The sequence below is a fragment of the Amaricoccus sp. genome (assembly GCF_017995835.1).
In the GTDB taxonomy this organism is placed as follows: domain Bacteria; phylum Pseudomonadota; class Alphaproteobacteria; order Rhodobacterales; family Rhodobacteraceae; genus Amaricoccus.
The window spans coordinates 1-56,298 of record NZ_JAGOID010000007.1 but is presented as its reverse complement, the minus strand read 5'-3'; the positions used below and the strand labels follow the sequence as shown (position 1 = coordinate 56,298).

The 56,298-nt window shown below is 70.6% G+C and carries 49 protein-coding genes, 1 other RNA gene and 3 pseudogenes (1 of these 53 only partly in view); 28 read left to right on the top strand and 25 right to left on the bottom strand.

The window, feature by feature from the left end; all coding sequences use genetic code 11:
- Together KBA23_RS02435 and cobT are read left to right on the top strand one after the other, a co-directional pair.
- Nucleotides 1-371 carry the 3' portion of a helix-turn-helix domain-containing protein gene (locus KBA23_RS02435; RefSeq protein WP_290736410.1) on the top strand. Its footprint begins 43 nt before the window's first position, so the window shows 371 of its 414 coding nt (coding positions 44-414); its start codon lies off the left edge, out of view; the stop codon is at nt 369-371.
- The gene (cobT, locus tag KBA23_RS02430) at nt 368-2,224 is read left to right on the top strand and encodes a cobaltochelatase subunit CobT (protein ID WP_290736407.1); all 1,857 of its coding nucleotides are present in this window, start codon (nt 368-370) and stop codon (nt 2,222-2,224) included. The genes KBA23_RS02435 and cobT overlap by 4 nt, the downstream gene beginning before the upstream one ends.
- A gap of 695 nt (nt 2,225-2,919) precedes the next feature.
- Here the strand turns inward: cobT and KBA23_RS02425 are convergent.
- Nucleotides 2,920-3,846, bottom strand: a complete 927-nt coding sequence (locus tag KBA23_RS02425; protein ID WP_290736404.1) for a LysR substrate-binding domain-containing protein — start codon at nt 3,844-3,846, stop codon at nt 2,920-2,922.
- Between the two features lie 196 nt (nt 3,847-4,042).
- Here KBA23_RS02425 and KBA23_RS02420 point away from each other — a divergent pair, with 196 nt between their 5' ends.
- From KBA23_RS02420 to KBA23_RS02395, 6 genes are all read left to right on the top strand, one after another.
- Nucleotides 4,043-4,792 (top strand): glucose 1-dehydrogenase, encoded by a 750-nt coding sequence (locus tag KBA23_RS02420; RefSeq protein WP_290736401.1) that lies wholly within the window; start codon nt 4,043-4,045, stop codon nt 4,790-4,792.
- Nucleotides 4,793-4,817: 25 nt separating this feature from the next.
- Nucleotides 4,818-5,660, top strand: coding sequence for a transketolase (locus KBA23_RS02415; protein ID WP_366935291.1), 843 nt, complete (start codon nt 4,818-4,820; stop codon nt 5,658-5,660).
- Nucleotides 5,660-6,667, top strand: a complete 1,008-nt coding sequence (locus KBA23_RS02410; RefSeq protein ID WP_290736398.1) for a transketolase family protein — start codon at nt 5,660-5,662, stop codon at nt 6,665-6,667. Before KBA23_RS02415 ends, KBA23_RS02410 begins: the two co-directional genes overlap by 1 nt.
- A 93-nt stretch (nt 6,668-6,760) precedes the next feature.
- Nucleotides 6,761-7,771, top strand: a complete 1,011-nt coding sequence (locus KBA23_RS02405) for a TRAP transporter substrate-binding protein (protein WP_290736396.1) — start codon at nt 6,761-6,763, stop codon at nt 7,769-7,771.
- Nucleotides 7,772-7,774: 3 nt separating this feature from the next.
- Entirely contained in the window at nt 7,775-8,347 is a 573-nt protein-coding gene (locus tag KBA23_RS02400) for a TRAP transporter small permease subunit (protein WP_290736393.1), read from the top strand.
- A gap of 2 nt (nt 8,348-8,349) precedes the next feature.
- Nucleotides 8,350-9,609 carry a TRAP transporter large permease gene (locus KBA23_RS02395; RefSeq protein WP_290736390.1) on the top strand — a complete coding sequence of 420 codons (1,260 nt, stop codon included), beginning with the start codon at nt 8,350-8,352 and terminating at the stop codon, nt 9,607-9,609.
- A gap of 159 nt (nt 9,610-9,768) precedes the next feature.
- On the opposite strand, the pseudogene KBA23_RS02390 reads toward KBA23_RS02395, so the two are convergent.
- Nucleotides 9,769-9,936, bottom strand: a pseudogene (locus KBA23_RS02390) (transposase); the annotation flags it as partial.
- A 260-nt stretch (nt 9,937-10,196) separates the two neighbouring features.
- On the opposite strand from KBA23_RS02390, the gene KBA23_RS02385 reads away from it, so the two are divergent.
- The 5 genes from KBA23_RS02385 to KBA23_RS02365 all read left to right on the top strand — a co-directional run bounded on the left by KBA23_RS02385 (nt 10,197) and on the right by KBA23_RS02365 (nt 17,632).
- Nucleotides 10,197-11,495 carry a lipoprotein-releasing ABC transporter permease subunit gene (locus tag KBA23_RS02385; protein ID WP_290736387.1) on the top strand — a complete coding sequence of 433 codons (1,299 nt, stop codon included), beginning with the start codon at nt 10,197-10,199 and terminating at the stop codon, nt 11,493-11,495.
- On the top strand, nt 11,488-12,168 hold the full coding sequence (locus KBA23_RS02380; RefSeq protein ID WP_290736385.1) for an ABC transporter ATP-binding protein: 681 nt from the start codon (nt 11,488-11,490) through the stop codon (nt 12,166-12,168). The genes KBA23_RS02385 and KBA23_RS02380 overlap by 8 nt, the downstream gene beginning before the upstream one ends.
- A gap of 75 nt (nt 12,169-12,243) precedes the next feature.
- Nucleotides 12,244-14,652: a phenylalanine--tRNA ligase subunit beta gene (gene pheT / locus KBA23_RS02375; RefSeq protein ID WP_290736382.1), complete on the top strand. Its 2,409-nt coding sequence runs from the start codon at nt 12,244-12,246 to the stop codon at nt 14,650-14,652.
- Between the two features lie 532 nt (nt 14,653-15,184).
- On the top strand, nt 15,185-17,203 hold the full coding sequence (locus tag KBA23_RS02370) for an ASKHA domain-containing protein (RefSeq protein WP_290736379.1): 2,019 nt from the start codon (nt 15,185-15,187) through the stop codon (nt 17,201-17,203).
- 90 nt (nt 17,204-17,293) lie between these two features.
- Nucleotides 17,294-17,632 carry a DUF2794 domain-containing protein gene (locus KBA23_RS02365; protein ID WP_290736376.1) on the top strand — a complete coding sequence of 113 codons (339 nt, stop codon included), beginning with the start codon at nt 17,294-17,296 and terminating at the stop codon, nt 17,630-17,632.
- Between the two features lie 20 nt (nt 17,633-17,652).
- Here the strand turns inward: KBA23_RS02365 and KBA23_RS02360 are convergent, their stop codons facing one another.
- The 3 genes from KBA23_RS02360 to murD all read right to left on the bottom strand — a co-directional run bounded on the left by KBA23_RS02360 (nt 17,653) and on the right by murD (nt 20,343).
- Nucleotides 17,653-18,126: a GreA/GreB family elongation factor gene (locus tag KBA23_RS02360; RefSeq protein ID WP_290736373.1), complete on the bottom strand. Its 474-nt coding sequence runs from the start codon at nt 18,124-18,126 to the stop codon at nt 17,653-17,655.
- A 58-nt stretch (nt 18,127-18,184) separates the two neighbouring features.
- A complete protein-coding gene (locus KBA23_RS02355) occupies nt 18,185-18,796 on the bottom strand; it encodes a class I SAM-dependent methyltransferase (RefSeq protein WP_290736370.1) in 612 nt (203 codons plus the stop codon).
- Between the two features lie 140 nt (nt 18,797-18,936).
- Nucleotides 18,937-20,343, bottom strand: a complete 1,407-nt coding sequence (murD, locus tag KBA23_RS02350; RefSeq protein ID WP_290736368.1) for a UDP-N-acetylmuramoyl-L-alanine--D-glutamate ligase — start codon at nt 20,341-20,343, stop codon at nt 18,937-18,939.
- Nucleotides 20,344-20,559: 216 nt separating this feature from the next.
- On the opposite strand from murD, the gene KBA23_RS02345 reads away from it, so the two are divergent.
- Nucleotides 20,560-20,886, top strand: coding sequence for a hypothetical protein (locus KBA23_RS02345; RefSeq protein ID WP_290736366.1), 327 nt, complete (start codon nt 20,560-20,562; stop codon nt 20,884-20,886).
- 11 nt (nt 20,887-20,897) lie between these two features.
- On the opposite strand, the gene mraY is transcribed toward KBA23_RS02345, so the two are convergent.
- The 7 genes from mraY to KBA23_RS02310 are packed head-to-tail and all read right to left on the bottom strand — an operon-like array spanning nt 20,898 to nt 28,590.
- Complete coding sequence (gene mraY / locus KBA23_RS02340; RefSeq protein WP_290736363.1) at nt 20,898-21,983, bottom strand: phospho-N-acetylmuramoyl-pentapeptide-transferase; 1,086 nt, start codon at nt 21,981-21,983, stop codon at nt 20,898-20,900.
- A gap of 7 nt (nt 21,984-21,990) precedes the next feature.
- Entirely contained in the window at nt 21,991-23,448 is a 1,458-nt protein-coding gene (gene murF / locus KBA23_RS02335) for a UDP-N-acetylmuramoyl-tripeptide--D-alanyl-D-alanine ligase (RefSeq protein WP_290736361.1), read from the bottom strand.
- Nucleotides 23,445-24,977, bottom strand: a complete 1,533-nt coding sequence (locus KBA23_RS02330) for a UDP-N-acetylmuramoyl-L-alanyl-D-glutamate--2,6-diaminopimelate ligase (protein ID WP_290736358.1) — start codon at nt 24,975-24,977, stop codon at nt 23,445-23,447. The genes murF and KBA23_RS02330 overlap by 4 nt, the downstream gene beginning before the upstream one ends.
- A gap of 28 nt (nt 24,978-25,005) precedes the next feature.
- Entirely contained in the window at nt 25,006-26,799 is a 1,794-nt protein-coding gene (locus KBA23_RS02325) for a penicillin-binding protein 2 (protein WP_290736355.1), read from the bottom strand.
- Nucleotides 26,796-27,164 carry a cell division protein FtsL gene (locus tag KBA23_RS02320; RefSeq protein WP_290736352.1) on the bottom strand — a complete coding sequence of 123 codons (369 nt, stop codon included), beginning with the start codon at nt 27,162-27,164 and terminating at the stop codon, nt 26,796-26,798. The genes KBA23_RS02325 and KBA23_RS02320 overlap by 4 nt, the downstream gene beginning before the upstream one ends.
- Nucleotides 27,161-28,132, bottom strand: coding sequence for a 16S rRNA (cytosine(1402)-N(4))-methyltransferase RsmH (gene rsmH / locus KBA23_RS02315; RefSeq protein ID WP_290736425.1), 972 nt, complete (start codon nt 28,130-28,132; stop codon nt 27,161-27,163). The genes KBA23_RS02320 and rsmH overlap by 4 nt, the downstream gene beginning before the upstream one ends.
- 2 nt (nt 28,133-28,134) lie before the next feature.
- Nucleotides 28,135-28,590, bottom strand: coding sequence for a cell division/cell wall cluster transcriptional repressor MraZ (locus KBA23_RS02310; protein ID WP_366935290.1), 456 nt, complete (start codon nt 28,588-28,590; stop codon nt 28,135-28,137).
- Between the two features lie 684 nt (nt 28,591-29,274).
- Between KBA23_RS02310 and KBA23_RS02305 the strand changes: the two genes are divergently transcribed.
- Nucleotides 29,275-30,879: a glucan biosynthesis protein gene (locus tag KBA23_RS02305; protein ID WP_290736346.1), complete on the top strand. Its 1,605-nt coding sequence runs from the start codon at nt 29,275-29,277 to the stop codon at nt 30,877-30,879.
- A gap of 252 nt (nt 30,880-31,131) precedes the next feature.
- On the opposite strand, the gene rnpB is transcribed toward KBA23_RS02305, so the two are convergent.
- Nucleotides 31,132-31,534, bottom strand: an RNA gene (gene rnpB, locus KBA23_RS02300) — RNase P RNA component class A.
- Between the two features lie 228 nt (nt 31,535-31,762).
- On the opposite strand from rnpB, the gene rnd reads away from it, so the two are divergent.
- Nucleotides 31,763-32,947 (top strand): ribonuclease D, encoded by a 1,185-nt coding sequence (gene rnd, locus KBA23_RS02295; RefSeq protein WP_290736342.1) that lies wholly within the window; start codon nt 31,763-31,765, stop codon nt 32,945-32,947.
- A gap of 374 nt (nt 32,948-33,321) precedes the next feature.
- Here the strand turns inward: rnd and KBA23_RS02290 are convergent, their stop codons facing one another.
- The 6 genes from KBA23_RS02290 to KBA23_RS02265 form a co-directional block, all read right to left on the bottom strand.
- On the bottom strand, nt 33,322-33,873 hold the full coding sequence (locus tag KBA23_RS02290; protein WP_290736339.1) for a hypothetical protein: 552 nt from the start codon (nt 33,871-33,873) through the stop codon (nt 33,322-33,324).
- A 91-nt stretch (nt 33,874-33,964) separates the two neighbouring features.
- Entirely contained in the window at nt 33,965-34,684 is a 720-nt protein-coding gene (locus KBA23_RS02285) for an N-acetylmuramoyl-L-alanine amidase (protein WP_290736422.1), read from the bottom strand.
- A gap of 26 nt (nt 34,685-34,710) precedes the next feature.
- Entirely contained in the window at nt 34,711-35,301 is a 591-nt protein-coding gene (locus tag KBA23_RS02280) for a hypothetical protein (RefSeq protein ID WP_290736336.1), read from the bottom strand.
- 47 nt (nt 35,302-35,348) lie between these two features.
- Nucleotides 35,349-36,836 (bottom strand): Asp-tRNA(Asn)/Glu-tRNA(Gln) amidotransferase subunit GatA, encoded by a 1,488-nt coding sequence (gatA, locus tag KBA23_RS02275; protein ID WP_290736333.1) that lies wholly within the window; start codon nt 36,834-36,836, stop codon nt 35,349-35,351.
- Nucleotides 36,836-37,123, bottom strand: coding sequence for an Asp-tRNA(Asn)/Glu-tRNA(Gln) amidotransferase subunit GatC (gene gatC / locus KBA23_RS02270; protein ID WP_290736331.1), 288 nt, complete (start codon nt 37,121-37,123; stop codon nt 36,836-36,838). The genes gatA and gatC overlap by 1 nt, the downstream gene beginning before the upstream one ends.
- A 26-nt stretch (nt 37,124-37,149) precedes the next feature.
- Nucleotides 37,150-37,839 carry a ceramidase domain-containing protein gene (locus KBA23_RS02265; RefSeq protein WP_290736328.1) on the bottom strand — a complete coding sequence of 230 codons (690 nt, stop codon included), beginning with the start codon at nt 37,837-37,839 and terminating at the stop codon, nt 37,150-37,152.
- A 53-nt stretch (nt 37,840-37,892) separates the two neighbouring features.
- On the opposite strand from KBA23_RS02265, the gene KBA23_RS02260 reads away from it, so the two are divergent.
- Nucleotides 37,893-38,573 (top strand): metal-dependent hydrolase, encoded by a 681-nt coding sequence (locus tag KBA23_RS02260; RefSeq protein ID WP_290736325.1) that lies wholly within the window; start codon nt 37,893-37,895, stop codon nt 38,571-38,573.
- A gap of 317 nt (nt 38,574-38,890) precedes the next feature.
- Here KBA23_RS02260 and KBA23_RS02255 read toward each other — a convergent pair.
- Nucleotides 38,891-39,019 (bottom strand): annotated as a pseudogene (locus tag KBA23_RS02255) (IS5/IS1182 family transposase); the annotation flags it as partial.
- A gap of 187 nt (nt 39,020-39,206) precedes the next feature.
- Nucleotides 39,207-40,748, bottom strand: a complete 1,542-nt coding sequence (gene murJ / locus KBA23_RS02250) for a murein biosynthesis integral membrane protein MurJ (RefSeq protein WP_290736322.1) — start codon at nt 40,746-40,748, stop codon at nt 39,207-39,209.
- 281 nt (nt 40,749-41,029) lie between these two features.
- On the opposite strand from murJ, the gene KBA23_RS02245 reads away from it, so the two are divergent.
- The 10 genes and pseudogenes from KBA23_RS02245 to KBA23_RS02200 form a co-directional block, all read left to right on the top strand.
- Nucleotides 41,030-42,991, top strand: a complete 1,962-nt coding sequence (locus KBA23_RS02245) for an AMP-binding protein (protein ID WP_290736319.1) — start codon at nt 41,030-41,032, stop codon at nt 42,989-42,991.
- Nucleotides 42,992-43,044: 53 nt separating this feature from the next.
- Nucleotides 43,045-43,800, top strand: coding sequence for an ABC transporter ATP-binding protein (locus tag KBA23_RS02240; protein WP_290736419.1), 756 nt, complete (start codon nt 43,045-43,047; stop codon nt 43,798-43,800).
- Between the two features lies 1 nt (nt 43,801).
- Complete coding sequence (locus KBA23_RS02235; protein ID WP_290736316.1) at nt 43,802-44,800, top strand: branched-chain amino acid ABC transporter permease; 999 nt, start codon at nt 43,802-43,804, stop codon at nt 44,798-44,800.
- Between the two features lies 1 nt (nt 44,801).
- Nucleotides 44,802-45,173, top strand: a complete 372-nt coding sequence (locus tag KBA23_RS02230; RefSeq protein WP_290736313.1) for a VOC family protein — start codon at nt 44,802-44,804, stop codon at nt 45,171-45,173.
- Between the two features lies 1 nt (nt 45,174).
- Nucleotides 45,175-45,546, top strand: coding sequence for a VOC family protein (locus KBA23_RS02225; protein WP_290736310.1), 372 nt, complete (start codon nt 45,175-45,177; stop codon nt 45,544-45,546).
- A gap of 4 nt (nt 45,547-45,550) precedes the next feature.
- A complete protein-coding gene (locus KBA23_RS02220; protein ID WP_290736307.1) occupies nt 45,551-46,627 on the top strand; it encodes a branched-chain amino acid ABC transporter permease in 1,077 nt (358 codons plus the stop codon).
- Between the two features lie 40 nt (nt 46,628-46,667).
- On the top strand, nt 46,668-47,963 hold the full coding sequence (locus KBA23_RS02215; RefSeq protein ID WP_290736304.1) for an ABC transporter substrate-binding protein: 1,296 nt from the start codon (nt 46,668-46,670) through the stop codon (nt 47,961-47,963).
- A 60-nt stretch (nt 47,964-48,023) separates the two neighbouring features.
- Nucleotides 48,024-48,848 carry an ABC transporter ATP-binding protein gene (locus KBA23_RS02210; protein ID WP_290736301.1) on the top strand — a complete coding sequence of 275 codons (825 nt, stop codon included), beginning with the start codon at nt 48,024-48,026 and terminating at the stop codon, nt 48,846-48,848.
- A complete protein-coding gene (locus KBA23_RS02205; RefSeq protein WP_290736298.1) occupies nt 48,836-50,053 on the top strand; it encodes a phenylacetate--CoA ligase family protein in 1,218 nt (405 codons plus the stop codon). Before KBA23_RS02210 ends, KBA23_RS02205 begins: the two co-directional genes overlap by 13 nt.
- A gap of 65 nt (nt 50,054-50,118) precedes the next feature.
- A pseudogene (locus KBA23_RS02200) lies at nt 50,119-50,274 on the top strand (transposase); the annotation flags it as partial.
- A gap of 171 nt (nt 50,275-50,445) precedes the next feature.
- Here KBA23_RS02200 and KBA23_RS02195 read toward each other — a convergent pair.
- Genes KBA23_RS02195 through lepB form a run of 4 tightly spaced genes read right to left on the bottom strand, consistent with a single transcriptional unit; the run spans nt 50,446 to nt 53,181 of the window.
- Nucleotides 50,446-50,778, bottom strand: coding sequence for a DUF1491 family protein (locus tag KBA23_RS02195; protein WP_290736295.1), 333 nt, complete (start codon nt 50,776-50,778; stop codon nt 50,446-50,448).
- A gap of 5 nt (nt 50,779-50,783) precedes the next feature.
- Nucleotides 50,784-51,704, bottom strand: a complete 921-nt coding sequence (gene era, locus KBA23_RS02190; RefSeq protein WP_290736292.1) for a GTPase Era — start codon at nt 51,702-51,704, stop codon at nt 50,784-50,786.
- Nucleotides 51,701-52,381 (bottom strand): ribonuclease III, encoded by a 681-nt coding sequence (gene rnc / locus KBA23_RS02185; protein ID WP_290736290.1) that lies wholly within the window; start codon nt 52,379-52,381, stop codon nt 51,701-51,703. Before rnc ends, era begins: the two co-directional genes overlap by 4 nt.
- Nucleotides 52,378-53,181: a signal peptidase I gene (gene lepB, locus KBA23_RS02180; RefSeq protein WP_290736287.1), complete on the bottom strand. Its 804-nt coding sequence runs from the start codon at nt 53,179-53,181 to the stop codon at nt 52,378-52,380. Before lepB ends, rnc begins: the two co-directional genes overlap by 4 nt.
- Before the next feature lie 250 nt (nt 53,182-53,431).
- On the opposite strand from lepB, the gene lon reads away from it, so the two are divergent.
- A complete protein-coding gene (lon, locus tag KBA23_RS02175; RefSeq protein WP_290736284.1) occupies nt 53,432-55,843 on the top strand; it encodes an endopeptidase La in 2,412 nt (803 codons plus the stop codon).
- Nucleotides 55,844-56,298: the final 455 nt, after the last annotated feature.

Here is a 56,298-nt window from a genome sequence, read left to right as displayed (position 1 = left end):
GCGAACTGCTCTCCCGCGTCGGCGACAAGTGGACGGTGCTGGTCATCCGCCATCTCGGCGCCGGGCCTGCGCGCTTCAACGCGCTGAAGCGCCAGATCGGCGACATCTCGCAGAAGATGCTCTCAACCACCCTGCGCAGCCTCGAGCGCGACGGCTTCGTCACCCGGTCCGTCGCCCCGACCACGCCGCCCCAGGTGGAATACGCCCTGACCGACCTCGGCCGCAGCCTGCTCGTGCCCGTCTGTGCGCTCGCACGCTGGACCATCGACAATGCCGAGCGGATCGAGGCGGCGCGGCGCGCCTTCGCGACGCGCGAAGGGCCGGAGCGGCCCTTGCGGACGCCGGCGCCGCATGATTTCTGGCGCGCATGACGAAACCTGCGGACAACCCTGCCGAGCCGTTCAAGAAGGCGCTCGCCGAGGCGACGCGCGCCATGGCCGGCGACCCCGATCTGTCGGTCGCGTTTTCCATCGACCCGCCCGGCTTCAGCGGCGACTCCATGCGCCTGCCGCAGGTGACGCGGCGGATGACCCGCGACGAGGTCATGCTCGCCCGCGGCGTCGCCGACGCCTATGCGTTGCGGCGGCGCTACCACAGCGACGCCACCCACCGCCGCTACGCTCCCCGGGGGGAGACCGCCGCGGCGCTGTTCGACGCGATGGAAACGGCGCGCTGCGAGGCCATGGGCGCACGCGCCATGCCCGGGACGGCGGGCAACATCGACGCCAAGATCGCCGAGGAAGCCCGGCGCATGGGCTATGCCGAGATCACCGACCCGGCGCGCGCGCCGCTCGCGGTCGCGGCGGGCTATCTCGTCCGCGAGATCGCGACGGAGCGGCCGCTGCCCAAGGGCGCGGCGAACGTGCTCGGCCTGTGGCGTGGCTTTCTCGACAGCCATGCCGGGGGGACGCTCGACGGCGTCGAGGCGGTTCTCGACGACCAGCAGTCCTTCGCCCGTTTTGCCCGGCGGGTGATCGAGGAGCTCGGCTACGGCGACGAACTCGGCGAGGATCCTGACGCCGAGGAGCCCGAGGACGAGGCCGGCGAGCCCGAAGAGGACGAGTCGCCCGACGAGAACGAGGGCGGCGGGGCCGAAGACGACAACAGCCAGGAGTCGACCGCCGAGGACGAAAGCGCCGAGGCCCAGCCCGATTCGAAGACCGTGCAGGCGTCGCTCTCCGATGCCGACGAGACCGACCTCGCGGACGAGGCCGACCTGGAGGAGGGCGAGCCGACCGACGATCGGCCGCCCCCGCCCCATTCCGAGGCCGACCCCGGCTACAAGGTCTGGACGACGAAGTTCGACGAGGAGATCGCCGCCGAGGATCTCGCCGACCCGCTCGAGCTCGAACGCCTGCGCGCCTATCTCGACCAGCAGCTCGAGCCGCTGAAGGGCGCGGTCGCCCGCCTTGCCAACCGCCTCCAGCGCCGGCTTCAGGCCCAGCAGAACCGCGCCTGGGAGTTCGACCTCGAGGAAGGCACGCTCGATGCGGGCCGCCTCGCCCGCGTGGTCGCGAACCCGATGACGCCGCTCAGCTTCAAACGAGAGCGCGACACGGATTTCCGCGACACCGTGGTGTCGCTGCTCATCGACAACTCGGGCTCGATGCGTGGCCGGCCGATCTCGATCGCCGCCATCTCGGCCGACGTGCTGGCGCGGACGCTGGAGCGGTGCCAGGTCAAGGTCGAGATCCTCGGCTTCACCACCCGGGCCTGGAAGGGCGGCCAGAGCCGCGAGAGCTGGCTCGCCGCGCAGCGCCCGGCCGCGCCGGGGCGGCTCAACGACCTGCGCCACATCGTCTACAAGTCCGCCGACGCGCCTTGGCGGCGCGCGCGGGCCAATCTCGGCCTGATGATGAAGGAGGGTCTGCTCAAGGAGAACATCGACGGCGAGGCGCTGGAATGGGCCCACCGCCGCCTGATCGGCCGGCCGGAAGCGCGCCGGGTGCTGATGGCGATCTCCGACGGCGCCCCGGTGGACGACTCGACCCTGTCAGTCAACCCGGCGACCTATCTCGAGCGCCACCTGCGCGACGTGATCGCGATGATCGAGCGGCGGCGCCACGTCGAGCTGGTCGCCATCGGCATCGGCCACGACGTGACGCGCTACTATTCCCGCGCCGTGACCATCACCGACGTCGAGCAGCTCGCCGGCGCCATGACCGAACAGCTCGCCGCCCTCTTCGACAACGACCCGGTCCGCGCCAAACGAAAGCATCGCTGATGTATCAGCCCTTGCTCGACTCGAACGGCCACCGCACGAATCACTACATTAGAACAGAGGGATGAATCTGTGGATTTGTAAGCCAATCATTGCTTAAGGACACGCAATTTCAAACTTCAGAATCTCCGCGCCATTCGGTGGAAGCGCGGGATAACTCCAGAATGCCGGTTCTGGCGCCCTCCAGTGATTCTGCCACCTTCCTTCGTTAGACCGCCATTTGATGAGACGCTCGCCTAGAACGGGATCCCCTGCGGACGTCTGCTCCATCCTGTCGATGTACTCTGGCATGTCGTAGCGAACCGAAAGGCCGGCCAGGAGATCGTAGAGCCGAAGGTTTAGTCTCCCGCTATGGCCCGGCCCAATCTGATCAGCGACAACCATCTTGACCGGCGGCGCGATCGTCCTCCTCGTGGGATGATGGCGCGGGTGCTGGCCGCTCCGGGCCGGTACGTCCGGGATCTCTGCCGCCCAATCGGAGGTCCCGACGTGCCGGGGCAGACCCGTCACCGACCAGTGCGAGAGCTTCACCGCATTGGCCGAGAACCTGCGGGGCACGCGCTCTGAACCCTCGGCGGCGTTCCGGGCGAGCCCGTCCGGGGTGTCTCAGTGAACCCTGGGGCGGGGGAGTCGCATGTCTGCAGACCATCGAGTTCTGTTGTACCGAGCGTGCAGCAGCGGCGCCGGTTCACGAGATGTCACGGACGGCTCGATGGACGTGCAGACGTTTCCCACCAAGCCTTGCTCTGTTCGAGCTCGCGGAAAAGCCACTCGCGGAAGTCCGTTACCTTTCGCGTGGCACTCTTGGATCGCAGCGTGGTGAAGGCATGCCCGCGCGCAGTCATCGCCGTCTCCGGAAGAACCACGACCAACTGCCCGCTACGCAGCTCCTGCTCGGCGAGCAGCATGCTGTCGAGGCAGACGCCGAGGCTGTCGACCGCGGCGCGGATCGCCATGAAGGAGCGGTCGAAGCGCGGACCGCGGTCGAGCTCGAGGCGCGCGCGGCGGTTTCGGCGGCTCCACTCCCGCCAACCGAGGATGTTGATCTCGCCGTGAATCAGCGTGTGGCCGGCAAGGTCCTCGACGGTCCGGATCGGCTTCAGCCCGTTGGCGAGCCGCGATGAGCACATCGGCACGACGACGTCCTCCGGGAACGGGTAGATGATGGCCCCGGCGGGGGCAGGCCCGGGATTGTAGCGGATGTCGATGTCGATAATGCCCTGGCCTAGATCGACCAGATCGACCGAGGACTGCAGCCGCAGGTCGATCTCGGGATGCGCCTCGCCATAGATCGGAAGCCGGCGCATCAGCCACTGGCTGGCGATACTCGGGCTCGAATGGATCGTCAGCGCCATCGTTCCCCCGGCGCTCGCCGCGGTCCGCGTGGCCGCATCGATCTTGGCGAAGGCCGCGATGACGTCGACGGCGTACTCGCGCCCGGTGTCGGTGAGGATGACCGAGCGGTGCACGCGATGGAACAGCGCGACGCCGATCTGCTCCTCCAGCAGCCGCACCTGATGGCTGATGGCCGAGGGCGTCACTGCCAGCTCGTCTGCCGCAAGTGCGAAGGAACCGAGGCGAGCGGCGGCCTCAAACGCTTGAATCGCCTTGATGGAAGTCCGCATCCCGCCACCTTCGATAGATGAATCTGGCTCATCGATAGCAGGTTTTATTCGTTTGAGCGTTTTGTGGCAAGCAGGTATGCATTGAGCACAATACGGACCGGGCGGAGAACAGGTCCGAAGGTCGGAATACCCGGGCGGGCGCCGCAGCGTCGTCCACGACAAGCAAGACCAACGCACTCAAAGGGGGAAAGCAGCGATGCTTCTCGCAGACAAGGTATGCATTGTTACCGGCGCCGCCTCGGCGCGCGGTATCGGGCGCGCAACTGCCAGGCTCTTCGCTCTTCACGGCGGGAGGGCGATCATCCTCGACCTCGACGGCGACGCGGCGGCGGCTGCCTCGAGCGAGCTCGGCGACGTCCATCGCGGCCATGCCTGCGACGTCACCGACAAGGCGGCCTGCGAGGCGGCGGTCGCCAAGGTCGTCGAGGAGTTCGGCCGCGTCGACGTCCTCGTCAACAACGCCGGGATCACCCAGCCGGTGAAGACGCTCGAGATCGACGACAAGGGCTACGACGCCATCCTCGACGTGAACCTGCGCGGCACGCTCTACATGAGCCAGGCTGCGATCCCGCACATGAAGAGGCAGAAGTCGGGCTCGATCGTCTGCATGTCGTCGGTTTCCGCCCAACGCGGTGGCGGCATCTTCGGCGGCCCGCACTACAGCGCCGCCAAGGCTGGCGTCCTCGGCCTCGCCAAGGCGATGGCGCGCGAGTTCGGCCCGGACAACATCCGCGTCAACTCGGTGACCCCCGGCCTCATCCAGACCGACATCACCGGCGACAAGCTCACGCCCGAACTCCGCGCGAAGATCCTCGAGGGCATCCCGATGAACCGTCTCGGCGACGCCGAGGACGTGGCGCGGGCCTGCCTGTTCCTCGCCTCGGACCTCGCCTCCTACACCACCGGCGCCGTCATCGACGTCAACGGCGGCATGCTGATCCATTGACGCAACCAATCCGGAGGAAAGACCCGTGACCACAACGATTGGGCACAATGTCGACCTGCCCGAGCGCGCCTACCGCATCCGGCGGCACGCGCTCCGCATGGGCGAGGTGCAGGGCCAGGGCTACATCGCCCAGGCGCTCGACATCGCCGACGTGCTGGCGACCGCCTACTTCCACGCCATGGAATACCGGCCGGAGGACCCGCACTGGGAGGGCCGCGACCGGTTCCTGCTCTCGAACGGCCACTATGCGATCGCGCTCTACGCCGCGCTGATCGAGGCTGGCATCATCCCGGAGGACGAGCTCGAGACCTACGGCGGCGACGGCTCGCGCCTGCCGATGTCGGGGATGGCCGCCTACACGCCGGGGATGGAGATGTCGGGCGGCTCGCTCGGCCTCGGCCTGTCGATCGGCGTCGGGATGGCGCTGGGTCTGAAGCGCAAGGGCTCGAAGAACCGGGTCTACACGCTCTTCTCCGATGGCGAGCTCGACGAGGGCTCGGTCTGGGAGGCGATCATGTCCGCCGCCCACCACAAGCTCGACAACCTGATCGGCATCATCGACGTCAACAACCAGCAGGCCGACGGTCCCTCGACCGAGATGCTCGGCTTCGAGCCGCTGGTTCCGAAGCTCGAGGCCTTCGGCTGGTTCACCCAGCGCATCGACGGCAACGACATCGAGGCGGTCCGCGCCGCCTTCGACGCGGCGAAGCAGCATCCCGACCCGCAGCCGCGGATGATCGTCTGCGACACCCGCATGGGCTGCGGAGTCCCGTTTCTCGAGGCCCGCGAGAAGAGCCACTTCATCCGCGTCGAGGAGCACGAGTGGCAGCTCGCGCTCGACGCGCTCGACGCCGGGAGGACAGCGTGATGACCGACACGACAGCCAGGGCGCCGGAAAAGGTGCGCCTCAAGACCTCGGCGATGATCGCCTCGATCGCCGCCGAGGGGCAGGCGACGAAGCCAGCCCCGTTCGGCCACGCGCTTGTCGAGCTGGCGAAGTCGCGGCCCGAGATCGTCGGCATGACGGCCGACCTCGGCAAGTACACCGACCTCCACGTCTTCAAGGAGGCCTTCCCCGATCGCTGCTACCAGATGGGCATGGCCGAGCAGCTACTCTTCGGCGCCGCCGCAGGCCTCGCCCACGAAGGCTTCATGCCCTTCGCCACTACCTACGCGGTCTTCGCCTCGCGCCGGGCTTATGACTTCATCCACCAGACGATCGCCGAGGAGAACCTCGACGTGAAGATCGCTGCGGCGCTGCCGGGGCTGACCTCGGGCTATGGTCCGAGCCACCAGGCGGCGGAGGACCTAGCGCTCTTCCGGGCGATGCCGAACATGACCGTCGTCGATCCCTGCGACGCGCTGGAGACCGAGCAGGTCGTGCCCGCGATGGCCGAGCACAGGGGCCCGGTCTACATGCGCCTCCTGCGCGGCAAGGTGCCGCTCGTTCTCGACGAGTACGGCTACCGGTTCGAGCTCGGCAAGGCCAAGATGATCCGCGACGGCGCGGACGTCCTCGTCATCTCCTCGGGCCTTCTCACCATGCGCGCGCTCGAGGTGGCGAAGGCGCTCGAGGCGGACAAGGTCGCGGTCGGCGTGCTGCACGTTCCGACGATCAAGCCACTGGACACCGCGACGATCCTGAAGGAGGCCGGTCGCACCGGGCGCATGGTCGTCGTCGCCGAGAACCACACGGTGATCGGCGGCCTCGGCGAGGCTGTTGCGGGCGTCCTCCTCCGCGAGGGCGTCGCGCCGAAGTTCCGCCACATCGGCCTGCCCGACGAATTCCTCGCCGCCGGCGCGCTGCCGACGTTGCACGACCGCTACGGCATCTCGGCTGAGGCGATGTCGGGCAGCATCAAGGGCTGGCTCTGACGCCAGCCCGTCCGCCGGCGCGGCGGACCTCCGGCGCGGCCTCCCGCCGCGCCGACCGAAGAAGCCTGCCTCAGAACATTGGAGTGGAACGCCATGACTCTTCGCCCCAACCGCCGCGCCTTTCTCATGGGCGCCACGGCCGCCGTCGCCGCCTCGGCCCTCACCTTCCGCCCGAAGCGCGCCCTGGCCGCGACGACGCTGACTCTCGGCCACGGCGCCGCCCCGGGCAACCCGCGCACCGTCGCCGCCCAAGCCTTCGCCGACATGGTCGCCGAGCGGACGGCCGGTGAGGTCGTCATCAACGTCGCGGGCTCCGAGCAGCTCGGCAGCGACGTCTCGATGTTGACCAGCATGCGGACCGGCGCGCTCGACCTGACCGCCAACAGCCAGGGCGCCGCCTCCGGCCTCGTCCCGGAGATCGCGGCGCTCGGGCTGCCGTTCCTCTTCCGCGACGCCGCCCAGGCCCATCAGGTCCTCGAAGGCCCGATCGGCGCGGCGCTCGCCGAGAAGTTCGCCGGCGTCGGCCTGATCGCGCTCGACTGGTGGGACAACGGCATCCGCCACACCACCAACTCGCAGAAGTCGATCGAGACTCCGGCGGACTTCGGCGGCCTCAAGATCCGCACGCCCGCCGACCCGGTGACCGTCGACATCTTTCAGACCCTCGGCGCGGCGACCCAGCAGGTCCCGTTCGGCGAACTCTACATCGCGCTCCAGCAGGGTGTGGTCGACGGCCAGGAGAACCCGCTCGCCAACATCGCCAGCGCCAAGCTCTTCGAGGTCAACCGCTTCATCACCCTGACCGGCCACCAGTGGCAGTCGACGCCCTTCCTGATGTCGCGGTTCGCCGAGGGCAAGGTCACGCCGGAGCAGCTCGAGATCATCAAGGCCACCGCGAAGGAGGCTGGCGTGCTGCAGCGCAAGCTGATGGCAGACGCCGACGGCACGCTGCTCGCCGAGTTCAAGGCGAACGCCGATCTCGTGGTCAACGAGCCCGACCGCACCCCGTTCCAGGAGGCGACGGCCGGCGTCATCGACAAGTACCGGGGCGAGTCCTACGGCGAGTTCGTCGACCAGGTGGTCGACGCTGCCGGCGCGAGCTGAGCCATGAGCGCCGGTTTCAACACCCCTCCCGTCGAGCCCCAGGGCTCGGCGCAGAGGACGACGCTCGCCGCGGTGAACCTCGTCGATCGGGTCATCACGGTCGTCTGCCGCTATATCGTCCTCGCCACCGGGATCGCGCTGACGGTGATCCTCACCGCCAACGTCTTCGCCCGCTACGCCTTCTCGGCCGGCGGCCTCGACGTCGCGCAGGAGCTGCCCGAGCGGCTCTTCCCCTGGTTCATCGTCGCCGGCATCATCCTCGCCGCGCAGGCGGGCGGCCATGTCGCAGTCGAGTGGCTGATCGGCCGTGCCGGTCCGCGCGGCGGCCGCTGGGTGATCCTGCTCGGCAACGCCATCGTCATCGTCTCCTACGCCTTCCTGTTCCGCCAGGCGCTCGTGCTCGCCGAGATCGCGAAGATCGAGCGGAGCCCGGTCCTGCAACTTTCCGGCAGCCACGGCTACTGGGCCATGGCGATGGCCTTCGCCCTGGTCGGCGTCGTCACCCTTTGCCAGTCGGTCCGGCTTCTCTTGATCGGCGCCGAGTCCCGCTTCACCCTCAAGTACGAGGAGATCTGACGATGAGCCTGATCGTCATCCTTGCCTTCGTCGTGCTGATGATCCTCGCGATTCCCGTCGGGCACGCGCTGGTCATCGCCGCGACCGGCGCCATCCTCTGGTCGGGCGCCATCCCGGTCATGGCGGTCGCGCAGACCATGTTCCAGGAGACCCAATCCTTCCCGATGCTGACGCTCCCGTTCTTCATGCTGGCGGGCGCGCTGATGATGGGCGGCCGCCTCGGCCAGGAGCTGCTGCACTTCGCCTCCGAGGGCATGAAGCGCTGGCGGGGCGGCGAGCTCTCCACGACAGTCGTCGCCTCGGTCGCCTTCGGCGGCGTCTCGGGCAGTGCGGTCGCCAACGCCTCGGCGCTCGGCTCGATCCTGATCCCGTGGCAGAAGAGCCGCGGCTATCCGGCCGGCCTCGCCGCCGCCAACAACGCTACCTCGGCGGTCATCGACATCCTGATCCCGCCGTCGATCCCGCTGATCCTCTATGCCCTCGTCAGCGGCACCAGCATCGCCGACCTCTTCGTCGCCGGCATCCTGCCGGGGCTCCTGATGGCGGGCGGCTTCATCGCCACCTGCTGGTGGATCGCCAGGCGCCGGGGCTTCATGCCCTCGACCGAGCCGGTCGACCGGCGGGCGCTTCTGCGGCTCGCGATCAAGTCGACCCCGGCGATCGCGCTCCCGATCCTGATCCTGATCGGCATGCGCATGGGCTTCGCCACTCCAACCGAGATGGCGGTGCTGGCAGTCGTCTACTCGATCCTGCTCAGCCTCTTCCTCTACCGCGACCTCGACTGGGCACGCTTCCGCGAGGCCATGATCCAGGCCGGCATCGCCACCGGCATCGTGATGCTGGTCATCATGGGCAGCGCGGTGATCGCCTGGATCCTGACCTTCGACCAGGTGCCGATGAAGTTCGCCGAATGGGTAGCGACCAACCTCGAGAACAAGTTCCTGATCCTGATAGCGCTCAACATCCTGATGCTGATCGTCGGCATGCCGCTCGACCTGCCGCCCGCGGTCATGCTGCTCGGGCCGATCTTCGTGCCGCTCGCGGCCGCCATCGGCCTCGACCCGGTGCAGCTCGGGCTGATCATGGTCATCAACCTCGGCATGGGCCTCTACACGCCGCCCATCGGCACGACGCTCTTCATCTCGTCGTCGATCGCCCGGACCTCCATGGGCGAGACCGTGAAGGAGCTCTGGCCCTTCTTCACCGTGGCGCTGATCGTCCTCCTGGCGATCACCTACATCCCGGCGCTGACGATCTACTGACCGGCGCCCTCGGTCAGGCCCCGCATCCCCGGATGCGGGGCCTGCTGCGGTGATGATCGAATCGACCGAGAAGACGAGGTCGAGCAGCAGGATCTGGAAGATCGCCCCGCCGAGCGTCTTGCTGACCGCCTCGTCCTTGTGGTCGACCGGATCGGTCCGGCGTATGGAAGCGATGAGGAGCCACGCCTCGGAGGATGCGATGGAGGCTTCCCGGTCTCTTGCCAGACACCGGCAGCGCCCGAACCAGGCGAGCGTGCGCTCGACGACCCATCGCCGGGCGCTGACGACGAAGCCCGTGACCCCCTCGGGACGCTTGACGATCTCGATGACCGGACCGTCGGCTTTTTCATGGCGCCCTTCAGCTTCTCGCCGGCACAGCGGCTTCGGGCGGCAGGCGGCGCCAGATCATGCATACGCATTGTGCATAGGCTGTGCATGGCTTGTGCATCGCCCAAGCGGCGGTAAACCCTCACCAATTTCCCCCTTCGCCCCCGCCTCGCCGGATCCCGCCGGCTCCGCCTCCGGGGAGGGCGATTGCGGGAATGTGCCTTGACCTCCCGCACCGCCCCTCGCAGGTTCCGCGCGCCATGACCGACGCCCCCCGGACGCCCCCGCCCCCCTTCGCCGCCTTCGAGTGGCAGATCGCCTGGCGCTACCTGCGCGCCCGCCGGCGCGAGGGCGGCGTGTCGGTCATCGCCTGGTACGCGCTGATCGGCGTCATGCTCGGCGTCGCCACGCTGATCGTCGTGCAGGCGGTAATGATCGGTTTTCGCGAGGAATTCACCGACCGCATCATCGGCGCGAACGCCCATGTCACCATCTACCAGACGCCGGGAATCGGCCCGGACGGCCAGCCCGACCGCATGGTGCGCGACTATGACGCGCTCGCCGCCCGCCTCGCCGCCGTCCCCGGCGTCACCCGCGCGAGCCCGCTCGTCCGCGGCCAGGTCATGGCCTCGGCCCATGGCCGCGCCATCGGCGTCGAGGTCCTCGGCGCCCGGACCGAGGATCTGGAGCAGGTCCCGCTCGTCGCCAGTCCCGAGATCGGTTTCGGCGACCTCGCCCGCCTCGACGCGGGCGTCGCCATCGGCGCCGGCGTCGCCCGCGAACTCGGCCTCGCCGTCGGCGACGTCGTGACCCTGATCTCGCCCGAGGGCATGGACACCCCCTTCGGGGCCTCGCCGCGCATCTCCGACTACGAGGTTACTTACATCTTCGGCGTCGGCCGCTTCGACATCGACCGCACCCGCGTCTACATGCCGTTCGCCGAGGCCCAGTCCTTCTTCGACCGCGACGGCGCCGCCGACGAGATCGAGGTCTTCGTCGCCGACCCGATGCAGGTCGACGCCCTGCGCGCGCCGCTGGCCGAGGCCGCCGGCGACGGCGCCGTGCTCTGGACCTGGCGCGACGCCTCGGGCGCCTTCCTCTCCGCCCTCGACGTCGAGCGGCGGGTGATGTTCATCATCCTCTCTCTCGTCGTGCTGATCGCCGGGCTCAACATCGTCTCCGGCCTCGTCATGCTGGTGAAGAACAAGGGCCGCGACATCGGCATCCTGCGCACGATGGGGCTCACGCGCGGCTCGATCATGCGGGTGTTCTTCCTCTGCGGCGCGCTGATCGGCGTGACCGGCACCGCGCTCGGCGTCATCCTCGGCTGCCTCTTCGCCATCTACATCCAGGACATCCAGGCGCTGGTCGAATGGGTCGCCGGCGGCTCGGTGTGGAACCCCGAGATCCGCTTCCTCACCGAGATCCCCGCCCGCCTGCGCCCCGGCGACGTCGCCGCCGTCGTCGCCATGGCGCTCGGCCTCTCCTTCCTCGTCACCCTCGCCCCCGCGCGCAACGCCGCCCGCCTCAACCCCGTCGAGGCGCTGCGCTATGAGTGAGGCCCTGCGCCTTTCGGGCGTCCGCAAGGTCTACAACCCCGGCCAGCCGGGCGAGGTCGTCGCCCTCGACGGCGCCTCGCTCACGCTGGCGGCCGGCGAGGTCGTCGCCCTCGTCGCGCCCTCGGGGGCCGGCAAGTCGACGCTCCTCCACGTCGCCGGCCTCCTCGACGCCCCCACCTCCGGCGAGATCGCCATCGAGGGCCGCCCGGCCCACGCGCTCGACGAGACCGCCCGCACCCGCCTGCGCCGCGAGACCATCGGCTTCGTCTACCAGTTCCACCACCTGCTCCCCGAGTTCAGCGCCCGCGAGAACGTCGCGCTCCCCCAGCGCGCCGCCGGCAGCCCGCGCGCCGCCGCCGAGGCCCGCGCCGGCGCCCTTCTCGCCGAGGTCGGCCTTGGCCCCCGCGCCGCGCATCGTCCGGCCGAGCTGTCCGGCGGCGAGCAGCAGCGCGTCGCCTTCTGCCGCGCGCTCGCCAACCGCCCCCGCGTCCTCCTCGCCGACGAACCGACCGGCAACCTCGACCCTGAGACCTCGTCCCACGTCTTCGAGGTCCTGCTCGCCCTCGTCCGCTCCACCGGCCTCGCGGCGCTGATCGCCACCCACAACCCCGACCTCGCCGCCCGCATGGACCGCACCCTGCGCCTCGCCGCCGGCCGCATCGTCCCGGCCTGATTTCCCCGCCCCTTCCCCTTCGCGCGCGCTTCGCCTAAACCGCGCCGAAACGGCACGCCCGGCGCGCGAGGGACCATGAAGTTCACCCTTTCCTGGCTCAGGGAGCACCTCGACACCGAGGCGAGCCTCGACGAGATCACCGCCGCGCTCACCGACCTCGGGCTCGAGGTCGAGGGCGTCGAGGATCCGCGCCGCAAGCTCGCCGCCTTCACCGTCGGTGAGGTCATCGAGGCCGTCCAGCACCCCGACGCCGACCGCCTGCGCGTCTGCCGCGTCGCCACCCGCGACGGCGAACGCCAGATCGTCTGCGGCGCCCCGAACGCGCGGGCCGGCATCAAGGTCGTCGTCGCCATGCCCGGCGACTACATCCCCGGCACCGACCTGACCCTCAAGGTCGGCACCATCCGCGGCGTCGAGAGCCAGGGCATGATGCTGTCCGAACGCGAGATGGAGCTCTCCGAGGCCCATGACGGCATCGCCGAGCTCGACGCGGACGCCCCCGTCGGCGCCGCCTTCGTCGACGTGGCGAAGCTCGACCCGACGATCGAGATCGCCGTCACCCCGAACCGCCCCGACGCGCTCGCCGTCGCCGGGATCGCCCGCGACCTCGCCGCCCGCGGCCTCGGCCGGCTGGTCACACCCACGATCGAACCCGTTCCCGGCGCCTTCCCCAACCCGGTGGCGATCTACCTCGCCCCCGACGTCGCCTCCGAGGCCTGCCCGCTCTTCGCCGGCCGGCTGATCCGCGGCGTCAGGAACGGCCCCTCGCCGGCCTGGCTTCAGGACCGGCTGCACGCCATCGGCCTGCGCCCGATCTCGGCGCTCGTCGACATCACCAACTTCATCACCTGCGACCGCGCCCGGCCGCTCCACGTCTTCGACGCGGACAAGATCAACGGCTCGGCCATCACCGTCCGCCTCGCCCGCCCTGGCGAGCGCCTCGTCGCGCTCGACGACAAGGAATACGCCTTCGACGGCTCGGAGACCCTCGTCTGCGACGCCCACGGCGCCGAGTCGATCGGCGGCGTGATGGGCGGCGCGCGCACCGGCGTCACCGAGGCGACGACGAACGTCCTTCTCGAGAGCGCCTGGTTCGACCCGATCCGCACCGCCCGCACCGGCCGGCGGCACCGGATCAACTCCGACGCCCGCTATCGCTTCGAGCGCGGCGTCGACCCGCTCTCCGCCGTCCCCGGCATCGAGCTCGCCACGCGGATGATCCTCGATCTCTGCGGCGGCGAGCCCTCCGAGGTCGAGATCGCCGGCCGCCCGCCGGTCTCCGAGCGCAGCTACCGCCTGCGCCTCTCCCGCGTCGGCACGCTCGTCGGCCTCGACATCGCCCCGGAGGAACAGGAACGCATCCTTGTCGCGCTGGGCTTCGCCGTCGACCGCGAGGGCGAGGAACTCGTCGTCGCGCCGCCGTCGTGGCGGCCCGACGTCCACGGCGAGGCCGACCTCGTCGAGGAGATCGCCCGCATCGCCAGCCTGTCCCGGCTCGAGGGCCGGCCGATGGCGCGCGCCCCCGGCGTCGCCCGCCCGGTGCAGACGCCGATGCAGCGCCGCGCCAGCCAGGCCCGCCGCCGCATCGCCGCGTCCGGCCTGCACGAATGCGTCACCTACAGCTTCATCGACGAAAAGGCGGCGCGCCTCTTCGGCGGCGGCGGCGAGGCGGTGCGCATCGAGAACCCGATCAGCTCCGAGATGAGCCACCTTCGCCCCGACCTCCTGCCCGGCCTCCTCGCGGCGGCGGCGCGCAACCAGGCGCGCGGCGCGAACGACTTCGGCCTCTTCGAGGTCGGCCACGTCTTCCCCGGCGGCGAGCCGGGCGAGCAGCGCCTGCACGCGACCGGAATCCGCGTCGGCGCCACCGGCCCGCGCGACCCCTTCGGCGCCCGCCGCCCGGTCGACCTCGCCGACGCCCGCGCCGGCGCCGAGGCCGCGCTCGCCGCGATCGGCGCCCCCGCCGGCCTGATGCTGCGCCGCGATGCCCCGGACTGGCTCCACCCCGGCCGCTCCGGCGTGCTGACGCTTGGGCCGAAAACCGTCGTCGCCGTCTTCGGCGAGATCAACCCGCGCGTCCTCGCCGCCCTCGACCTGCGCGGCCCGGCCGTCGGCTTCACGCTCGAGCTCGAGGCGCTGCCTTTCCCGCGCGCCCGCGGCACGGCGCGACCGGCGCTCGTCGTCTCCGACCTGCCGGCGGTCGAGCGCGACTTCGCCTTCGTGCTCGACGAGCGGATCGAGGCCGAGGCGGTGCTGAAGGCCGCCCGCGCCGCCGACAAGGCGCTGGTCGCCGGCGTCTCGGTCTTCGACGTCTTCGCCGGCCCCCGCGCCGAGGCGCAGATGGGCCCCGGCAAGAAGTCGCTGGCCATCGCCGTCCGCCTCCAGCCGACCGAGCGGACCCTCACCGAGGCCGAGATCGAAACCGCCTCCGCCCGCATCGTCGCCAGCGTGACCAAGGCCACCGGCGGCGTCCTGCGGAGCTGACACGCCCTACGGGTGATCGTCCCCCAGGAATGGCCCTCTCTGGGCAGCCTCCCGGGTGCGCCCGTCCGATTTCTCCCCGGATCGCACTTGCCGGGCGCCAGTGGCGCCCGCGCGATCCGGTCGGCCCGCGCCGCAAGCGCGGGCCGAGGGGCCATCCGATATCTCCGAAGCTCGCATCGGCGCGCGGCTGCCCTGGCTGGCGCGGAACGCGCCTGCCCTCGGAAGGGCAGTCGCGTGCCGATTTCGCCAACGGTCGAAATCGGCGGGGATATCGGAGAGATCCCCGCACGGTACCGACCGAACGGATCGCGCTGGCACAACCGCCCGCAAAATCGCCCGTGTTGGTTAACCGTCCGCAAAGAAGTGGCAAGCCGGTTTCCAGCCGGATTCCACCCGCTTTCCACCCCCGCTTTTCGCTGCCTTTCCAGGAGGATGACGACCGCATGACGCATCCCGCTCCGGATGCGCCGCCTTCGGCCTACCGCCCGCCGCGTCGAGCCGCTACATCCGGCAGGATCCCCGGGGGCAAGCCATGACCAAGGACCCGCTCGTCATCTTCACCCCCTCGGGCAAGCGCGGCCACGTCGCGCGCGGAACCCCCGTCCTCACCGCCGCCCGCCAGCTCGGCGTCGACCTCGACAGCGTCTGCGGCGGCCGCGGCATCTGCTCCAAGTGCCAGATCACCCCCGCCTTCGGCGAGTTCCCCAAGCACGGCGTCACCGTCGCCGCGGAGGCGCTCTCACCCTGGAACCCCGTCGAGGAACGCTACCATGCCAAGCGCGGCCTCATCCCCGGCCGCCGCCTCGGCTGCCAGGCGCAGATCCTCGGCGACGTCGTCATCGACGTCCCCCCCGAGAGCCAGGTCCACAAGCAGGTCGTGCGCAAGCGCGCCGAGGCCCGCCAGATCGTCATGGATCCCGCCACCCGCCTCTACTTCGTCGAGGTGGCCGAGCCCGACATGCACGAACCCTCCGGCGACCTCGAACGGCTGGAACGCGCCCTGCTCGACCAGTGGGGCCTCGCCCACGTCAAGGGCGACCTGCGCACGCTCCAGATGCTCCAGTCGGCGCTGCGCAAGGGCGACTGGCGCGTCACCTGCGCCGTCTTTCACGGCGACGGCTCCGGCGAGGCGCGCATCCTCCACGTCTGGCCCGGCTTCTACGAAGGCTCGATCTACGGCCTCGCCATCGACCTCGGCTCGACCACCATCGCCGGCCATCTCTGCGACCTCGTCACCGGCGAGGTGCGGGCCTCCGCGGGCCTGATGAACCCGCAGATCCGCTTCGGCGAGGACCTGATGAGCCGGGTCAGCTACGCCATGCTGAACCCCGGCGGCGCCGGCCAGATGACCCGCGCCGTCCGCGGCGCCCTCAACGATCTCGTCGCCCAGGCGGCGGCCGAGGCCGGCATCGCCCGCGAGCTGGTCATGGAGGCGGTGATCGTCGGCAACCCGGTGATGCACCACCTCCTCCTCGGCATCGACCCGGTCGAGCTCGGCCAGGCCCCGTTCGCGCTCGCCACCGCCTCGGCGCTCACCCTGTGGGCCTCCGAGATCGACCTCGCGATGCACCCCGACGCCCGCATCTATGTGCTCCCCTGCATCGCCGGCCATGTCGGCGCCGATGCCGCCGCGGTGGCGCTCTCCGAGGGCCCGAACCTCTCGGACGAGCTGATGCTCATCGTCGACGTCGGCACCAACGCCGAAATCCTGCTCGGCGACCGCCGCCGCGTGCTCGCCTGCTCCTCGCCCACCGGCCCCGCCTTCGAGGGCGCGCAGATCAGTTCCGGCCAGCGCGCCGCCCCGGGCGCCATCGAGCGCGTCGAGATCGACCCGGTCACCAGGGAGCCCCGGTTCCGCGTCATCGGCTGCGATCTCTGGTCCGACGAGCCCGGCTTCCCGGAGGCGACCGCGGCGACCGGGATCACCGGCATCTGCGGCTCCGGCATCATCGAGGTGATCGCCGAGATGCGTCTCGCGGGCATCCTCGACGCCTCGGGCCTCATCGGCTCCGCCGAGCAGACCGGGACCGCCCGCTGCGTGCCGGAGGGCCGCACGCACGCCTACCTCGTCCACGACGGCGGCGAGGCCGGTCCGCGCATCCTCGTCACCCAGGGCGACGTCCGCGCCATCCAACTCGGCAAGTCCGCCCTCTACGCCGGCGCCCGGCTGCTGATGGACGAGCTCGGCGTCGACACCGTCGACCGCATCGTGCTCGCCGGCGCCTTCGGCGCGCATATCTCGCCGAAGCACGCCATGATCCTCGGCATGATCCCCGACTGCGACCTCGCCAAGGTGGCCTCCGCCGGCAACGCCGCCGGCACCGGCGCCCGCATCGCGCTGCTCAACTCCGCCGCCCGCCGCGAGGTCGAGGCGCTGGTCACGCGCATCCACAAGGTCGAGACCGCGATCGAGCCGCGCTTCCAGGAGCATTTCGTCGCGGCAAACGCGATCCCGCACGCGACCGCCGCCTTCCCCCATCTGCCGCCGCTGCCCCAGGTCGCCTTCGGCGCCGGCGGCTCCGGCGAAGGCCGCCGCCGCCGCCGCGGGTGATCGCCACCACCGCGCGCCGCTCGAAGCGGGACTCGCCGTCACGCTGCCGGCGCGCTTGCCAAAGTCCGGGGCCGCCGCCATGCTCCCGCCATGGTCCACGGCACCGAGATCGCCCCGTTTCCGAGCCCTTCCGACCGCGTGGCCTTCCATCGCCGGGAACTCGCGGTGATCCTCGACCTCTACGGCCGCTTTGTCGCGGCCGGCCTCTGGCGGGACTACGGCATCGCCATGCTGCGCGACGTCGCCGTGTTCTCGGTGTTCCGGCACGCCGCCGAGCATCCGCTCTACCGGATCGAGAAGCGCCCGCGGCTGGCCGGGCGCCAGGGCGAGTACGCCGTCATCGCGATGGACGGCCGGATTCTCCGCCGGGGCAGCGATCTGCGGCAGGTGCTGCGCGTGCTGGAACGCAAGCTGATCCGCGCGATCTGAGACCGGGCGGTGCGCCGCCCCTACCGGTTGCGGACCTCGACGACCTCGAGCTCGACCGGGCGGCCGCGCAGCGTGACCGTCACCGCGTCGCCCGGCCGCGCCCCGGTCAGGGCCCGGGCGACCGGCGCGGCATAGGAAATCGTCCCGGTCGCCGGGTCGGCCTCGTCCTCGCCGACGATCGCGACCGTCCGCGTCGCGCCCTCGTCGTCGAGGTAGGTGACGACGCTGCCGAACTGGACCGCCGGATCGGCCGGGTCGGGCGCGACGTGCCGCGCCGTCGCCTTGCGGGCGCGCCAGTAGCGCAGGTCGCGCTTCAGCCGCGCCTGCCGGATCTCGTCCGTCTCCGCCGCCAGCGCCGCCTCGAGTTCCGCCACCCGCGCCTCGATCAGGTCGAGCCCGCGGGCCGTCACCAGGTTCGGCAGCGTGCTGACCGGCAGCTCCGGCAATGTCTCCGGGCGATCCCCGTCATCTTCCTTCACGAATGCCCGGCTCATGCCTGCGTCCTCCCTTTCTTCCCGGGAGGTAGGCGCCCCGACGTCCGCTCGCAACGCCTCAGCGCCGCCGGGCCAGCCACACCGACCGGCCGCAGGCGGGATCCTCGGCGAGAAAGCCGCGCGCGACCAGCCCCGACGCCTCGAGGCAGGCGGCGTAGCCGGCCGGCGACAGGCTGGCGTGATGGACCGGCCGCCCGTCCACCGCTCCGACCGCCACGCCCGCGTCGGGCCCGGCGGTGAAGAGCAGCGCGCCGCCCGGCAGCAGATGTGCGGCGAGGCGCGGCAGCGTCGCCCGCTGCTCCTCCGCGGTCAGGTGAAAGAAACTGTCCCAGGCGACGATCCCGGCGAAGCGCCGCCCGAGGTCGAGGCGGCGTATGTCGGCGAGCGTCCAGACCGCCTGCGGGAACCGCGCCCGTGCGCGCGCCAGCATCGGCGCGGCGAAGTCGACGCCCTCCACCTCTCGCCCCTGCGCGAGCAGCCAGCCCGCGACGGGCTCGCCCGCCCCGCAGCCGAGGTCGAGGATCGGTCCCTCCGGCGCCAGCGCAAGGAAACGCACGAGCCAGGCCGCCTCGGTCAGATCGCGCCGTCTCGTCGCGTCGAAGGCCGCCGCGCCGCGTTCGTAGACCGCACGCGTCTGCTCGGGGAGCGGGGCCTCATACCGGCGGCTCATGAATCGACTCGCGGACCGTTTTTGACATTTTGCACTTTTATCATGTATAATCAGATAGTTACCATATCTATCACGCGTGTTAGAGCGTGTTGGATCGTGTTGGCCGTGTTGTGTCGGGTGGCCTGGCAGACTCGCCTGTATCAGCCACCGATGCACGCCCGCACTGCCGCCACGAAGGCGCGTCCGCGATGCTCGAAGCTCGGATACTGATCGAAGCTCGAGCAGGCCGGCGCGAGCAGCACCACCTCGCCCGGCTCGGCCTCGGCGAGCGCCGCCGCCACGGCGGCGTCGAGCGTTCCCGAGATCACGTGCGGCGTCTCGCCCAGCGTCGCCGCGAAATCGGCCGCCGCCTCGCCGATCAGGTAGGCCTTGGCCACCCTGCCGAACCACGGGCGCAGGCTCTCGATGCCGCCCTCCTTCGGCCTGCCGCCGGCGATCCAGCGGATGCGCTCGAAACTGCCGAGCGCCTTCTCCGCCGCGTCGGCGTTGGTGGCCTTGCTGTCGTTGACGACGCGCACGCCGTTCCATTCCGCGACCAGCTCCGAGCGGTGCGCGAGGCCGGGATAGCTCGTCAGCGCCGCCTCGATCGCCTTCGGCCCCATGCCGAGGTGCCGGGCGGCCGCGTAGGCGCAGCAGGCGTTCTGGTGGTTGTGCGCGCCGGGCAGGCGCGCGTTCGCGCGCAGGTCGATCGAGGCGACCTGCCGCCCGCCGCGCCATTCGGTGAGAAAGCCCTTGCGCGCGAGGACGTTCCAGCCCGTCCCCGGCAGCTTGCGCGTCACCGAGACCTGCACGACCGGGTCGCCCGAGCCCCTGTCCTCGCGCATGACGTTGGCGAGAAAGCGGCCCTCGTTCTCGTCCACCCCGATGATCGCCCGCGCCGGGGCCCCTTCGGTGAAGAGCCGGCGCTTGGCGGCGAAGTAGCCGCCGCGGCCGCCGTGACGGTCGAGATGGTCGTCGGACAGGTTCATGAACACCGCCACGTCGGGCTGCAACGCGCGGGCGAGGTCGGTCTGGTAGGAGGAAAGCTCCAGCACCACGACCATCCCGTCCCCGGCCGGATCGAGGTCGAGCGCGCCGCGGCCGAAGTTGCCGCCGACCTGCACCGGCCGGCCCGCCGTCGCCAGGACATGGGCGATCAGCGCGGTGGTGGTGGACTTGCCGTTGGAGCCGGTGACGCAGACCACCTGCGGCGTCCGGTCGAACTCGTCCCAGTCCGGGGTGGCGAAGGAGCGGAAGAACAGCCCGATGTCGTTGTCGACGGCGACGCCCGCCTCCCACGCGGCGACGATGACGGGATGCGGGGCAGGGTAGAGATGCGGGATGCCCGGCGAGACGATCAGCGCCTTCACGCCGTCGAAGGCCCCCTGACGCAACAGGTCCGCGAGCGCGAAGCCTTCGGCCGCGGCGGCTTCGCGGGCCGCCTCGCCGTCGTCCCAGACCAGCGCCTCCGCGCCGCCCGCCCGCAGCGCCCGCGCCGTCGGCAGGCCCGAACGGCCGAGCCCGAGCACCGCGACCTTGTGGCCGGCATAGCCGCGAACGGGGATCATGCGTGCTCCTTGCTGTCCGGGGCTGGCCGGGTCGCTCCGCGCCGACGGAATTTGTCCGGTGGATTGTTTCGCAGAGGCGGAGGGAGCCGACAAGCTTGCAGCGCGCCCCGCCATTAGGACGGGCTTAGCATTCTCGAATTCACATCGTGTCGGCCGCACCGCGGACCGGCGACCGCCGGCGGGGGCCACGCATCATCTGCAAGAGAGGACTTCGACATGCTTCCAGCCTGCCGCGCCTTCGGCGCCGCCGCCCTCCTCCTCGCCCTGTCGGGCCAAGTCGCTACGGCGGCGACGCACAAGCTCATCTGCCAGAACTCACGCCAGGAGTACCTCGTGGTCTTCGACTCGAAGTCGAACACGTTCATCATCAACCCCGACACCAACAACGTCGCCTATACGGTCGTCTCGGCGAAGCGAAGCGAGGACGGTCTGGTCGTCCGCGGTAAGACCGTCAACGGCGGCCCGGACTTCGACGCTTTCTTCGGCGACGGGCCTGCGATCGCCTACGGGACGGATCAGGTGGACTACTGCCGCCACGTCTGACCCACCCGGCCTCACCGCAGCTTCAGCGTGGCGAGGCCGATCATCGCCAGGATCAGCGAGACGATCCAGAAGCGGATGACGATTTGCGGCTCGGCCCAGCCCTTCTTCTCGAAGTGGTGGTGGATGGGGGCCATCAGGAACACCCGCTTCTTGGTGCGCTTGTAGTAGGCGACCTGGATGATGACCGAGAGCGCCTCGACCACGAAGAGGCCGCCGACGATGGCGAGCACGATCTCGTGCTTGGTCGCCACCGCGATCGCCCCCAGCGCGCCGCCGAGCGCCAGCGAGCCGGTGTCGCCCATGAACACCGCCGCCGGCGGCGCGTTGTACCACAGGAACCCGAGCCCGCCGCCGATCAGCGCCGCGACGAAGATGGTGATCTCGCCGGTGCCGGGCACGAAATGCACGTCGAGATACTGGGTGAAGTCGGCGCGGCCCACGACATAGGCGATCACCCCGAGCGAGCCGGCCGCGATCATCACCGGCATGATGGCGAGCCCGTCGAGCCCGTCGGTCAGGTTGACCGCGTTGGCCGCGCCGACGATCACCAGCATCCCGAAGGGCAGGAACAGCCAGCCGAGATCGAGCAGGAAGGCCTTGAACACCGGAAAGGCGAGCTTGCCCGTCAACGGCTCGGGATGGAGCCACATCGCCCACAGGCTCGCGATCAGCGCGATGGCGAACCCTGCCAGCAGCCGCACCCGGCCGGAAACGCCGGCATGGGTCTGCTTCGTGACCTTGGCGTAGTCGTCGGCGAAGCCGATCAGGCCGAAGCCGAGGGTCACGAACATCACCAGCCAGACGAAGCCGTTGTCGAGCCGCGCCCAGAGCAGCGTCGAGACGAGAAGCGCCGACAGGATCAGCAGCCCGCCCATGGTCGGCGTGCCGGCCTTGGTCAGGATGTGGCTCTCGGGCCCGTCGGTGCGGATCGGCTGGCCGCGGCCCTGCCGCAGGCGCAGGAAGTCGATCAGCGGCCGCCCGAACACGAAGCCGAAGACCAGCGCGGTGAAGAAGGCGCCGCCGGCCCGGAAGGTGATGTAGCGAAAGAGGTTGAAGACCGGCACGTTGTGCGACAGCTCGGCCAGGAAATAGAGCATCGCCCGCTCACGCCTCCAGAAGTTCGCGGGCGACGTCCGGCGCGCGCGCCTCGCCCATGCGCTTGATCGCCTCGACCACGAGCCCGACCCGGCTGCCGTTCGATCCCTTGACCAGCGCCACGTCGCCGGCGTCGAGGAGCCGCCCCGCCCGTGCCGCCATCGCGGCCGCGTCCGCAAACCACTCGCCGCGTTTCGCGCGCGGCAGCGCGTCGTGCAGCGCCTTCATCCGCGGCCCGGCGCAATGCACAACCGCCACCGCCTCCAGCCCCGGCGCGTTCGCGAGGTCCGCATGCAGCGCCAGCTCCGTCTCGCCAAGCTCCAGCATGTCGCCGAGGAAGGCGACCCGGCGCCCCGCGCCGACGCGGCCGACGCCGTCCTCGACGGGGCTCGCCGCCAGCACCTCGAAGGCGGCCGCCATCGCCGCGGGATTCGCGTTGTAGCTCTCGTCGATCAGCGTCACTGTTCCGTCGAGCCCGCCCGGGCCGAGCAGCACCCGCCAGCGCACGCCGCGCCCCTCGGGCGCCTGCCAGGTCGCCAGCGCCAGCGCCGCCCGCGCCATGTCGGCCCCCAGCGCGTCGACGCAGGCGAGCACGCCGAGGGCGTTCATGGCGAGATGGCTGCCGGGCGCGGCCAGCTTGAAGAGGAACCGCCGCCCCCGTGCGATGGCGGCGGCGCAGGTGCCCTCCGGCCGCACGTGGGTCTCCAGCAGGCGGAACTCCGGCCGCCCGGTCGCGCCGAAGCGGACCGGCCGGGCGCCGGCGCGCTTCGCGGCGGCGAGAAGGATCGGATAGGTGGGCAGGTCGCGCAGCGTCACCGCCGCGCCGCCGGGTTCGAGCCCGGCATAGATCGCGGCCTTCTCGCGCGCGATGCCGCGCAGGTCGCGGAAGGCCGCGAGGTGGACGGGGGCGACGGTGGTCACGATCGCCACGTGCGGCCGGGCCATCGCGGCGAGGGGGCCGATCTCGCCGGGGGCGTTCATGCCGATCTCGATCGCCGCGAAGTCGGCGCCCGGGTCCATCCGCGCCAGCGTCAGCGGCACGCCCCAGTGGTTGTTGAAGCTCTTCTCCGCCGCATGGACGCGGCCCTGGGCGCCGAGCGCCGTGCGCAGCATCTCCTTGGTCCCGGTCTTGCCGGCCGAACCGGTGACTGCGACGAGCCGGCCGCGGAACCGCGCCCGTCCGGCCCGGCCGAGCGCCTCGAGCGCGGCCTGCACGTCGGGCACGACGAGGAGCGGCGCATCCGCCGCGACGCCCTCGGGCACGCGCGACACCAGCGCCGCGGCCGCGCCGCGCGAGAGCGCGTCGGCGACGAAGTCATGGCCGTCGCGCGCCGCCTTCAGCGCAACGAAGAGATCGCCCCGTCCGATGCCGCGGCTGTCGATGGCGACGCCGGTCGCGGCCCAGTCGCCGCGGGCCGCGCCGCCGGTGGCGGCGGCGGCGTCGGCGGCGGTCCAGAGCGCGTTCATGCCCCGAGCCCGTCGAGCGCGGCGGCGGCGACGCTCGCCTGCTCGGCGTCGTCGAAGGGCAGCACGTCGTCGCCGACGATCTGGCCCGTCTCGTGGCCCTTGCCCGCGATCAGCAGCGCGTCGCCCGGCCCGAGCGCGTCCACCGCGGCGAGAATCGCCTCGGCCCGGTCGCCGATCTCGGTCGCCTCCGGGCAACCTTCGAGGATCGCGGCGCGGATCGCGGCCGCGTCCTCCGAACGCGGGTTGTCGTCGGTGACGAAGACCACATCGGCCCCCTCGGCCGCCGCCTTGCCCATCAGCGGCCGCTTGCCGCGGTCGCGGTCGCCGCCGGCGCCGAAGGCGATGACGAGCCGCCCCAGCACGTGCGGCCTGAGCGCCGCCAGCGCCGTCGAAATCGCGTCGGGAGTATGCGCGTAGTCGACGAACACCGCCGCGCCATTCTGGCGCGTCGCGGCCCGCTGCATCCGCCCGCGTACGGTCTCGAGCCGCGGCAGCGCGTCGAACACCCGCCCCGCGGCCGAGCCGGAGCCGATCGCGAGCCCGGCGGCGACGAGCGCGTTCATGGCCTGGAAGCCGCCCACGAGGTCGAGGCGGACGGCGAAGGCCCGGCCCTGCCACTCGAACCGCGCTTCCTGCCCGGTGGCGTCGAAGCGTTGCGCCAGCAGCCGGAGGTCGGCGCCCGCCGCGCGGCCGACGCCCAAGACCTTCTGCTCCCGCGCCCGCGCCGCATCGGCGAAGCGGGCGCCCACAGGATCGTCGATGTTGATCACGGCCACGCCGCCGCGCGGCAGGACCCGCGAGATGAGGCCGAGCTTCGCCTCGACATAGGCCTCGAAGCTGTGGTGGTAGTCGAGATGGTCCCGCGTCGCGTTCGTGAAGGCCGCCGCCGCGAGCCGCACGCCGTCCAGCCGGTGCTGGTCGAGCCCGTGGCTCGACGCCTCCATCGCCGCATGGGTCACGCCCTTGTCGGCGAGTTCGGCGAGCAGCGCGTGAAGCTGGATCGGCTCCGGCGTGGTGTGGGCGAGCGAGGCCGAGACGGCGCCCTCGACGCCGACAGTGCCGAAGCTCACCGCCCGCTCGCCGAGGCTCTCCCAGATCTGGCGGGTGAAGCTCGCGACCGAGGTCTTGCCGTTGGTGCCGGTGACCGCGACCACCACCTCCGGCTGGTCGCCCGACCAGCGCGCGGCGGCGAGCGCCAGCGCGCGGCGGGGATTCTCCACTAGAAGCACGGGCACGCCGACCGGGCCGCCGCCCGCCGCCTCGGCGAGGCGCAGTCCCTCGGCGTCGGTCAGCACCGCCGCGGCCCCCATGCGGAGCGCGAAGGGCACGAACTCGCCGCCGTGGGCGATGCTGCCCGGCAGCGCGGCGAAGAGGTGCCCGGGCCTGGTGCGGCGGCTGTCGACCGAGAGCCCGGTGATCTCGGGCAGCGTCCCCGACCAGTCGCCCGCGCGCTTCGCGCCGGCGAGCAGCCCCAGCGCCTCGAAGCCCATCAGCTTGCCTGCGCGGCTGTCAGACCCTCCGGCCGTCATCGCCCCTCCGTGACTGCGCGGCACGGGGCTATTCGTTCACGGCGAGGGTGTAAAGCAGTTCGACGTCGTCCTCGGGCCGCGCGTCGGGCCGAAGCCCCATGATCGGCGCGATCCGCCGCAGCGCGTTGGCGAAGACCGGCGCGGCGGTCCAGCCGGCGGTGCGCAGGCTCGCGCCGTTGATCTTGTTCGACGGCTCGTCGAGCGCGATCACCATCACGTAGCGCGGGTCGGAGGCGGGAAAGACGCCGGCGAAGGTGCCGATGGTCCTGTCGCGCGCATAGCCGCCGGAGGGCAGGGGCTTGTCGGCGGTCCCGGTCTTGCCGCCGACCTCGTAGCCCGGCACGTCGGCCTTGCGCGCCGTTCCGCGGGTGACGACGTCGCGCATCATCGAGCGGACCTGGGCCGAGGTCTCCTCGGAGATCACCCGGTCGGCCTCGACGGGCTTCGCGTCGGAGGCGAGGAGCGTCGGCGACACCTTCAGACCGCCGTTGGCGATCGTGGCGTAGGCCATGGCGAGGTGCATGGGCGACACGGCGAGACCGTGGCCGTACGAGACCGTCATCGTGGTAAGATCGGACCAGCGCCTGGGATAGAGCGGCGGGGCCTTGGCGACCTCGCTGATCTCGAGCGGCAGCACGTCCATCAGCCCGAGCCGGCGCAGGAACTTCTGCTGGGCCTCGCCGCCGACGGCGAGGGCGATCCGGGCCGCGCCGATGTTCGAGGACTTCACGATCACCTCGTCCACCGTCAGCCGCGGCCCGTAGTCGTGGAAGTCGCGGATGGTGAATCGGCCCCACTTCATCGGGCCCTTGGTGTCGATCAGGGTGTTCGGCGTCACCTTGCCCACGTCGAGCGCCTCGGCGACGGCGAAGATCTTGAAGGTGGATCCGAGTTCGTAGCGGCCCTGGGCGGCGCGGTTGTAGAGCGGGCTGTCGGCCGGGTCGCCCTCGGTCGGCAGCGGCGGGCGCAGGTTGGGGTCGAAGTCGGGCAGGCTTGCCAGCGCGCGGACCTGGCCGGTGTCGGCCTCCATCAGGATGCCGACGGCGCCCTTGGCCCCCATCTCGGCCATGCCGGCGGCGAGCACGTCCTCCATCGCGATCTGCGCGGCGAGGTCGATCGAGAGATGGAGCGGCTCGCCGACACGGGCGGGGTCGCGCAGCCGCGCGTCCATCGCCCGTTCGACGCCGGCGACGCCGATCACCTCGGCCGCATGCACCCCCTCGCGCCCGAAGCTCGCGCCGCCGAGCACATGCGCGAGCACGGCGCCGTTGGGGTAGAGCCGCGTCTCGCGCGGGCCGAAGAGCAGCCCCGGCTCGCCGAGATCGTGCACCATCTGCCGTTGCTCGGGGGAGATCGTGCGCTTGATCCAGACGAACTTGCGGCCGTCGGTGAAGCGGTGGAGCAGCGCCTGCGCATCGAGATCGGGGAAGATCCCCGCCAGCGCCGTCGCGGCGCCGGCGGGGTCGATCATGTCGCGCGGCTGCGCATAGAGCGAGGCGGTGACGATGTTCGTCGCGAGGATCGAGCCGTTGCGATCCACGATGTCGGCGCGCTGGGCCAGGATCGGCTCGCCGCCGGCGGTCGCACGCGGCTCTACGGGCATGCCGGCCGACATCAGCGCCATGCGGCCCGCGACGGTGGTGAAGCCGAGGATGAACACGATCCCGAGCAGCAGGAGCCGCGTCTCGGCCTTGGCGCGCTCGGCCCGGTGCAGCGCGCGCAGCCGGGCGGCGCGCTCCTCGGCCTCGATCAGGTTCGGATCCTTGCCCTCGGCCCGGGCGGAGAGGACGCGGGCGAGCGGGCGCAGCGGGCGGCGGATCATTCGGTCTCTCCAGGCATTCCGGCGGCGGGGGCGGTCTCGCCTTCCGGAGGCGCGCCGCCCGTGACGGCCGGCTCGGGCGGGGGCGGAAAGGCGACCATCGCCGTCTCGCCGAAGCTGTCGGGCGAGAGCGGCACGAGCCCGAGTTCCGCGCCCGGTCCGGCGACCAGCGCCGCCAGCCGGTCCGGCCGGTTGAGGTACGCCCATTCCGCGCTCAGCACCGCGAGCGCCTCGCGCTCGGCGGCGATCGCGGCGCGCAGATCGGCGGCGCGGTTGGCGGCTTCCTGGGTGGCGTAGTTCACCCGGTAGGCCCAGGTCGCGCAGACGGCGACCAGCACCGCGGCCGAGAGGTAGAGCCCCCACCTCATCGGCCGAGCCCCGCCAGCGCCAGCCGTGGCAGGCCCAGTTCCGCGGGGTCGACCGCGGCGGCCGGCGCGTCGAGCCGGCGCGCCAGCCGCAGCCGCGCCGAGCGCGCCCGCGGGTTCGCCGCCACCTCGGCCGCGTCGGCGGCGATCGCGCGGCCGGCGAGCGCGAAGCCCGCCGCGGGCCCGACCACCTCCGGCGCATGTCGGCTCGCCCGGGGCGCGGCGCCCGAGCGCAGCGCGAGGAATCGCTTCACCACCCGGTCCTCCAGCGAATGGAAGGTCACCACCGCGAGCCACCCCCCCGGCGCGAGCGCCCGCTCGGCGGCCATCAGTCCGCGCGCCAGCTCGCCGAGCTCGTCGTTCACCGCGATGCGCAGGGCCTGGAAGCTGCGGGTCGCCGCATGAGGCTGTCCCGGCTTCGGCCGCGGCAGGCAGCGCTCGACCACGGAAGCGAGCTGGAGCGTGGTCTCGAACGGCCCCGCCGCGACGATGGCCCGCGCGATCCGCCGCGCCGCGCGCTCCTCGCCATACTGGTGGAGGATGTCGGCAATCAGCCCCTCCGGCGCGCCGTTCACGAGGTCGGCGGCGCTCGGTCCCGCGTCGCCCATGCGCATGTCGAGCGGCCCGTCGCGCAGGAACGAGAATCCCCGCTCCGCCTCGTCGAGCTGCATGGAGGAGACGCCGATATCGAGCGTCACCCCGTCGAGAGCCGTGTCGGCGATCTCGTCGAGGCGGCCGAATGTTCCGGCCCGCAGCTCCAGCCGGCCGGCGTAGTCGCCGGCCCACGACTCCGCCCGCGCCAGCGCCGTGGGGTCGCGGTCCACGCCGATCACCCGGGCGGCGCCGGCGTCGAGGAGCCCGCGCGCATAGCCGCCCGCCCCGAAGGTGCCGTCGAGCCAGACGCCCCGCACCGGACCGACGGCGTCGAGGATCGGCCCGAGCAGCACCGGCACATGCGGCGGCCGGCCCATCATCATGCCTCGCCTCCCGGCCGCTGGGCCCGCGCCCTTCCGAGCAGCGTGGAGACGTCCGGCCCCTCGGCGCGGCGCCGGGCCCGCTCCGCGACGTGGGCGGCGTAGCCCTCGGGCGACCAGATGTGGAAGCTGTCGCCCATGCCGAGGAAGACCGCCTCGTCGCCGATCCGGGCCTCGTCGCGCAATCTCTGGCTGAGGACGATGCGCCCCGTCTCGTCGAGCGCAGCGTAGACCGACTGGGCGTTGAGAATCTCGGTGAGATCCTCGCGCTCGTCGCTCAGCGGCGCGTAGGTCTCGATCAGGTCGTCGATGGCCTCGATGGCGCGGAGCGTGAAGCATTCGAGGCGCGCCTTGTCGGTGCGGCCGAACAGGACGACGAGGTTGGCCGCGGCGCCGGCGACCCAGTCGGGATCGCCCTCCTCGAGCACGCGGCGGAACGGGGCCGGGATCGACACGCGACCTTTCGCGTCGACCTTGTGGACCGATTCGCCCCTGAACCGTCGCGCCAACCGGCTACTCCTGCCCGCTCACCGCCCTTGTCCCGGACGCAAAAACGGGTCGTGCCGCCTGCAGCACGACCCGCCTCTGGTCCCGCACTGGGCCCTCGGCCCGACTGCGCCCGCCTGCTCGTTCCGTTTGCGCCGGGTCTCTCGTTTCGTCTGGGAAAGCGGCGGGCCTGTATGAAACCTGCCGTGTTTCGCGCCTCGGGTCTTGTCGCCCTTGAACCTGTAACCGCCGCCTTCCCGTGGGACCATTATCTATCATGGGATGCCTTGGGGAACAATGGGAATTTCTCCCACTTCATGGGAATGCGTGCGTTTTGCTGGCGCATCCCTGCCACAGGTCAAGCCAAAACTGATCCCGAGTGGAATTTATTGTGGGCGACGTGACTCGGGACTACCACATATGGTGCAACCGGAGGTTGCGTCCACAATACATAAAAGTCGCCCCAGTGGCGGCGGCGACGTCGCGACGGCCCCGGCGCGCGCCCGGCGCGGGCTCGGCTCCAGCGAATCGGGGGAAAACCATGGCGTCCCGGCAAGTTCGCGCCGGCCGTTCGCACGCGCTTGAGGGCGGACGCCGGCGCAAGTAGCATCCGCGCGCCATTTGAGCCCCAGGCAACGAGAGAGAGCCCCGTCGTGAGAACCGGTCCCGTCACCCGCCGCGAGGCGCTCGCCGCCGCGCTCGCGTCAGGCGCCTTCTTCCTGCTGCCCGCGCTCGCGCGCGCGGCCGACGACCTGATCGCCACCGGGCCGGCCGAGCCGTTCTCCTTCGACGGGCTCAAGGCGATGGCGCGCGACCTCGCGCAGCAGCCCTTTGAGCCGGCGGCGGTTCCGAACGCGGCGATCCTCGAAAGCATCGACTACGACCTGCACAACCAGATCACCTACCGGCCGGACCACACGCTCTGGGCCGATGACCCGGAGGCGGCCAAGATCCGCTTCTTCCACCCCGGTCGCTACTTCAAGGAGCCGGTGCGCATCTTCGAGGTCGAGAGCGGCACGGCGCGCGAGATCCCGTACTCGGCGGGTCTCTTCGACATGCCGGAAGGCCATCCCGCCCGGGCGCTGGGGCCGGACACCGGCCTCGCCGGCTTCCGGGTGATGGACCCTGCCCAGGGCAACGACTGGATGGCCTTCCTCGGCGCTTCCTACTGGCGCACCGCCGGCTATTCCGGCCAGTTCGGCATGTCGGTGCGCGGCCTCGCCATCGACACCGCGGCCGCCACGCCCGAGGAGTTCCCGCGCTTCACCCGGTTCTGGCTGGAGCGGTCGCCGGGCGGCGGGCTCGTCATCTATGCGCTGATGGAGAGCCCGCGCACCACCGGCGCCTACCGAATCGCCTCGACCCGCGGATCCGAGGGCATCGTGCAGGACGTCGACGCGGAGATCTTCGTGCGCGCGGACGGCGAGGACATCGGCCTCCTCGGGCTCGCGCCGCTGACCTCGATGTTCTGGTTCGGCAAGAGCAACCGCTTCGTCTCGCCCGACTGGCGGCCCGAGGTCCACGACAGCGACGGGCTCGAGATCCTGACCGGCGCCGGCGAGCGCATCTGGCGGCCGCTCAACAATCCGCCGCGGGTGATGACCAACGCCTTCGTCGACGAGAACCCGCGCGGCTTCGGCCTCGCCCAGCGCGAGCGGAGCTTCGCGGAATACCAGGACGACGGCGTGTTCTACGAGCGCCGGGCGACCGTCTGGGTCGAGCCGGTCGGCGACTGGGGCAAGGGCGCGGTGACGCTGGTCGAGCTTTCGACCAACGACGAGATCCACGACAACATCGTCGCCTTCTGGCGACCGGAGGCGCCGGCGACGGCGGGCGCCTCGTTCGCGACGGCCTACAGGCTGCACTGGGTCGAGACGAGCCCGGAGGCCGCGGTGGCGCGCTTCACCGCCACCCGGATCGGCGCAGGCGGCGTGCCCGGCCAGCCGCGTCCCGAGAACGTGATAAAGTTCGTGGTCGACCTCGACGGTCGCGGCTTCGAGGGACTCGACCGCACCTCCGGCGTCGAGGCGGTGGTGGAGGCGAGCCGGGGAGAGCTGGGGCTGACCGTCGCCTACCCGATCGCCGAGGCGACGGGCTGGCGGGTGATGTTCGACCTCGACATCGGCCCCGATGACGGGACCGACGAACCGATCAACCTGCGCATGTACGTCTCCCACGAAGGCCAGGCCAAGAGCGAGACCTGGATCGCGCAGACGTTTCCCTCGCAGCTTCACGCGCTGCTCGATTCCCACGCCTGATACGGCCTCCGCCTGAATGCCTCGCGCCTGCATTAACGATTCAATTCTGACTCTTTTGCTTGGCATATGCGTTGTGCATACGTTGTGCATGGAGTGTGCATCGAAGGGTCCGCCATAAACCTTTGACGCCGAAGTCTTCAGACGGAAACCGTATGACGGGGCCCGGTCCTCGGGGGCATCGAGCCCCCTCGGCCCGACGCGCAGGGGTGCGCGCACGGCGGGGAGACGGCTTCACGGGGGAATGGGCCTTGGGCGCGCGGATGGCCTGTAAGCCGGATTCTGTGCCCGCCCCTCGCGGAGCGGCGACGACCATTCCTCTAGGCCCGGCCTTGCGGACGGGCTCGAGCAGCCTACCCGGATCGCATGGGCGGGAGAAACCTGGGGTCCGGCTTGCGCCCGCGACCCCGCGCGATCCCTATTCGGCCTTGCTCCTGGCGGGGCTTGCCGTGCCGCCGACGTCGCCGCCGGCGCGGTGGGCTCTTACCCCACCGTTTCACCCTTGCCGCCCCGAAGGGCGGCGGTCTGATCTCTGTGGCGCTTTCCCTCGGGTCTCCCCGGGCGGGCGTTACCCGCCGCCATCTCTCCCTGGAGTCCGGACTTTCCTCGCGGACCTCGATCCGAAGATTCCGGTCCCCGCGGCCGTCCGGCCATCCGCGCGAGGCTGACTTAGGGCATCGGGACTGCCGGCGCAAGAAACGGCTCGCGCCCGGCGACGCGGCGGCGGCCTCGCGGCGCTGTCGACGGCGCTCGCCCAACGGATTGCACCTCCCGGGCTGCGCTTGTCACTTGCTCGCGGATGTGCAAGAGAAGCCGGGCCTCCTTGGGGTCGTGGCTTGCAAGGTTCTGAAAATATGATGTTTACAACCGGGTTCGCGAGGCGGGATTGGAGCTGATCGCCACAACGGAAGCGCTTGCCGCCTTCGTCGCCGAGTGTCGCGCCGCCCCCTACGTCGCCGTCGATACGGAATTCATGCGAGAGCGCACCTACTACGCGCAGCTCTGCCTCGTGCAGCTCGCCCGCCCCGGCAATGGTCCCGAGACCGCCGTTCTCGTGGACACGCTGGCCGAGGGCCTGTCGCTCGAACCGCTCTACGAGCTCTTCCGCGACCCCGGTGTCGTCAAGGTCTTCCACGCCGCGCGCCAGGATCTCGAGATCTTCGCGACCACCGCCGGCGTGCTGCCGCAGCCGTTCTTCGATACCCAGGTCGCCGCGATGGTCTGTGGCTACGGCGACCAGGTGGGTTACGAGACGCTGGCCCGGCAGATCGCCCGCGCGGCGATCGACAAGTCCTCGCGCTTCACGGACTGGTCGCGCCGGCCGCTGTCGCAGGCGCAGAGGGAATATGCGCTGGCCGACGTCACGCATCTGCGGCGCATCTACGAGACGCTGTCGAAGCGGCTGGGCGAGACCGGGCGGTCGGCGTGGGTCGAAGAGGAAATCTCCGTCCTCGTCGATCCGGAGACCTACCGCGTCGATCCCGAGACGGCTTGGACGCGGCTCAAGACCCGCTCGACGGCGCCGAAGTTCCTCGCCGCGCTGCGCGAACTGGCGCGTTTCCGCGAGCAGGCGGCGCAGTCCCGCAACGTGCCGCGCGCGCGCATCCTCAAGGACGACGCGCTGCTCGAACTGGCCGCGAACCGGCCGCATACGGCCGAGGATCTCGGCAAGTCCAGGCTCCTGCTGCGCGAGGCGCGGCGCGGCGACATCGCCGATGGCATCCTCGCGGCCATCTCTGCCGCCGAGGCCCTGCCGGCCTCCGAACTGCCGCGCCTGCCCGACGCGCCGCCGCGCCGGCCGGGAAGCGAGGCGCTCGCCGAACTGCTGCGCGTGCTCCTCAAGTCGAAATGCGACGCCGAGGGCGTGGCGCAACGATTGGTGGCGTCAAGCGCCGATCTCGACGCGATCGCCAGCGAGGACGCGCCCGACGTGCCGGCCATGCACGGCTGGCGCTACGACCTCTTCGGCCGCGACGCGTTGCGGCTGAAGCGCGGCGAGATCGCGCTCTCCGCCGACGGCGCCCGCGTGCGCGTCGTCGCCATCTCGAGCGACGTCGCCGCCAGCGCCTGAATAGAACTCGGCGGCCGCCGGCTCACCCGTCACGGTCGGCGAAGCCGGGATACCAACGGCCCGGGCGCCTGACGGTGCCGGAGCCTTCCCGAATCCCTAAAAAGTGGCAAGCCTGAGTCCAGCCGCTTTCCAGCCAGAGAATACCGGCGGGCGCATGAAACGACTCGCGAACCTTCTTGACCTAACACTTTTATCGTTTGTACTCAGGTAGTTACCCTATCTATCACGCGTGTTAGCCCGTGTCGCGCCGGGTGGCCTGGTAGACTCGCCGGTATATAGTCAGGCCTTTTCAGCCCCTTGCCGCGTCCCGCCCAAACCAGCGGCTTCGCGTCATCTCACCCCGCGCGGGCCGGATGCCGCCGTCGGCTACCCGTTCAGAACGAGCTGTCCACCTCCTCCGGCGGAGGCTCGACCCGGGGCGGCGCGGGGCGGGCCGGCAGGGGCAGGGTGACCGTCTGGTTGGCGGCGACGACCCGGAAGGCGCGGATCTCGCGCAGCTCCAGCTCCTGCAGGAAGGCGCCCGTCATCAGGAGCCGCGTCCGTTCCGGTCCGGCCTGCGCTGGCTCGAGAGGCGGCACCGCCACCAGCGTCACCGTCAGCACTCCGGCTGCGTCCGGCCGTTCGTCGGGCAGGAGCGCCGCATCAAACCAGCCCTGCGTCGGCGCGACGCCGGTGACGCGCAGGATCACGCCGCCATAGCCCCGCTCCACCGTCGCCTCGCGCATCGGAACCGGTACCGCGTCGGGAAGGTCGATGGGCGTTCGGGTGAAGAGGCCGGTCAGGAAGCCCTGCTCCTCCGATCGCACCGTACCCGTTGCGTCCCGGTCGCCGACCTGGCGGGGCTCGTTCCGCCCGAAGAAGCCGAAGTCGTAGCTGCACCCGCAGACGAGGATCGCCCCCGCCAACGTGACCACCGCAACGCGCATCCGTGGGCCGCTCCACATGGCCCCCGGATAGCCCGCGGCCGCGCGCTTGGGAAGGGTCAAACCGCCCGGGCCATTCAAAGAATCCGGCCGGTTACGACCTGGATGGATTGTGGCGCGATTCTCGCTGGGTCCGCCGGCCATCGACGGGCAGGCATGGCAGGCCCTGCGCCGCGGCGACGTCCTCGGGCGCGAGCGGGCCGGCGGCCCAGGGACGGAAGCGCAGGCGAAAGGCCGCGAGCGTCGTCTGCCAGTCGTCGCCGGGCGCGCGGTAGCCGGCGGCTGCGGCGGCAGCGCGGAAGGCCACCGCGCCGCCCGCGCCGTCGCCGGGCGGGTCCGGCCAGGCCGCGAGGCCGCCGCGCGCCAGCCGGCGCCAATCGAACTTGGGCCCCGGGTCGGCCTTGCGGCCCGGGGCCATGTCGGAATGGGCGATCACGCCGGCGGGCGCGATGCCCCAGCGGTCGAGGATGCCGGCAAGCAGCCGCTCCAGCGCCGCCATCTGCGGCTCCGGGAAGGGCGGGAAGCCGGCGAGCGGGCCCGGATTGGCAAGTTCGATGCCGATCGAGCGGGAGTTGACGTCGGTGACGTCGCCCCAAGCCCCGGCGCCGGCGTGCCAGGCGCGCATCGCCTCATCAACCAGCCGCCAGACGCGCCCATCCTCGGCGACGAGCCAGTGCGCCGAAACCTCGGCCGCCGGGTCGCGCAGACGCTCGAGCGCCGCTTCGGCAGTCGTCATGGCGGTGTAGTGGATCACGACGAGGTCGGGCCGCGCACCGCCGCGCCGCGACCCGAAATTCGGGCTCGGCGCGTCGATCGGCGTCCCGGTCGCCGTGGGGCCGGTCAGAGCTTCAGCTGCCGGTAGGGCTCCGGGTCGAAGGCGCAGGCGAAGCCGTCGCCGTCCGGGTCGAGGCCGCTCGGATCGCTGTTCGGCCCGCCGGCGGCGAGGAAGGCGCGCTGCGCCTCGTCGGCGCTGCGGTAGCGGCCGCAGCCGCCGCCGAAGCCGCCCCGGCGCTGGTACATCCGCTGCCCGACGGGATTGGTCGTGCTCTGCGCGTAGAGCGCGACATTCACGCCCGGCTCGGTCCGCGGCACCGAGTTCTGAGTCGGCTGGACGACGACGAGCCGCGAGCGCGCCTCGGCAAGCTCTTGCTCGGCGATGCGGGCGTCGATCTTCTGCTGCTCGATCGTGTAGAGCGTCAGGTTCAGGTGGTCGTCGTCGAGCGGCGTGCCACTATGGGGCAAGGGGGCCGCTCCCGGCGTTGCCGGATCGTTCAGCGCCGTTTCGATGGTCGAGGTGAAGTCGCCGGAGCCGCCGGAGGAGGAGGCGCTGGTTGTCGGCACCTGGGTGATCACCGGATCCGTCGGCACGGTGATGTCGCCGCTCGTGCAAGCGGCGAGCCCCCCCAGAAGGAGGATCGCAATCAGACGCATAGCCTGCGCACCTTTCTCGGGCCCGACCCGGTCGTCCCCGCCACTCATCACCACCATTGTCCGGGTTTCGCCGCGAAACCGCAAGCGCGCTCGAGCGCGAAGGCTGCGTCGAGCATGCCTTTTTCGTCCCAGGGCCGGCCGATCAGTTGCAGGCCGAGCGGCAGCCCGGCCGCGTCGAGGCCCGCGGGGACCGAGACGCCGGGCAGGCCGGCGAGGTTCACCGTCACCGTGAACACGTCGTTGAGGTACATCTGCACCGGATCGGCGTCGGCCATGTCGCCGATGCCGAATGCGGCGGAGGGCGTCGCGGGCGTCAGGATCGCATCGACGCCGGCGTCGAACGCCTGCTCGAAGTCGCGCTTGATGAGTGTGCGGACCTTCTGCGCGCGCAGGTAGTAGGCGTCGTAGAACCCCGCCGAAAGGACGTAGGCCCCGACCATGATCCGGCGCTGCACCTCGCGGCCGAAGCCCTCGGCGCGGGTGCGCTCGTAGAGTTCGGTCACACCGTCCCCCGCGCCGATGCGGGCGCGGCGGCCGTAGCGCACGCCGTCGTAGCGCGCGAGGTTGGACGAGGCCTCGGCCGGGGCGATGACGTAGTAGGCGGGCAGCGCGTACTTCGTGTGCGGGAGCGAGATCTCGACGATCTCGGCGCCGGCGTCGCGCAACATGTCGGAGCCCTTCGCCCAGAGCGCCTCGATCTCGGCCGGCATACCGTCGACGCGATACTCCCGGGGCACGCCGATGCGCCTGCCGCGGAGATCGCCCTTGAGCCCGGCGGCGAAGTCCTCGTCCGGGCGGTTGGCCGAGGTCGAATCCTTCGGGTCGTGGCCGGCCATGGCGGAGAGCAGGATCGCCGCGTCGGTGACGGATTTCGCCATCGGGCCGGCCTGGTCGAGCGAGGAGGCGAAGGCGACGATGCCCCAGCGCGAGCAGCGGCCGTAGGTCGGCTTGACGCCGACGATGCCGGTAAAGGCCGCCGGCTGGCGGATCGAGCCGCCGGTGTCGGTGCCGGTGGCGCCGAGGCAGAGGTCGGCCGCGACCGCCGCCGCCGAGCCGCCGGAGGAGCCGCCGGGGGTGAGCGGCGCGGCGTCGCCCCGGCGGCGCCACGGGCTGATCGCCGGGCCGAAGGCCGAGGTCTCGGTCGACGAGCCCATGGCGAACTCGTCCATGTTGAGCTTGCCGAGCATGACCGCGCCGCGCTCGCGCAGCCGGGCGGTGACGGTGCTCTCGTAGGGCGGCCGGAAGCCTTCGAGAATGCGCGAGGCGGCCTGGGCCGGCGCGCCCTCGACGCAAAAGAGGTCCTTGATCCCGAGCGGCACGCCGCAGAGGTCCGGGGCGTCGCCCTTCGCGAGCCGCGCGTCGGCCGCGGCGGCCTGCGCGCGGGCGAGGTCGGGGGTGGGCGGGGTGAAGGCGTTGAGGACGGCGGCGGCCTCAGCGGCGGCCAGGCAGTCGTCGGTGAGTTCGGCGGCGGTGAAGTCGCGGGCGCGCAGGCGGTCGCGGGCCTCGGCCAGCGTGAGTCGGGAGAGCTCGCCCACTATTCCACCACCTTCGGCACGGCGAAGAAGCCCCGACGCGCGTCCGGGGCGTTGCCAAGGATGCGCTCGGGCTCGCCGCCGGCCGTGATGCGATCCTCGCGCAGCGGCAGCGCCATCGGGGTGACGGAGGTCATCGGCTCGATGCCGGAGACGTCCACGTCGCGGAGCTGCTCCATGAAGCCGAGGATGCCGGAAAGCTCGGCGGCGACGCGGTCGAGGTCGGATTCCGCGACCTCGATCCGGGCGAGATGGGCCACGCGGCGCGCGGTTTCCTTGTCGATCGACATGGGGATCCTCGGGATGATGGCGCGGTTTAGCCGCGCCGGCCGGGGTTCGCAAGGTCGGCGGGGGTCGGGGCGGCCGGGCTGTGGCGGATCAGCACGGCGATCATCCAGCCGAGCATCAGGCCGTTGAGGAGGTGCCAGAGGAAATGCGTGCCGAGGGGAAGGCCGGGGCAGACCGCGGCGTCGATGGTGCGGAAGAAGAGCGAGACGACGAGCACGGCGGCGCCGATGGCGAGCCCCCTTGCGGCGGCGGGCGCGCGGTTGCGCAGCGCGAGGGCGTAGGCGGCGATCAGGATCGGGACCGGACCGTAGGAAACCGAGCCGTTGAGTGGCCCGACAAGGGCGGCGAGCCCGCGGGCGGCGAGGACATCGAAGGGGATGAACAGAGCGACGGCGGCAAGCCCCGCCCACCACGGCGCGGCGAAGAGGCGGACCGTGGCGAGGTAGAGGTAGACGAGGATGAAGACCTGGATCGGGATGACGTCGGCCATCAGCGCCCAGCGCCGGGCGTGGGTGTGGAACAGGTACGAACCGACGCCGATGGCGGCGAGGATGACCACGAGGATCCGCGCGCCCGGGTCGCGGCGATCACCGATCATCCGCCAGCAGACGAGCGCGGCGACGAGGAAGGCGGCGTTGGAGACGGCGTTGAGAGGCTCGGACCAATAGGAGGGATCGGTGCGTTCGCAGTAGTTGTCGAGGGGGGCAAACCAGTCCATCAATCCTCCGGGGGCCGTCACGGCCGGGATAGCACGACCGGGAGGGGATCGACATGAAGCTGACGTGGCTCGGGCATTCGGGGTTTCGCATCGAGATCGCGGACCAGGTGCTGCTCGTCGATCCGTGGCTGAAGGGGAACCCGATGTTTCCCGCGGAGCGCGAGGCCGAGGCGGTGGCCGGCGCGACGCGCATCCTGCTCAGCCACGGCCATGGCGACCATGCCGGCGACGCGGCCCGGCTCGCGAAGGCGTATCGCCTGCCGGTCGCCGGGATCCCGGAGCTCGTGCATATCCTCGGGGCCGAGGGCGTCGAGGGGATCGACTTCAACAAGGGCGGCACGATCCGGCTCGGCGCCGTCGCGGTGACGATGGTGAGCGCCACGCATTCCTCCTCCTTCGGCTCCGCCGGCTATGCGGGGGGCGAGGCGGGGTACATGATCGCCGGCGAGGGGCGGACGATCTATTTCTCCGGCGACACCGACGTGACGGCCGACATGGGCGTCTTCGAGGCGCTGCACCATCCGGAGATCGGCATCCTGTGCGCGGGCGGGCACTACACGATGGACATGGCCCGGGCGGCCTATGCGGCGCGGACATTCTTCAACTTCCGCACGGTGATCCCGTGCCACTATCGCACCTTCCCGCTGCTGGAGCAGTCGGCCGAGGCGCTGAAGGCGGGACTGCCGGGGGTGGAGGTGATCGAGCCGGAGGTGATGGTCCCGATCGAGATCTGAGAGGCTGCCAATGAAAGCGCCCGAGATGATGGGGACGAAGCAGGCGGATCCGGGCGGGAGTTCGAGGTTGGGCGTTGGGTCGCGGCGGTGGCGAGGCGGCTGGGCATGATCGAGGGCTCGCGGTCTCCTGCCGGGATTATACCGGCGAGTCTACCAGGCCACCCGGCGCAGCACGGGCTAACACGCGTGATAGATAGGGTAACTACCTGAGTTCAAACGATAAAAGCGTCAAAGGCCAAAAAGCGCCCGCGAGTCGTTTCATGAGCCCGCCGGTATTAGACGGGCGCGAGGCTCCAGAGGCGGGCCATGTTGCGGGCGCGGACGAGGCCGCGACTTCGGGACTGGGCGTTGACGAGTTCGGCGGTGGCGGCGCGCTCCTTGCAGATCGCCTTGGCGTCGTCGCTACCCATGCGGCAGCGCCATGCGGCGATGGCGGGCGGGTCGCCGGGCAGGGCGGCGTGCAGGCCACGTCCGCTGCGCGGGGTGGGCGCGGCGCGTGAACCGTCACGCCTTCCGCGAGGACGTCGATGTCGTCGAGCTTTGCGAAGCCGGCGTCGAAATCTGACGCGGCGCGTTCGCCCCCCGTCCCGGCGGCGGCGACGTGCTGGCAGCGGCGAAGCGAAGGCCGCCGGACTAGCCCCGCCGCAACGCCGCCTTCAGGTCGGCGAGGCGCAGCGCGCCGGTCAGGAGGACGGCGACGGCGTAGGCCGCCATCCCGGCGCCGACGAGCAGCGCGAGGGCGGCGTAGCGCCAGAGCGGCGCCTCGAAGAGCGGCGCGAGCGCCCAGGCGCCGGCGAGGAGCGCGGCGCCCATGATCGCCGAGGCGAGCGCGATCCGCGGCGCGGCGCGGCGCAGACGGGCGTCGGGGGCGGCCATCTCGCCCATCGGCCGGGCGCCGCGCCAGAGCTGCCACATCATCATCCAGCCGGCGACGGTGGTGCCGAGGGCGGCGGCGATGAAGCCGATGAAGGGGGCGAGCCCGAGGGCGATCACGGCGTTGACGATCATGGCGTGGACGGCGAAGCGGAACGGGCTGCGGGTGTCCTCGCGGGCGTAGTAAAGCGGCGAGAGCACCTTTTGCATCACGAAGGCGGGGAGGCCGGCGCCGTAGACCGCCACCGCGAGCGCGGTCGGCCCGGTGTCGGAGGCGGCGAAGGCGCCGCGCTGGAACAGCACGCCGACGATCTCGACCGGGATCACCATCAGCGCCACGGCGGCGGGCAGCGTCAGCGCCAGCGTCAACTCGGTCGCGCGGTTGATGGCGTCGCGACCGCCGGAGCCGTCGCCGGCCTCGAGCCGGCGCGACAGGTCGGGCAGGAGCACGATGCCGATGGCGATGCCGACGACGCCGAGCGGCAGCTGATAGAGCCGGTCGGCATAGGAGAGCCAGGCCACGGCGCCGTCGAAGAACGAGCCGACCTGGCGGCCGACCATCAGGTTGATCTGCACCACGCCGCCGGCGAGCAGCGCCGGGACCATGATGACGCCCAGCCGCCGCATGTCGGGCGTCAGCCGCGGGAGCCGCGGCCGGACCGGCATCCCGGCGCGGGCGCAGCCCCACCAGACCAGCGCGAGCTGGGCGACGCCGGCGACGGGGACCGACCAGATCTGCCATAGGCCGATGTTGCCGCCCGTGCTCCAGCCGATCAGCAGGAAGGCGATCATCACCACGTTCATCAGGATCGGCGCGGCGGCCGGCAGCGCGAAGCGGCCGAGCGAGTTCAGGACGCCGGAGAGCAGCGCCGTCAACGAGATCAGGATGATGTAGGGAAACGCGATCCGCCCGTGCTCGACCGACAGCGTGAAACGCTCGTCGCCGGCGAAGCCGGAGGCCAGCGCGAGCACCAGCCAAGGCATGGCGATCTGGCCGAGGATGGTGAAGACGAGGAGCACGAGTCCGAGGCCCGAGAGCGCGTCGCGGGCGAAGCCCTCGGCGTCCTCGCCCGCCTGGACCTTCTTGGCGAAGAGCGGCACGAACGCGAGGTTGAACGCCCCTTCGGCGAAGAAGCGCCGGAACATGTTCGGGAGCGTGAAGGCGATCAGGAAGGCCTGCGCCACCGGGCCCGCCCCGAGGAAGGCGGCCATGAGGATGTCGCGGGCGAGGCCGAGGACGCGCGACACGAGCGTCCACGAGCCCACGCTGAGGAAGGCCGGCAACAGGCGGATTCCGGTCATCGCGCGCGTGGTCCCCCGAGGATCGCGCCGAAGTGGCAGATCGGGGACCGGTTGGCAACGGGCCGCCCGGCCCCTCGCGGGTCCGGCGGGCGGCAGGTGGCCGTCCGGACATCTCGCGCCCGCACGACTGCGCGAGCGCAGATCGGGGATGCGAAAAAAACTGAACCATCGTTCAGTTTCGATGTTGAGAAACGGGTTCTTTTCTTGCTAGGATGGGGCGACGAACGCAACCGCGCGCAAGGCGAGACGGATAAGGATCACGCCGCGCAGGGAGGTAATCGATGCCCGCCGACGGAATCCCCGCCGACCTCGACGCCTTTCCGAAGCTGCTCGCCCGCAACGCCCGCACGTTCGGGGACCGGCCCGCCTATCGCGAGAAGGAATTCGGGATCTGGCAGTCCTGGACCTGGGCGCAGGCGAAGGAACAGATCGAGGCGCTGGCGGCGGGGTTCGCGGAGATCGGTCTCGCCGAGGGCGACTATCTCGCGATCATCGGGCGGAACCGGCCCTACCTCTACTGGGCGATGGTGGCGGCGCAGCACTGCGGCGCGGTGCCGGTGCCGCTCTATCAGGACGCCGTCGCCGAGGAGATGGAATACGTCCTCGAGCATTGCGGCGCGCGGTTCGTCGTCGCCGGCGACCAGGAGCAGGTCGACAAGGTGCTGGAGATCCAGAGCCGGCTGCACCACCTCGAGACGGTCGTCTATCTCGACCCGCGCGGGATGCGGAACTACGACCACACGCGGCTGAAGGCCTATTCGGACGTGCAGGCGGCGGGCCGCAGCTCGGCGCCGGCGGTGCGGGAGGCCATTGCGGCGCGGGTGGCGCGGCAGGGGCCGGACGACACCTGCGTCATGCTCTATACCTCGGGCACCACGGGCAAGCCCAAGGGCGTGGTTCTGTCGAACCGCAACATCGTCGCCACGGCCAAGGCGAGCGCCGATTTCGACAAGCTGAGCGCCGAGGACAGCGTGCTCGCCTATCTGCCGATGGCATGGGTGGGCGACTTCATCTTCTCGATGGGTCAGGCCTACTGGGCCGGGTTCTGCGTGAACTGCCCGGAGAGCCCCGCGACGATGCAGGCCGACCTGCGCGAGATCGGGCCGACCTACTTCTTCGCGCCGCCGCGGTTCTTCGAGGGCCTGCTGACCAGCGTGACGATCCGGATGGAGGACGCCGGGCGGGCCAAGCGGCGGATGTTCCGGTCGTTCATGGATCTGGCGCGGCGCGTGGGGCCGGCGATCCTCGACGGCAAGCCGGTCTCGGCGGGCGACCGGGCGCGCTATGCGCTCGGCGAGGCGCTGGTCTACGGGCCGCTCAAGAACACGCTGGGCCTGAGCCGGGTGCGGGTGGGCTACACGGCGGGCGAGGCGATCGGGCCCGAGATCTTCGAGTTCTACCGTGCGATCGGGATCAACCTGAAGCAGCTCTACGGCCAGACCGAGGCCAGCGTCTTCATCACCCAGCAACCGGACGGCGCGGTGCGGGCCGACACGGTGGGGGTGCCGAGCCCGGGCGTGGAGATCCGCATCGACGAGAACGGCGAGGTTTTCTACCGCTCGCCGGGGACGTTCGTGGAGTATTTCAGGAACCCCGAGAGCACGGCCTCGACCAAGGACGCCGAGGGCTGGGTGGCCACCGGCGACGCGGGCTTCATCGAGGAGGGCTCGGGGCACCTGCGGATCATCGACCGGGCGAAGGACGTGGGCAAGCTGGCGTCGGGCGCGCTTTTTGCGCCGAAGTTCGTGGAGAACAAGCTCAAGTTCTATCCGAACGTGCTCGAGGCGGTGGTGTTCGGCAACGGGCGCGACTACTGCACCGCCTTCATCAACATCGACCTGACGGCGGTGGGCAACTGGGCGGAGCGCAACAACATCGCCTATGCGTCCTATCAGGAGCTGGCGCAGCATCCGAAGGTCTACGAGACGATCGCGGGGCATGTCGCGGAGGTCAACCGCAGCCTCGCGGAGGATCCGATGCTCGCGGGCTGCCAGATCGCGCGCTTCCTGATCCTGCACAAGGAGCTCGACGCCGACGACGGCGAGCTGACGCGGACGCGGAAGGTGCGCCGCAGGATCATCGAGGAGAAGTTCGCCGACCTGATCGCGGCGCTCTACGGCGGCAGGGACAGCGTCTACACCGAGACCGAAGTCACCTACGAGGACGGGCGCAAGGGACGGATCAAGGCCACGCTCGCCATCCGCGACGTGGCGGCGGCTCCGCTCCGGAAGGCGGCCGCGTGACCCCGGCCGTGGCGGCGGAGGCGGCTCCGGGGCGGCGCATCGGCGGCGTGCTGATGGAGATGAGGAACATCACCCTGCGCTTCGGCGGCGTGGTGGCGATCAAGGACATCAGCTTCGACATCCGCGAGGGCGAGATCCGCGCGATCATCGGGCCGAACGGCGCCGGCAAGTCGTCGATGCTGAACGTCATCAACGGCTTCTACCATCCCCAGGAAGGCGAGATCTGGTTCCGCGGCGAGAAGCGCGGGTCGTTGCGGCCGCATGCGATCGCGCACCAGGGGATCGCCCGGACCTTCCAGAACATCGCGCTCTTCAAGGGCATGTCGACGCTCGACAACATCATGACCGGGCGCTTCACCAAGATGAAGTCCAACATGTTCTGGCAGGCGCTGTGGAAGGGGCCGGCGGAGAAGGAAGAGTACCAGAACCGCGAGGTGGTCGAGAAGATCATCGACTTCCTCCAGATTCAGGCGATCCGCAAGACGCCGGTGGGGCGGCTGCCCTACGGCTTGCAGAAGCGGGTCGAGCTCGGCCGGGCGCTCGCCGCAGAGCCCAAGCTCCTGCTGCTGGACGAGCCGATGGCCGGAATGAACGTCGAGGAGAAGGAGGACATGAGCCGCTTCATCCTCGACGTGAACGAGGAGTTCGGCACGACGATCGCGCTGATCGAGCACGACATGGGGGTGGTGATGGACATCTCGGACCGGGTGGTGGTGCTCGACTACGGGCGCAAGATCGGGGACGGGACGCCGGACGAGGTGCGCTCGAATCCCGAGGTGATCGAAGCCTATCTCGGCGTGGGCCACTGACATGCCGATCTGGATGCTCGACACCATCGAGGTGATCATCAACGGCCTGATGGTCGGGGTGCTCTATTCGCTCGTCGCGCTTGGCTTCGTGCTGATCTTCAAGGCCAGCGGCATCTTCAACTATGCGCAGGGCGTGATGGCGCTGTTTGCGGCGCTGACGCTCGTGGGGCTGCAATCGGGACAGGTGCCGTTCTCGCACCTGATCAAGGCGGTGACCGGGATCGAGATATCCCATTTCGGCTGGGAGCTGCCGGCCATCGTCGCGATCCTGCTGACGGCGGGCGTGATGGTGATCGTCGCGATCCTCGTCGAGCGGCTGCTGCTGCGGCATCTGGTGAACCAGGAGCCGATCATCCTGTTCATGGCGACGATCGGGCTCGCCTACTTTCTCGAGGGCCTCGGCGACCTGATGTGGGGCGCGGACGTGCGCGCGGTGGAAATCGGGCTGCCGCAGGGCGGAAGCCTCTGGTTCGAGAACCTGACCAAGGGCTGGGCGGCGGATTCCGGCTACTGGGGGATGTATATCGACAAGCTCGACATCACCGCGACGGTGATCGCGGGCATCCTCGTGGTCAGCCTCACCCTGTTCTCGCAGTACACCCGGATCGGGCGGGCGCTCCGGGCGGTGGCCGACGACCACCAGGCGGCGCTGTCCGTGGGCATCTCGCTTCGCGCCATCTGGGTGATCGTCTGGTCGATCGCCGGCATCGTGGCGCTGGTCGCCGGGGCGATGTGGGGGGCGAAGACCGGCGTGCAGTTCTCGCTCAGCCTGATCGCGCTGAAGGCGCTGCCGGTGCTGATCCTCGGGGGGTTCACCTCCATCCCCGGGGCGATCGTCGGCGGCCTCATCATCGGCGTCGGCGAGAAGCTCTTCGAGTTCACCATCGGGCCGATGATCGGCGGCGCGACGGAGAACTGGTTCGCCTACGTGCTCGCGCTGGTGTTCCTGATGTTCCGGCCGCAGGGGCTGTTCGGCGAGCGGATCATCGAGCGGGTATGACATGACGCATCGCAGCCGGCTCGCCGCCCTCGTCATCGACTGCAAGACCGACGACCTCGACGCCGCCGGCGCGTTCTGGGCCGCCGCGCTCGGGCTCGAGGTGCGCCCGGCCGCGCCGAACTATGTCGATCTGGGATCGGTCGGCGGGCTGCACGTCGAGGTGCAGACCGTCGACCACGAGAGCCGCGTGCATCTCGACATCGCCGCCGACGACATTCCGGCGGAGGTGGCCCGGCTCGAGACGCTCGGCGCGCGCAAGGTCGCCGAGGTCAAGACCTGGACGATCATGGAGGCGCCGACCGGACAGCGTTTCTGCATCATCCAGGGCCGCTCGGACGCGTTCCGCGCCACCGCGAACGTCTGGGAGGACTGAGATGCATCGCAGCCGGCTCGCGGGCTTCATCATCGACTGCGAGGGCGCCGATCTCGACGCCGCGGCGGACTTCTGGGGCGGCGCCTTCGGCGACGCGAAGCGGCGCAAGCCGCAGGGTAAGTACGTTCGGCTCGACGAGCGGGGCGGGTTGCAGGTCGAGGTGCAGAAGGTGGCGCATCCGTCCCGGGTGCATCTCGACATCGCCGCCGACGACATCCCGGCCGAGGTCGCCCGACTGGAACGGCTGGGCGCGCGCGTGGTGGAGCGGGTCCGGACCTGGACCGTGATGGAGGCCCCGACCGGACAACGCTTCTGCGTGATCCAGGCCAAGGGCAGGGATTTCGCCGCGACCGCGAACGTCTGGGAGGAGTGAGGCGATGCTCTATCGCGAGGCCGGCGACTTCAAGACGAGCTATGCGGCGGACGAGCAGACGTTCCCGATCCGCTTCGACCGCAATGCCTTCTACGTGCTGGTGGCGGTCGCGTTCCTGCTCGTGCCCTTCGTCATCAACAACTACTGGTCGAATGCGGTCCTGCTGCCGTTCCTGATCTGGTCGATCGCGGCGATCGGGCTCAACATCCTGACGGGCTATTGCGGGCAGGTCTCGCTCGGAACCGGGGGATTCATGGCGGTCGGCGCCTTCGGCGCCTTCAAGCTGATGACGGCGTTTCCAGACCTCAACATCGTCTTCGTCGTGGTCCTCGCCGGCTTCATCACCGCGCTGGTCGGCATGGCGTTCGGCCTGCCGAGCCTGAGGATCAAGGGCTTCTACCTCGCCGTGGCGACGCTCGCGTCGCAGTTCTTCCTGGTCTGGCTCTTCAACAAGGTGCCGTGGTTCATGAACAACTCGGCCACCGGGCATATCAACGCGCCGGTCCGGACGGTGTTCGGCCAGGCGGTGACGGGAGCGGCGGCGACGCCGGCGGCGAAGTACCTCTTCTGCCTCGCCATCCTCGTGGCGCTGGCGCTCGTGGCCAAGAACCTGACGCGGGGACGGATCGGACGGAGCTGGATGGCGATCCGCGACATGGACATCGCCGCCGAGATCATCGGGGTAAGCCCGCTCCGGGCCAAGATCTCGGCCTTCGCGGTCTCGTCCTTCTTCATCGGCGTCGCCGGCGCGCTCTACTTCACGGTCTATTTCGGCGCCGTCGAGGTGACGGACGCCTTCGGGATCCGGGTGTCGTTCCTCGTGCTGTTCATGGTCATCATCGGCGGGCTCGGCTCGATCCTCGGCTCGTTCCTCGGGGCCGGGTTCATGGTGCTGCTGCCGATCCTGCTGAAGAACGTCATGGTCGGCGGCCTCGGCTGGCCGACCGACCTCGCCGCCCATGTGGAGCTGCTCGTGGTCGGGCTGCTGATCATGGTGTTCCTGATCGTCGAGCCGCACGGTCTCGCCCAGCTCTGGCGGCTGACCAAGGAAAAGCTTCGCCTCTGGCCCTTCCCGCACTGAGGGGGCGGCCGCAATGAAACCAACGGGAGGACTGACAAGAATGCGACTGACCCGCACCGCCGCGCTGGCCCTCGCCACCGCGCTGACCGCCGGCCCCGCGCTGGCGGACCTCAACTTCCCCTCGCTCTCCTACCGGACCGGGCCCTACGCCTCCGGCGGCGTGCCCTTCGCCGATGGCTACGCCGACTACTTCACGCTTCTCAACGAGCGCGACGGCGGCATCGGCGGCGAGAAGGCCGTCGTCACCGAATGCGAGACCGCCTACGACACCACCCGCGGCGTCGAGTGCTACGAGCAGCTCCGCGGCGGCCAGCCGCTGGTGCTCCAGCCGATGTCGACCGGCATCACCTACCAGCTCATCCCGCGCATGACCGAGGACAAGCTGCCGCTGCTGACCGTCGGCTACGGCCGCACCTCGGCCGCCGACGGCGCCACCTTCCCCTGGGTCTTCAACTTCCCCGCCACCTACTGGGACGGCGCCTCGGTCGCGATCAAGTACCTGCTCGACGAGAGCGGCGGCAGCCTCGAGGGCAAGAAGATCGCGCTCGTCTACCACAACTCCGCCTATGGCAAGGAGCCGATCCGCACGCTGGAGAAGCTCTCGGAGAAGTACGGCTTCACGCTGACCACCATCCCGGTCGACAGCCCCGGCCAGGAGCAGAAGAGCCAGTGGCTCCAGATCCGCCGCGAGCGCCCCGACTTCGTGCTGATGTGGGGCTGGGGCGTGATGAACTCCGTCGCCGTCAGCGAGGCCGCCTCGATCGGCTTCCCGATGGATCACTTCATCGGCATCTGGTGGTCCGGCGCCGAGCCTGACGTGCTGCCCGCGGGCGCCGGGGCCGACGGCTACAAGGCGCTCGCCTTCACCGGCGTCGGCGACCACTACAAGTTCTATGACGATCTCCGGCAATACGTCACCGACGCCGGCAAGGGCGCGGGCGACGGCTCCAGCGTCGGCACGGTCCAGTACAATCGCGGCATCTTCGCCGCCATGCTGGCCGCGGAGAGCGCGAAGAAGGCCCAGGCGCTCGCCGGTCACGCCAACATCACGCCCGAGGAGATGCGCGACGGCATGGAGGCGCTCAGCCTCGACGCCGCCGCGCTGGAGGCGCTCGGCATGACCGGCTTCTCGCCCGAGATCGCCGTGACCTGCCAGAACCATCGCTCCGCCGGCAAGGGCATGATGACCCAGTGGAACGCCGCCGAGAAGAAGTGGGTGGTGCTGACCGACTTCATCGAGCCCGACAACGACGTGATCTGGCCGCTGGTCGAGGAGGACGCCGCCGCCTTCCGCGCCGAGAGCGGAACTGTCCAGCGCGAGTGCCCGGCCGGCTGACCGGCCCGGCGCTGACGTCCCCCCGGCCTGCGGGCCGGGGGCGCTTGTTCGGAGGATGACATGCTCGACGCCGCCCCGCAGGGCGAGACCCTGCTCGAGGTCAACAACATCGAGGTGATCTATAATCACGTCATCCTCGTGCTGAAGGGCGTGAGCCTTTCGGTGCCGAAGGGGGGCGTGACCGCGCTTCTCGGCGGCAACGGCGCGGGCAAGACGACGACGCTGAAGGCGATCTCGAACCTGCTCGCCTCGGAGCGGGGCGATATCACCAAGGGCAGCATCCTCTACCGCGGCGAGCCGGTCGGCGCATTGAACCCGGCCGAGCTGGTGCGCCGCGGCGTGATCCAGGTGATGGAGGGGCGACACTGCTTCGAGCACCTGACCATCGAGGAGAACCTGATGACCGGCGCCTTCACGCGCCGTGACGGCTCGGCCGCGGTCGCCCGGGATCTGGAGATGGTGTACGCCTATTTCCCGCGGCTGAAGGTGCGGCGGAAGAGCCAGGCCGGCTATACCTCGGGCGGCGAGCAGCAGATGTGCGCGATCGGCCGGGCGATCATGTCGCGGCCGGAGACGGTGCTGCTCGACGAGCCGTCGATGGGGCTGGCGCCGCAGCTCGTCGAGGAGATCTTCGGCATCGTGAAGACGCTGAACGAGAAGGAGGGGGTGAGCTTCCTTCTCGCGGAGCAGAACACCAACGTGGCGCTGCGCTTCGCGCATTACGGCTACATTCTCGAGTCGGGGCGGGTGGTGATGGACGGGCCGGCGGCGGCCCTGCGCGAGAACCCGGACGTGAAGGAATTCTATCTCGGCATGTCGGACACCGGGCGGAAGAGTTTCCGCGAGGTGAGGAGCTACAGGAGGCGCAAGCGGTGGCTGGCGTGAGCGAGGAGACGCGGAGCCCCGAGGCGCGGGCGGTCGCGCTCGCCGGAGCCCTGCCGCGGGCGGTGGCGGCGGCGATCGCCGGGGCGCCGGCGATGGCCGCGCATCTCGCCGGGATCGAGGCGGCGGGGGTGGCCGACCGGGCGGCGCTGGCGCGGCTGCCGGTGCTGCGCAAGGCCGAGCTTTCGGCGGCGCAGAAGGCGTCGCCGCCCTATGGCGGCTTCGCGACCGGAAGCGCGGCGGATTTCGACCATGCCTTCCAGAGCCCCGGCCCGATCTACGAGCCGGGCCGGCGCGGCGGCGACTGGTGGCGGATCGGACGGTTCCTGCGCGCCTGCGGCGTGGGGCCGGGCGATCTGGTGCAGAACTGCTTCTCCTACCACCTGACCCCGGCGGGCATGATGTTCGAGGGCGGCGCCGCGGCAGTGGGCGCCGCGGTGATCCCGGCGGGGACGGGCCAGACCGAGCTTCAGGCCGAGGCGGCAGCGCAACTCGGCGCGACAGCCTATGCCGGGACGCCGGATTTCCTCAAGGTCATCCTCGACAAGGCGGACGAACTCGGCCTGCGGCTCGGCTTCACGAAGGCCGCCGTCTCGGGCGGCGCGCTCTTTCCCGCGCTGAGGGCGGGATATGCCGAGCGGGGGATCGCCTGCCTGCAATGCTACGCGACCGCCGATCTGGGCCTGATCGCCTACGAGAGCGCCGGCGGCGAGGGAATGATCGTCGACGAGGGGGTGGTGGTCGAGATCGTCCGCCCAGGGACCGGCGATCCGGTTCCCGAAGGCGAGGTCGGCGAGGTCGTCGTGACCACGCTGAACCCGGACTATCCGCTGATCCGCTTCGCGACCGGCGATCTGTCGGCGGTGTTGCCGGGGACGAGCCCCTGCGGCCGGACCAACATGCGCATCCGCGGCTGGATGGGCCGGGCGGACCAGACGACGAAGATCAAGGGCATGTTCGTGCGGCCCGAACAGGTCGCCGCCCTGGCGGCCCGCCATCCGGAGCTGCGCCGCGTCCGCGTCGTCGCCGAGCGCGACGGCGACGCCGACCGGATGCGCGTCCTCGTCGAGGCCGAGCAGGCCGATCGCCGCGCGCTTGCCGAGAGCGTTCAGGCCCTGCTGCGCCTCCGCGGCGAGGTCGAGATCGTCGCCCCCGGATCGCTCCCGAACGACGGCAAGGTGATCGAGGACCGCCGCAGCTACGACTGACCGGACCTCTGCGCCCCCCTGCCCCATCCGGGGACGCCGGGTGCGGAAAGACGGCGCCGCCAGCGCAACGGGCGGCGACCGCCGAATGCGTGAATGCCCAGGCGCGCAACCGGGGGCTTACCCGCTTCGTCGTCCGGGGCGTGGCGAAAGTCACGGCGGCGGCGCTCTGGTATGCCCTGGCCCACAACATGGCCTGCGCCTGGCGGCTGGCCGCCGCATAGGCGCCGCCCCACCGGACCCCCGATCCCCAACCAGAGGCGGGGACCCGTCGCCCCCATCCTCCAGCCGAACCCAAGGCGCACGCAGTCGGAAACCCCGCACAGGAAGCCGGCCCACATCGTCCCATGCGGGTTCTCACCGCCTTGTCTCCGAGGCGTTTCGTTTTCAGCCTCTCATTCGAGCCCCGCCGCGCCGAGCAGACTCCGCCCGGTGCGGTCCTCGACCTCGATCACCCAGAGGTCGGGATCGTAGCCCCGCTGTCGCGCCAGAGCGGCGTCGACCTCCGTCTCGGGGCCCTCGGCGAGGACGGCCCAGACCCGGCCGCCGCCCATGAGATCGAAGGTGCGGTGGAACGCCTGCGCCCGCCCGTCGAGGGTGGAGACCTTGACGATCACCGCCCCCGCGGTCGCGTCGCCCCGGGCGACGACGAAGGCGGGGATGTCGGCAAGGCGCAGGCGGGTCAGGTAGGCCTGCACCCAGAAGCCGGCGGTCAGCCTCGGCTCCACGGGGCTCAGCGCTCCTTCGGGAAGTCGAGCCCCATCTCGCCGTAGCGCTCGGCCTCGTCGAGCCAGTTCGGCCGCACCTTGACCGTCAGGAACAGATGCACGTCGCGGCCGAGGAAAACCTTCAGTTCCTCGCGCGCCGCCTTGCCGACCGCCTTGATCGTCTCGCCCTTCGGGCCGAGCGCGATGCCCTTGTGGCCGTCGCGGGCGACATAGACCACCTGGTCGATGCGCACCGAGCCGTCCTTGCGCTCCTCCCAGCCCTCGGTCTCGACGGTGAGCTCGTAGGGCAGTTCCTGATGCAGCCGCAGGGTCAGCTTCTCGCGCGTCGTCTCGGCGGCGTGCAGGCGCAGCGGCAGGTCGGCGAGCTGGTCCTCGGGATAGAGCCAGGGCCCGGGGGGAACCTCGCCGGCGAGCCAGCGCCTGAGGTCGGCGACGCCGTGGCCGCGCTCGGCCGAGATCATGAACGTCGCGGCGAAGTCGCGCGCGGCGTTGGCCTGCGCCGCAAGGGCGAGCAGCGCCTCGGCCTTGACCCGGTCGATCTTGTTGATGGCGAGCGCGACCTTGCGCCCGGCGGGCAGGTGCTCGCCGAGCCCGTCGAGGATCGCGTGGACGCCTTCGGTCAGGCCGCGATGCGCCTCGATCAGCAGGACGGTGACGTCGGCGTCGGCCGCCCCGCCCCAGGCCGCGGCGACCATCGCCCGGTCGAGCCGGCGCCGCGGACGGAACAGGCCGGGCGTGTCGACGAAGACCAGCTGTGCGGCGCCTTCCATGGCGATGCCGCGAATGCGGGCGCGCGTAGTCTGCACCTTGTGGGTGACGATCGAGACCTTCGCGCCCACCATGGCGTTCAAGAGCGTCGACTTGCCGGCGTTCGGTTCGCCGATCAGGGCGACGAAGCCGCAGCGGGTTCCGGCGTCCTCGTTCATGCATCGTCTCCGAGGTTGGCGAGGAGCGCCGCCGCCGCGGCCTTCTGGGCCGCGCGCTTGGAAGTCGCCTCGCCCCGCGCCGCGCGGCCGTCGTCGAGCCGGGCCTCGACGGTGAAGACCGGCGCGTGGTCGGGGCCGGAGCGGCCGAGGTCGACATACTCGGGCGGCTGCTGGCCGCGCGCCTGCGCCCATTCCTGCAACGCGGTCTTGGGATCCTGGGCCTGCGCCCGCGTGGCGGCGATGCGCGGGCCCCAGAGGCGGAGGACGGCCGCGCGGGCGGCGTCGAGGCCGGCGTCACGGTAGATCGCGGCGATCGCCGCCTCCATTGCGTCGCCGAGGAGCGCGGTCTTGCGCCGACCACCGGAGAGCGCCTCCGACCGGCCGAGCTTCAGGGCCGCGCCGAGGTCGATCTCCTGGGCCACCTCGGCGCAGGTCTCCTTGCGGACGAGCGCGTTCAGCCGCGGCGCCAGCACGCCCTCCGAGGCGCCCGGGTCGTCGGCGAGCAGCGCCTCGACGATGACGAGGCCGAGCACGCGGTCGCCGAGGAACTCCAGCCGCTGGTTGTCGGCCGGCGCGCCGGTGGAAGGGTGGGTCAGCGCCTCGATCAGCAGCTCCGGCCTGGCGAAGGCGTGTCCGAGCCGCCCCGCCGCCGCCGTCATGGCCTGGCTGAGCTTCACTGCGCCTGGGCGGCCTGGACGGGGACGAAGAACCGGTCCGGCCGCCATGTCCAGAAGAACAGCATCGACGCGCCTCCGGAGGAGAAGATCACCCGGTCCGCCCGACCGACGAAGTTCTCGAACGGCACCGTGCCGACGCCGAAGGCCCCACGCGAGAAGCGGCTGTCGAGCGAGTTGTCGCGGTTGTCGCCCATGAAGAAGAACTCGCCCTCGGGCACGGTGAAGGGGCCGGCGTTGTCGCCGGGTCCGTTCGGCTCGATGTCGAGGATCAGGTGGCGCGGCCCTTCCGGCAGGGTTTCCCAGGACATCGCGGCCTCGCAGTCGCCGTCGGGCGGGACTGGGGCGTTCAGGCAGCGTGGCAGCGCACGCATCGGACCCTGCGGTGCGTTCTCCTCGACGAAGATGCCGGCCGGCTCCTGTGGCGCGACATCGCCGTTGATGTAGAGCACCCCGTCCTTCATCTCGATCACGTCGCCGGGCAGGCCGATCAGCCGCTTGATGTAGTCGGTGCCATTGGTCGGGTGCTTGAACACCACGACGTCGCCCCGGTTCGGCTCGCGTGCCAGGATGCGGCCGGGGATCGGGCAGAGCGAAAACGGGCAGGAATGCCGGCTGTAGCCGTAGGCCATCTTGTTGACGAACAGGAAGTCGCCGATCAGGAGCGTCGGCTTCATCGAGCCGGAGGGGATCCAGAATGGCTGGAAGAACAGCGTGCGGATGACGCCGGCGAGCAGGAGCGCGTAGACGATCGTCTTGACGAGTTCGAGGATCCCGCCCTTGGCCTTGCTCTTGGTCGCCATGCCGGCTCGCCCTCCTGAAGCGCCGCCTTGTCGCCGCTGCTCCCGGGGCTGTCAAGGCGAGGGGTCGCACGCATCGGAACGCCGCCGGGCGGCGTTCTGCGGCCATCCGCCTCTTGCAAGGCCCGGGGGGCGGGCCCAACATGGCGCGCCTTGAAACGTCCGGCGCGGCGGGCCATTTCCTCGTCCAAGGAAAGCGTCCCGCAGCTGGATCGTCCGGGGCGGACCGCTTTGCCAGGACAAAGGACAAACCATGACGACTGAGAGCGGTCAGAGCTTCCCCGTCCTTCCCCTGCGCGACATCGTGGTGTTTCCGCACATGATCGTGCCGCTGTTCGTGGGCCGGGAGAAGTCCGTGCGCGCCCTCGAGGCGGTGATGAAGGACGACCGGCAGATTCTGCTGTCGAGCCAGAAGGACGCCTCGGAGGACGAACCGAAGCCCGAGAGCATCTATCGCGTCGGCGTGCTAGCCAACGTGCTGCAGCTTCTCAAGCTGCCCGACGGCACGGTGAAGGTGCTGGTCGAAGGCAAGTCGCGCGTCAGGATCGACCGCTTCGTCGACAACCCCAGCTTCTTCGAGGCCGAGGCCACCCCGATCGAGGAGACCGAGAAGGATGCCGCCGCGGTCGAGGCGCTGAGCCGGGCCGTGGTCGAGGAGTTCGAGCGCTACGCCAAGCTCAACCGCAACATTTCCGAGGAGGCCGCCGCCTCGATCAGCGATGGCATGGCCGCGGGCAAGCTGGCCGACACCGTGGCCGGTCATCTCGGGGTGAAGCTCGAGGAGCGCCAGAAGCTGCTCGAGGAGCCCGACGTCGGCGAGCGGCTGGAGCTCATCTATGGCCTGATGCAGGGTGAGATGTCCGTGCTCAAGGTCGAGAAGAAGATCAAGAGCCGGGTCAAGACGCAGATGGAGCGGACCCAGCGCGAGTACTACCTCAACGAGCAGATGAAGGCGATCCAGCGCGAGCTCGGCGGCGAGGGCGAGGGCCAGGACGACGCGTCCGAGTTCGAGGAGCGTATCGCCAGGACCAAGCTGTCGAAGGAAGCCCGCGACAAGGCGGTGGGCGAGTTGAAGAAGCTCCGCTCGATGAGCCCGATGTCGGCCGAGGCGACGGTGGTCCGCAACTACCTTGAGTGGATGCTGTCGATCCCCTGGGGCAAGAAGTCGAAGATCCGGAAGGATCTCGGCCACGCCCAGAACGTGCTCGACGACGACCATTTCGGGCTGGAGAAGGTCAAGGACCGCATCATCGAGTTCCTCGCCGTGCAGTCGCGCAGCGACAAGCTGAAGGGGCCGATCCTCTGCCTCGTCGGGCCTCCGGGCGTCGGCAAGACCTCGCTTGGCAAGTCGGTGGCGAAGGCCACGGGCCGCGAGTTCATCCGCATCTCGCTCGGCGGCGTCCGGGACGAGGCGGAGATCCGCGGCCACCGGCGGACCTATATCGGCTCCATGCCCGGCAAGATCATCCAGTCGATGAAGAAGGCGAAGACGGTCAACCCGCTGATCCTGCTCGACGAGATCGACAAGATGGGCCAGGACTTCAGGGGCGATCCGGCCTCCGCAATGCTGGAGGTTCTCGACCCCGAGCAGAACGCAACCTTTTCGGACCACTACCTGGAGGTGGAGTACGACCTCAGCCAGGTGATGTTCATCACCACGGCCAACAGCTACAACATGCCGCGGCCGCTCCTCGACCGTATGGAGATCATCTCGATTTCCGGCTACACCGAGGACGAGAAGGTCGGCATCGCCCGGATGCACCTGATCGCCAAGCAGGAGAAGGGGCACGGGCTGAAGGCCGGAGAGTTCGAGATGACCGACGGTGCGCTCTGCGACATCGTGCGCTACTACACGCGCGAGGCGGGCGTCCGGAACCTCGAGCGCGAGATCGCCAAGCTCTGCCGCAAGGCGGTGACGGAGATCGTCAAGGGCAAGTCGGCCAAGGTCGTGGTAACCTCGGAGAACCTCGAGGAGTATCTGGGCGTGCGCCGGTTCAAGTTCGGGCTCGCGGAGGAGGCTGACCAGGTCGGCGTCGTCACCGGCCTCGCCTGGACCGAGGTGGGCGGCGACCTGCTCTCGATCGAGGCGCTGAAGCTGCCCGGCAAGGGGCGGATGAAGACGACCGGCAAGCTCGGCGAGGTGATGAAGGAGTCGATCGAGGCGGCCGCGTCCTACGTTCGCTCGAAGGCGCCCGATCTCGGCCTGAAGCCGCCGATGTTCGAGACGGTGGACATCCACGTCCACGTGCCGGAGGGGGCGACCCCGAAGGACGGGCCGTCGGCGGGCATCGCGATGGTGACCTCGATCGTGTCGGTCCTGACAGGGATCCCGGTGCGCCGCGACGTGGCGATGACCGGCGAGGTGACGCTGCGCGGCAACGTGCTGCCGATCGGCGGGCTGAAGGAGAAGCTCCTCGCCGCGCTGCGCGGCGGGGTGAAGACGGTGCTGATCCCGGCGGAGAACGTGAAGGATCTGCGCGAGATCCCGGACAACGTGAAGAACGGGCTCGATCTGATCCCCGTCTCCAACGTGACCGACGTGCTCAAGGTGGCGCTGACCCGCGTCCCCGAGCCGATCGAATGGGACGAGGCGGCCGAGGCGGCGAAAGCCGCCGCGGCCGCCGCCCCCGGCGCGGCGACCCCGCCGGCGCCGGCGGCGCACTGACGAAAGCCATCCGCAGGGGGCGGCGCAGCTTCGGCGGCGCCGCCCCCGTTCTTACAGCAATCGCCGCGACGAACACCCTGTACCGCGACCGCTTGCCCGGGAATGTCCCGCCCGATGTTGAAATGGCGTTGGCGACGTTGCCGCCAACGTGGTTGGTCCGGATTTCTCACGAGCGTATCGCTTCCATTGGTCATCCTCCTCCTTCCAGTCGGTCGTGAGGCGCGAGATCGTCCTCGGCGACAGGCGCATCGGCCCCGAGCAGCGCGGCCAGCGCCTGAAACGGGCCCCCCTATCGGCGTCGAAAAGGGACCCCTCCCGTGGTAGGGGCAACGCGCCTGACGCGCCGGAGCTTGTCGGTGGCGCAGGCGTGTCAGGCGCGTTTTGGGGCGTGGAGGGTCGGGTCAGGCGCGGTTCTTGAAACGCCAGCTCTCGTTGCCGGTCTCGACGGCTCGCCA

Excerpts from the sequence above, each read along its gene's own strand:
- cobT (WP_290736407.1), top strand. The coding sequence starts at position 368 with ATGACGAAACCTGCGGACAACCCTGCCGAGCCGTTCAAGAAGGCGCTC.
- KBA23_RS02425 (WP_290736404.1), bottom strand. The coding sequence starts at position 3,846 with ATGCGGACTTCCATCAAGGCGATTCAAGCGTTTGAGGCCGCCGCTCGC.
- KBA23_RS02420 (WP_290736401.1), top strand. The coding sequence starts at position 4,043 with ATGCTTCTCGCAGACAAGGTATGCATTGTTACCGGCGCCGCCTCGGCG.
- KBA23_RS02410 (WP_290736398.1), top strand. The coding sequence starts at position 5,660 with ATGACCGACACGACAGCCAGGGCGCCGGAAAAGGTGCGCCTCAAGACC.
- KBA23_RS02405 (WP_290736396.1), top strand. The coding sequence starts at position 6,761 with ATGACTCTTCGCCCCAACCGCCGCGCCTTTCTCATGGGCGCCACGGCC.
- KBA23_RS02400 (WP_290736393.1), top strand. The coding sequence starts at position 7,775 with ATGAGCGCCGGTTTCAACACCCCTCCCGTCGAGCCCCAGGGCTCGGCG.
- KBA23_RS02395 (WP_290736390.1), top strand. The coding sequence starts at position 8,350 with ATGAGCCTGATCGTCATCCTTGCCTTCGTCGTGCTGATGATCCTCGCG.
- KBA23_RS02385 (WP_290736387.1), top strand. The coding sequence starts at position 10,197 with ATGACCGACGCCCCCCGGACGCCCCCGCCCCCCTTCGCCGCCTTCGAG.
- KBA23_RS02380 (WP_290736385.1), top strand. The coding sequence starts at position 11,488 with ATGAGTGAGGCCCTGCGCCTTTCGGGCGTCCGCAAGGTCTACAACCCC.
- pheT (WP_290736382.1), top strand. The coding sequence starts at position 12,244 with ATGAAGTTCACCCTTTCCTGGCTCAGGGAGCACCTCGACACCGAGGCG.
- KBA23_RS02370 (WP_290736379.1), top strand. The coding sequence starts at position 15,185 with ATGACCAAGGACCCGCTCGTCATCTTCACCCCCTCGGGCAAGCGCGGC.
- KBA23_RS02365 (WP_290736376.1), top strand. The coding sequence starts at position 17,294 with ATGGTCCACGGCACCGAGATCGCCCCGTTTCCGAGCCCTTCCGACCGC.
- KBA23_RS02360 (WP_290736373.1), bottom strand. The coding sequence starts at position 18,126 with ATGAGCCGGGCATTCGTGAAGGAAGATGACGGGGATCGCCCGGAGACA.
- KBA23_RS02355 (WP_290736370.1), bottom strand. The coding sequence starts at position 18,796 with ATGAGCCGCCGGTATGAGGCCCCGCTCCCCGAGCAGACGCGTGCGGTC.
- murD (WP_290736368.1), bottom strand. The coding sequence starts at position 20,343 with ATGATCCCCGTTCGCGGCTATGCCGGCCACAAGGTCGCGGTGCTCGGG.
- KBA23_RS02345 (WP_290736366.1), top strand. The coding sequence starts at position 20,560 with ATGCTTCCAGCCTGCCGCGCCTTCGGCGCCGCCGCCCTCCTCCTCGCC.
- mraY (WP_290736363.1), bottom strand. The coding sequence starts at position 21,983 with ATGCTCTATTTCCTGGCCGAGCTGTCGCACAACGTGCCGGTCTTCAAC.
- murF (WP_290736361.1), bottom strand. The coding sequence starts at position 23,448 with ATGAACGCGCTCTGGACCGCCGCCGACGCCGCCGCCGCCACCGGCGGC.
- KBA23_RS02330 (WP_290736358.1), bottom strand. The coding sequence starts at position 24,977 with ATGACGGCCGGAGGGTCTGACAGCCGCGCAGGCAAGCTGATGGGCTTC.
- KBA23_RS02325 (WP_290736355.1), bottom strand. The coding sequence starts at position 26,799 with ATGATCCGCCGCCCGCTGCGCCCGCTCGCCCGCGTCCTCTCCGCCCGG.
- KBA23_RS02320 (WP_290736352.1), bottom strand. The coding sequence starts at position 27,164 with ATGAGGTGGGGGCTCTACCTCTCGGCCGCGGTGCTGGTCGCCGTCTGC.
- rsmH (WP_290736425.1), bottom strand. The coding sequence starts at position 28,132 with ATGGGCCGGCCGCCGCATGTGCCGGTGCTGCTCGGGCCGATCCTCGAC.
- KBA23_RS02290 (WP_290736339.1), bottom strand. The coding sequence starts at position 33,873 with ATGCGCGTTGCGGTGGTCACGTTGGCGGGGGCGATCCTCGTCTGCGGG.
- KBA23_RS02280 (WP_290736336.1), bottom strand. The coding sequence starts at position 35,301 with ATGCGTCTGATTGCGATCCTCCTTCTGGGGGGGCTCGCCGCTTGCACG.
- gatC (WP_290736331.1), bottom strand. The coding sequence starts at position 37,123 with ATGTCGATCGACAAGGAAACCGCGCGCCGCGTGGCCCATCTCGCCCGG.
- KBA23_RS02265 (WP_290736328.1), bottom strand. The coding sequence starts at position 37,839 with ATGGACTGGTTTGCCCCCCTCGACAACTACTGCGAACGCACCGATCCC.
- KBA23_RS02260 (WP_290736325.1), top strand. The coding sequence starts at position 37,893 with ATGAAGCTGACGTGGCTCGGGCATTCGGGGTTTCGCATCGAGATCGCG.
- murJ (WP_290736322.1), bottom strand. The coding sequence starts at position 40,748 with ATGACCGGAATCCGCCTGTTGCCGGCCTTCCTCAGCGTGGGCTCGTGG.
- KBA23_RS02245 (WP_290736319.1), top strand. The coding sequence starts at position 41,030 with ATGCCCGCCGACGGAATCCCCGCCGACCTCGACGCCTTTCCGAAGCTG.
- KBA23_RS02240 (WP_290736419.1), top strand. The coding sequence starts at position 43,045 with ATGGAGATGAGGAACATCACCCTGCGCTTCGGCGGCGTGGTGGCGATC.
- KBA23_RS02235 (WP_290736316.1), top strand. The coding sequence starts at position 43,802 with ATGCCGATCTGGATGCTCGACACCATCGAGGTGATCATCAACGGCCTG.
- KBA23_RS02230 (WP_290736313.1), top strand. The coding sequence starts at position 44,802 with ATGACGCATCGCAGCCGGCTCGCCGCCCTCGTCATCGACTGCAAGACC.
- KBA23_RS02225 (WP_290736310.1), top strand. The coding sequence starts at position 45,175 with ATGCATCGCAGCCGGCTCGCGGGCTTCATCATCGACTGCGAGGGCGCC.
- KBA23_RS02220 (WP_290736307.1), top strand. The coding sequence starts at position 45,551 with ATGCTCTATCGCGAGGCCGGCGACTTCAAGACGAGCTATGCGGCGGAC.
- KBA23_RS02215 (WP_290736304.1), top strand. The coding sequence starts at position 46,668 with ATGCGACTGACCCGCACCGCCGCGCTGGCCCTCGCCACCGCGCTGACC.
- KBA23_RS02210 (WP_290736301.1), top strand. The coding sequence starts at position 48,024 with ATGCTCGACGCCGCCCCGCAGGGCGAGACCCTGCTCGAGGTCAACAAC.
- era (WP_290736292.1), bottom strand. The coding sequence starts at position 51,704 with ATGAACGAGGACGCCGGAACCCGCTGCGGCTTCGTCGCCCTGATCGGC.
- lepB (WP_290736287.1), bottom strand. The coding sequence starts at position 53,181 with ATGGCGACCAAGAGCAAGGCCAAGGGCGGGATCCTCGAACTCGTCAAG.
- lon (WP_290736284.1), top strand. The coding sequence starts at position 53,432 with ATGACGACTGAGAGCGGTCAGAGCTTCCCCGTCCTTCCCCTGCGCGAC.